The 57,671-nt window shown below is 61.0% G+C and carries 49 protein-coding genes and 1 pseudogene (1 of these 50 running past the window's edge); 32 read left to right on the forward strand and 18 right to left on the reverse strand.

The genetic code is table 11. From position 1 onward, the window contains the following. From ACIK7D_RS14200 to ligD, 6 genes are all read left to right on the forward strand, one after another. Positions 1-235, forward strand: the end of a protein-coding gene (locus tag ACIK7D_RS14200) for a hypothetical protein (RefSeq protein WP_400156684.1). The gene continues 869 nt to the left of window position 1, outside the view; the window shows 235 of its 1,104 coding nt (coding positions 870-1,104); its start codon lies beyond the left edge, outside the window; the stop codon is at positions 233-235. 191 nt (positions 236-426) lie between these two features. Further along, complete coding sequence (locus ACIK7D_RS14205) at positions 427-2,766, forward strand: EAL domain-containing protein (RefSeq protein ID WP_400156595.1); 2,340 nt, start codon at positions 427-429, stop codon at positions 2,764-2,766. A 203-nt stretch (positions 2,767-2,969) separates the two neighbouring features. After that, entirely contained in the window at positions 2,970-3,863 is an 894-nt protein-coding gene (locus ACIK7D_RS14210; protein ID WP_127757167.1) for an SDR family oxidoreductase, read from the forward strand. A gap of 43 nt (positions 3,864-3,906) precedes the next feature. Then, positions 3,907-4,194 (forward strand): hypothetical protein, encoded by a 288-nt coding sequence (locus tag ACIK7D_RS14215; RefSeq protein ID WP_400156596.1) that lies wholly within the window; start codon positions 3,907-3,909, stop codon positions 4,192-4,194. Continuing rightward, positions 4,191-5,024, forward strand: coding sequence for a Ku protein (locus ACIK7D_RS14220; RefSeq protein WP_104679976.1), 834 nt, complete (start codon positions 4,191-4,193; stop codon positions 5,022-5,024). The genes ACIK7D_RS14215 and ACIK7D_RS14220 overlap by 4 nt, the downstream gene beginning before the upstream one ends. Before the next feature lie 3 nt (positions 5,025-5,027). Further along, entirely contained in the window at positions 5,028-7,520 is a 2,493-nt protein-coding gene (ligD, locus tag ACIK7D_RS14225) for a DNA ligase D (protein WP_400156597.1), read from the forward strand. A 12-nt stretch (positions 7,521-7,532) separates the two neighbouring features. On the opposite strand, the gene ACIK7D_RS14230 is transcribed toward ligD, so the two are convergent. The 3 genes from ACIK7D_RS14230 to ACIK7D_RS14240 form a co-directional block, all read right to left on the reverse strand. Continuing rightward, complete coding sequence (locus ACIK7D_RS14230; RefSeq protein WP_400156598.1) at positions 7,533-8,324, reverse strand: Ku protein; 792 nt, start codon at positions 8,322-8,324, stop codon at positions 7,533-7,535. 91 nt (positions 8,325-8,415) lie between these two features. Further along, positions 8,416-9,420 (reverse strand): inorganic phosphate transporter, encoded by a 1,005-nt coding sequence (locus ACIK7D_RS14235; RefSeq protein WP_003521775.1) that lies wholly within the window; start codon positions 9,418-9,420, stop codon positions 8,416-8,418. Further along, positions 9,420-10,064 (reverse strand): DUF47 domain-containing protein, encoded by a 645-nt coding sequence (locus tag ACIK7D_RS14240; protein ID WP_003521774.1) that lies wholly within the window; start codon positions 10,062-10,064, stop codon positions 9,420-9,422. Before ACIK7D_RS14240 ends, ACIK7D_RS14235 begins: the two co-directional genes overlap by 1 nt. A 113-nt stretch (positions 10,065-10,177) precedes the next feature. On the opposite strand from ACIK7D_RS14240, the gene ACIK7D_RS14245 reads away from it, so the two are divergent. Then, positions 10,178-10,720, forward strand: coding sequence for an NUDIX hydrolase (locus ACIK7D_RS14245; RefSeq protein ID WP_003521773.1), 543 nt, complete (start codon positions 10,178-10,180; stop codon positions 10,718-10,720). Between the two features lie 238 nt (positions 10,721-10,958). Here ACIK7D_RS14245 and ACIK7D_RS14250 read toward each other — a convergent pair whose 3' ends face one another. Both ACIK7D_RS14250 and ACIK7D_RS14255 read right to left on the reverse strand, forming a co-directional pair. Next, positions 10,959-14,111, reverse strand: a complete 3,153-nt coding sequence (locus tag ACIK7D_RS14250) for an efflux RND transporter permease subunit (protein ID WP_400156599.1) — start codon at positions 14,109-14,111, stop codon at positions 10,959-10,961. A gap of 1 nt (position 14,112) precedes the next feature. Beyond that, positions 14,113-15,273: an efflux RND transporter periplasmic adaptor subunit gene (locus tag ACIK7D_RS14255; protein ID WP_400156600.1), complete on the reverse strand. Its 1,161-nt coding sequence runs from the start codon at positions 15,271-15,273 to the stop codon at positions 14,113-14,115. A 276-nt stretch (positions 15,274-15,549) separates the two neighbouring features. Between ACIK7D_RS14255 and ACIK7D_RS14260 the strand changes: the two genes are divergently transcribed. The 3 genes from ACIK7D_RS14260 (at position 15,550) to ACIK7D_RS14270 (ending at position 18,541) form a co-directional block, all read left to right on the forward strand. Further along, entirely contained in the window at positions 15,550-16,224 is a 675-nt protein-coding gene (locus ACIK7D_RS14260) for a response regulator transcription factor (RefSeq protein ID WP_400156601.1), read from the forward strand. Next, positions 16,221-17,555: a sensor histidine kinase gene (locus ACIK7D_RS14265; RefSeq protein ID WP_400156602.1), complete on the forward strand. Its 1,335-nt coding sequence runs from the start codon at positions 16,221-16,223 to the stop codon at positions 17,553-17,555. The genes ACIK7D_RS14260 and ACIK7D_RS14265 overlap by 4 nt, the downstream gene beginning before the upstream one ends. A gap of 107 nt (positions 17,556-17,662) precedes the next feature. Beyond that, a complete protein-coding gene (locus ACIK7D_RS14270; RefSeq protein WP_400156603.1) occupies positions 17,663-18,541 on the forward strand; it encodes a DUF3313 domain-containing protein in 879 nt (292 codons plus the stop codon). A 2-nt stretch (positions 18,542-18,543) separates the two neighbouring features. Here the strand turns inward: ACIK7D_RS14270 and ACIK7D_RS14275 are convergent, their stop codons facing one another. The 7 genes from ACIK7D_RS14275 to ACIK7D_RS14305 form a co-directional block, all read right to left on the reverse strand. Further along, a complete protein-coding gene (locus ACIK7D_RS14275; RefSeq protein WP_400156604.1) occupies positions 18,544-19,416 on the reverse strand; it encodes a sugar phosphate isomerase/epimerase family protein in 873 nt (290 codons plus the stop codon). Next, entirely contained in the window at positions 19,416-20,621 is a 1,206-nt protein-coding gene (locus tag ACIK7D_RS14280; RefSeq protein ID WP_400156605.1) for an NAD(P)/FAD-dependent oxidoreductase, read from the reverse strand. The genes ACIK7D_RS14275 and ACIK7D_RS14280 overlap by 1 nt, the downstream gene beginning before the upstream one ends. Before the next feature lie 57 nt (positions 20,622-20,678). Next, complete coding sequence (locus ACIK7D_RS14285; protein WP_400156606.1) at positions 20,679-21,623, reverse strand: substrate-binding domain-containing protein; 945 nt, start codon at positions 21,621-21,623, stop codon at positions 20,679-20,681. 74 nt (positions 21,624-21,697) lie between these two features. Further along, positions 21,698-22,009: a MocE family 2Fe-2S type ferredoxin gene (locus ACIK7D_RS14290; protein WP_080853473.1), complete on the reverse strand. Its 312-nt coding sequence runs from the start codon at positions 22,007-22,009 to the stop codon at positions 21,698-21,700. Then, positions 22,006-23,040, reverse strand: coding sequence for a sterol desaturase family protein (locus tag ACIK7D_RS14295; protein ID WP_400156607.1), 1,035 nt, complete (start codon positions 23,038-23,040; stop codon positions 22,006-22,008). The genes ACIK7D_RS14290 and ACIK7D_RS14295 overlap by 4 nt, the downstream gene beginning before the upstream one ends. Before the next feature lie 173 nt (positions 23,041-23,213). Then, the gene (locus tag ACIK7D_RS14300) at positions 23,214-24,215 is read right to left on the reverse strand and encodes a LacI family DNA-binding transcriptional regulator (protein WP_400156608.1); all 1,002 of its coding nucleotides are present in this window, start codon (positions 24,213-24,215) and stop codon (positions 23,214-23,216) included. 34 nt (positions 24,216-24,249) lie between these two features. After that, entirely contained in the window at positions 24,250-25,155 is a 906-nt protein-coding gene (locus tag ACIK7D_RS14305; protein WP_135397590.1) for a hydrogen peroxide-inducible genes activator, read from the reverse strand. Positions 25,156-25,366: 211 nt separating this feature from the next. Here ACIK7D_RS14305 and katG point away from each other — a divergent pair, with 211 nt between their 5' ends. Continuing rightward, positions 25,367-27,538, forward strand: coding sequence for a catalase/peroxidase HPI (katG, locus tag ACIK7D_RS14310; RefSeq protein WP_135397591.1), 2,172 nt, complete (start codon positions 25,367-25,369; stop codon positions 27,536-27,538). A gap of 154 nt (positions 27,539-27,692) precedes the next feature. Here katG and ACIK7D_RS14315 read toward each other — a convergent pair whose 3' ends face one another. Continuing rightward, positions 27,693-27,869 (reverse strand): hypothetical protein, encoded by a 177-nt coding sequence (locus ACIK7D_RS14315; RefSeq protein ID WP_400156609.1) that lies wholly within the window; start codon positions 27,867-27,869, stop codon positions 27,693-27,695. Positions 27,870-28,086: 217 nt separating this feature from the next. Between ACIK7D_RS14315 and ACIK7D_RS14320 the strand changes: the two genes are divergently transcribed. After that, entirely contained in the window at positions 28,087-28,980 is an 894-nt protein-coding gene (locus ACIK7D_RS14320) for an AraC family transcriptional regulator (RefSeq protein WP_003521761.1), read from the forward strand. Positions 28,981-29,183: 203 nt separating this feature from the next. On the opposite strand, the gene ACIK7D_RS14325 is transcribed toward ACIK7D_RS14320, so the two are convergent. Continuing rightward, complete coding sequence (locus tag ACIK7D_RS14325; RefSeq protein WP_400156610.1) at positions 29,184-31,304, reverse strand: TonB-dependent siderophore receptor; 2,121 nt, start codon at positions 31,302-31,304, stop codon at positions 29,184-29,186. 221 nt (positions 31,305-31,525) lie between these two features. On the opposite strand from ACIK7D_RS14325, the gene ACIK7D_RS14330 reads away from it, so the two are divergent. The 6 genes and pseudogenes from ACIK7D_RS14330 (at position 31,526) to ACIK7D_RS14355 (ending at position 36,124) form a co-directional block, all read left to right on the forward strand. After that, positions 31,526-32,536, forward strand: a complete 1,011-nt coding sequence (locus ACIK7D_RS14330; protein ID WP_400156611.1) for an iron-siderophore ABC transporter substrate-binding protein — start codon at positions 31,526-31,528, stop codon at positions 32,534-32,536. Further along, a complete protein-coding gene (locus tag ACIK7D_RS14335; RefSeq protein WP_400156612.1) occupies positions 32,533-33,576 on the forward strand; it encodes a FecCD family ABC transporter permease in 1,044 nt (347 codons plus the stop codon). Before ACIK7D_RS14330 ends, ACIK7D_RS14335 begins: the two co-directional genes overlap by 4 nt. A 2-nt stretch (positions 33,577-33,578) precedes the next feature. Beyond that, entirely contained in the window at positions 33,579-34,613 is a 1,035-nt protein-coding gene (locus ACIK7D_RS14340) for an iron chelate uptake ABC transporter family permease subunit (RefSeq protein ID WP_104679990.1), read from the forward strand. Then, positions 34,610-35,419 carry an ABC transporter ATP-binding protein gene (locus ACIK7D_RS14345; RefSeq protein WP_400156613.1) on the forward strand — a complete coding sequence of 270 codons (810 nt, stop codon included), beginning with the start codon at positions 34,610-34,612 and terminating at the stop codon, positions 35,417-35,419. The genes ACIK7D_RS14340 and ACIK7D_RS14345 overlap by 4 nt, the downstream gene beginning before the upstream one ends. Positions 35,420-35,486: 67 nt before the next feature. Next, a pseudogene (locus ACIK7D_RS14350) lies at positions 35,487-35,766 on the forward strand (type II toxin-antitoxin system RelE/ParE family toxin); the annotation flags it as partial. 58 nt (positions 35,767-35,824) lie between these two features. After that, the gene (locus ACIK7D_RS14355) at positions 35,825-36,124 is read left to right on the forward strand and encodes a HigA family addiction module antitoxin (protein ID WP_400156614.1); all 300 of its coding nucleotides are present in this window, start codon (positions 35,825-35,827) and stop codon (positions 36,122-36,124) included. Positions 36,125-36,143: 19 nt separating this feature from the next. Here ACIK7D_RS14355 and ACIK7D_RS14360 read toward each other — a convergent pair whose 3' ends face one another. Further along, the gene (locus ACIK7D_RS14360) at positions 36,144-37,016 is read right to left on the reverse strand and encodes a helix-turn-helix transcriptional regulator (protein ID WP_400156615.1); all 873 of its coding nucleotides are present in this window, start codon (positions 37,014-37,016) and stop codon (positions 36,144-36,146) included. A gap of 134 nt (positions 37,017-37,150) precedes the next feature. On the opposite strand from ACIK7D_RS14360, the gene ACIK7D_RS14365 reads away from it, so the two are divergent. The 6 genes from ACIK7D_RS14365 (at position 37,151) to ACIK7D_RS14390 (ending at position 43,121) form a co-directional block, all read left to right on the forward strand. Beyond that, the gene (locus tag ACIK7D_RS14365) at positions 37,151-38,365 is read left to right on the forward strand and encodes an amino acid ABC transporter substrate-binding protein (protein WP_400156616.1); all 1,215 of its coding nucleotides are present in this window, start codon (positions 37,151-37,153) and stop codon (positions 38,363-38,365) included. A gap of 70 nt (positions 38,366-38,435) precedes the next feature. Continuing rightward, entirely contained in the window at positions 38,436-39,308 is an 873-nt protein-coding gene (locus tag ACIK7D_RS14370) for a branched-chain amino acid ABC transporter permease (RefSeq protein ID WP_104680284.1), read from the forward strand. Further along, positions 39,305-40,213 carry a branched-chain amino acid ABC transporter permease gene (locus tag ACIK7D_RS14375; protein WP_020009811.1) on the forward strand — a complete coding sequence of 303 codons (909 nt, stop codon included), beginning with the start codon at positions 39,305-39,307 and terminating at the stop codon, positions 40,211-40,213. Before ACIK7D_RS14370 ends, ACIK7D_RS14375 begins: the two co-directional genes overlap by 4 nt. Beyond that, positions 40,210-40,938: an ABC transporter ATP-binding protein gene (locus ACIK7D_RS14380; RefSeq protein WP_400156617.1), complete on the forward strand. Its 729-nt coding sequence runs from the start codon at positions 40,210-40,212 to the stop codon at positions 40,936-40,938. Before ACIK7D_RS14375 ends, ACIK7D_RS14380 begins: the two co-directional genes overlap by 4 nt. Continuing rightward, a complete protein-coding gene (locus ACIK7D_RS14385) occupies positions 40,931-41,653 on the forward strand; it encodes an ABC transporter ATP-binding protein (protein WP_400156618.1) in 723 nt (240 codons plus the stop codon). The genes ACIK7D_RS14380 and ACIK7D_RS14385 overlap by 8 nt, the downstream gene beginning before the upstream one ends. 16 nt (positions 41,654-41,669) lie before the next feature. Further along, on the forward strand, positions 41,670-43,121 hold the full coding sequence (locus ACIK7D_RS14390) for an aldehyde dehydrogenase (protein ID WP_400156619.1): 1,452 nt from the start codon (positions 41,670-41,672) through the stop codon (positions 43,119-43,121). A gap of 30 nt (positions 43,122-43,151) precedes the next feature. Here the strand turns inward: ACIK7D_RS14390 and ACIK7D_RS14395 are convergent, their stop codons facing one another. Then, entirely contained in the window at positions 43,152-44,048 is an 897-nt protein-coding gene (locus ACIK7D_RS14395; RefSeq protein ID WP_137454069.1) for a choline sulfate utilization transcriptional regulator, read from the reverse strand. Positions 44,049-44,142: 94 nt separating this feature from the next. Here ACIK7D_RS14395 and choX point away from each other — a divergent pair, with 94 nt between their 5' ends. Next, complete coding sequence (gene choX, locus ACIK7D_RS14400; protein ID WP_065116878.1) at positions 44,143-45,096, forward strand: choline ABC transporter substrate-binding protein; 954 nt, start codon at positions 44,143-44,145, stop codon at positions 45,094-45,096. 14 nt (positions 45,097-45,110) lie between these two features. Further along, positions 45,111-46,625, forward strand: a complete 1,515-nt coding sequence (gene betC / locus ACIK7D_RS14405; protein ID WP_400156620.1) for a choline-sulfatase — start codon at positions 45,111-45,113, stop codon at positions 46,623-46,625. 83 nt (positions 46,626-46,708) lie between these two features. Here the strand turns inward: betC and ACIK7D_RS14410 are convergent, their stop codons facing one another. Both ACIK7D_RS14410 and ACIK7D_RS14415 read right to left on the reverse strand, forming a co-directional pair. Next, positions 46,709-47,170 (reverse strand): hypothetical protein, encoded by a 462-nt coding sequence (locus ACIK7D_RS14410; RefSeq protein ID WP_127757141.1) that lies wholly within the window; start codon positions 47,168-47,170, stop codon positions 46,709-46,711. A 77-nt stretch (positions 47,171-47,247) separates the two neighbouring features. Beyond that, entirely contained in the window at positions 47,248-48,135 is an 888-nt protein-coding gene (locus tag ACIK7D_RS14415; protein ID WP_080818957.1) for an AraC family transcriptional regulator, read from the reverse strand. A gap of 198 nt (positions 48,136-48,333) precedes the next feature. Here ACIK7D_RS14415 and ACIK7D_RS14420 point away from each other — a divergent pair, with 198 nt between their 5' ends. From ACIK7D_RS14420 to ACIK7D_RS14445, 6 genes are all read left to right on the forward strand, one after another. Further along, a complete protein-coding gene (locus ACIK7D_RS14420) occupies positions 48,334-49,800 on the forward strand; it encodes an alpha-glucosidase/alpha-galactosidase (RefSeq protein ID WP_137454070.1) in 1,467 nt (488 codons plus the stop codon). Between the two features lie 124 nt (positions 49,801-49,924). Beyond that, a complete protein-coding gene (locus ACIK7D_RS14425; protein ID WP_137454071.1) occupies positions 49,925-52,012 on the forward strand; it encodes an ABC transporter substrate-binding protein in 2,088 nt (695 codons plus the stop codon). Positions 52,013-52,099: 87 nt separating this feature from the next. Continuing rightward, the gene (locus tag ACIK7D_RS14430; RefSeq protein ID WP_003521727.1) at positions 52,100-53,107 is read left to right on the forward strand and encodes an ABC transporter permease; all 1,008 of its coding nucleotides are present in this window, start codon (positions 52,100-52,102) and stop codon (positions 53,105-53,107) included. A gap of 1 nt (position 53,108) precedes the next feature. Beyond that, positions 53,109-54,245 (forward strand): ABC transporter permease, encoded by a 1,137-nt coding sequence (locus ACIK7D_RS14435; protein WP_137454072.1) that lies wholly within the window; start codon positions 53,109-53,111, stop codon positions 54,243-54,245. Positions 54,246-54,257: 12 nt separating this feature from the next. Next, complete coding sequence (locus tag ACIK7D_RS14440; RefSeq protein WP_137454073.1) at positions 54,258-55,928, forward strand: ABC transporter ATP-binding protein; 1,671 nt, start codon at positions 54,258-54,260, stop codon at positions 55,926-55,928. A 22-nt stretch (positions 55,929-55,950) separates the two neighbouring features. After that, on the forward strand, positions 55,951-57,324 hold the full coding sequence (locus ACIK7D_RS14445; protein WP_135397636.1) for an alpha-glucosidase/alpha-galactosidase: 1,374 nt from the start codon (positions 55,951-55,953) through the stop codon (positions 57,322-57,324). Positions 57,325-57,671: the final 347 nt, after the last annotated feature.

Here is a 57,671-nt window from a genome sequence, read left to right on the forward strand (position 1 = left end):
GCGCAGACTGGGGACTTTCGTTGCCATTGTGACCGTCATCGTCGTCGCGGTTATCGGTTATTGGCTGTGGTACGTTACCAGCGCCCCGTCGCAGTTCAACTCGCCCGGCATGGACCTCAACAACATGATGCCCGCAGCAATTAACGAGTGGGGATGCGCCCGTCTGCAGGAGCGTTTCTCCGATGGCCCTGCGCCTTTCGGATGTACCGCAGCCGATTATCGAAGCTGGAAATAAACGGCCTTTCCTATAGTCCGGGTCGAGCCGCGCGCGAAAAAAAGCTTACGGGCTGCCGCGTGCGGCCCGTTCCTTTCTGTACGTTGCAGAACAGATCGTTACATTTATCATTAGTTGCATTAGAGATTTATAAATAAACCACTCCCATAGTGCCACCGTGAGCGGTTCTTCAGAGGCTGGGAGAGTGCGTCATGTTCACGGTTCTGGAATGCGTTGTCGTACAACACGACCGGGCGGTCGTGCTTCTTGCGGCTGTTATCTGCCTGCTTGGCATGTTTGCTTTTTTTCATCTTTTATTGCGTGCGGAGGAAAGTCCGGCTGGCCGCAAGCCCTATTGGGTGCTGGTTGCCGCCTTTGCCGGAGGGCTCAGCGTCTGGGCCACGCATTTCGTCGCCATGCTCGCCTATAAGGGCGCGGTCCCGATCGGTTATGATTTCGCCTTCACGGCTCTTTCGGCGGTTCTTCCGGTTTTCGGTTTCTGGCTGGCGCTCACCAGCCGCTCGCAGGCCGCTTACAGCCCGGCGATCGTCGGCACGCTGGTCACGCTGTCGGTTGCCGTCATGCATTTCGTCGGCATGGCGGGAATGGATGTCGCCGCCACGATCAGCTATCGGTGGGGGCCGGTGCTGGGTGGTTTTGCGGTTGCCTGGGCGTCTTTTCTCCTCGCCTTTTTCCTTTTTCGTCGCCTCGGCTCCTGGCAGCGCATCGCCGCGCCGGCCGGATCGGCGATCTTCGCGATCTGCGCGCTGCATTTCACGACCATGTCGGCCACGGTGCTTTCGCCGGATCCGTCCGTATCGGGGCCTGATCCCGACAATGTCGCCCGGCTGATCATGATCTGCGCCATTTCCGGCGTCACGTTCCTGATCCTGTCCACCACTGCCGCCGCCGCTCTTGTGGATCGTTACCTTGTCGATCTCAAGGGTCTTGTGGATGCGACGCTCGATGGTCTCGCCGTTGTCCGCGATGGGCGGATCGTGGAGCTTAACACACGCTTTGCCGGCCTTCTGGGCCGGGAGGAAGCGTCGCTGGTCGGACAAAACCCTGACGATCTCTTCAAGGCCATCGACGGGCAGCCCGCTTATATGCCGCGCCATGCACCGGTGGAGGCGGTTCGCGAGCGCGCCGGGCAGGCGCAGATATTCGAGCTCGGCGTACGCACGATCGAATATCGCGGCCGCCCCTGCGAGGTGATGGCTATCCGTGACCTGACGGAAAAGCGCGAAGCGCAGCGGGAAATCGAATATCTCGCCCGCCACGACGTCCTGACGGGCCTTTCCAACCGCACCATGTTCCAGACCCGTCTTCACCAACAGATCGAGCATTGCGACGAGGAGGACGAATTCGCGCTGCTGGCGCTCGACCTCGACCGGTTCAAGGCGGTCAACGACATATTCGGCCACGCCGAGGGGGATCGCGTCCTGAAAAAGGTCGCCGCCATTCTCGATGAATGCGCAAGGGCAGGGGATGTGGTTGCCCGTCTCGGCGGCGATGAATTCGTCATCCTGACTGCCCGGCACACCAGGGCGGAAGAGGCGCGCCTGCTGGCCGAGACGATCCTTGGCATGTTCGCGCTGAAGATGAATGTTGCCAACGATCCGACCTCCGTTGGCGTCAGCATCGGCATCGCCGTCTTCCCGCGGGACGGGAAGGACCATGAAAGCATCATGCACGCCGCCGATCTGGCGCTCTACCGCGCCAAGATGGGCGGGCGCGGCATATTGGCCTTCTACGATCCGGTGATGGATCAGGAGGCGCGCGAACGCCGCCAGCTCGAGACGGATCTGCGGCTTGCCATCAATCGCAACGAGTTGCTGTTGAATTATCAGCCGGTGCTGTCAGTCGAATGCGGCCAGGTCGTGGGTTACGAGGCGCTGGTGCGCTGGCAGCACCCGACACGGGGCGTGGTGCCGCCGGATGTCTTCATTCCGATTGCCGAAGAGAGCGGCATCATCATCTCGCTCGGCGAATGGGTGCTGCGCGAGGCCTGCCGTCAGGCGGCCGGCTGGGCACCGCACCTGAAGATCGCGGTGAACGTTTCGCCATTGCAGTTTTCGCTGGCCAATCTCGGCCATGTCGTCTGCACCGTGCTGATGCAGACCGGACTTTCGCCCAACCGGCTGGAACTGGAAATCACCGAAGCCGCGCTTCTGAAGGACCGTAAGGCGACGTTGATCATCCTCAACCAGTTGAAGGCGCTCGGCGTCGCCATCGTCATGGACGATTTCGGGACCGGTTATTCCTCGCTCAGCAACCTGCAGAGCTTCCCCTTCGACAAGATCAAGATCGACCGCAGCTTCATCGCCGCCATGAGCGACGATGACAATGCCCGCGCCATCGTGCGCGCGGTGATCGGCCTCGGCCGCAGCCTCGATCTGCCGGTGACGGCGGAGGGAATTGAAACGGATGCGCAATATCGCATGGTGGTCGACGAGGGCTGCGCGCAGGCGCAGGGTTATCTCTTCGGCAAACCGGATGTCGCGCCTGCTCAGGTCGTCAGCGCCACCACACGGAAGAAACATTCCGTTTGATAAAAAGAGGCGACGGCGCAGACGCCGTCGCCCTGCCTTTCCCACATCCCATGGAACGAGAGCGACGGCAGATCGTTAGGCTTGCGTATGGCGCGTCCATGCCGCGGTTGCCCCGGCGACACCGGCGATCAGCATGACGGGATAGTTCGATTGCCTGTCCTGAACGCGCCTCGGATGCACCTCTATCGATGGGAGAGACCGCGATGACAGACCGCCTCGAGCCTCAGGATCCACGCAGCCAATATCCGCGCCCGCCCTTTTCGACACCGACCCAGGAGATGCCGGGTCTGGTGACGAATATGACGCCTTTCCCAGATCATGGCGAAAAAAGCTATAAGGGCACCGGCAAGCTTGCCGGTCGCAAGGCGCTGATTACCGGCGGCGATTCCGGTATCGGCCGCGCGGTTGCCATCGCCTTCGCGCGGGAAGGCGCGGATGTGGCGATCTCCTATCTTCCGGAAGAAGAATCCGACGCCGAGGAGGTCGTGGCGCTCATCGAGGCTGAGGGCCGCGTGGCGGTCGCGCTGCCCGGCGATATTACCAACGAGGCCTGGTGCCGCGAACTGGTCGAGAAAGCGGCCGGCGATCTCAACGGGCTGGACATTCTGGTCGTCAACGCGGCAAGGCAGCAATATCGAGAAAGCGTCGACGAGTTATCGACAGTCGATTTCGATCTTACCATGAAGACCAATCTCTACGCACTGCACTGGATAGCGCAGGCGGCGGTTCCCCATCTCAAGCCGGGCTCGTCGGTAATCACCACAGCGTCGATACAGGCTTATGAGCCCTCCGCCATCCTGCTGGACTACGCCACCACGAAAGCCGGCATCGTCGCTTATACGAAAGCGCTTGCAAAGCAGCTTATCGAAAAGGGCGTGCGCGCCAATTCCGTCGCCCCCGGCCCGTTCTGGACGGTTCTTCAGCCAAGCGGCGGCCAGCCGGACGAGAAGGTGAGGAATTTCGGCAAGGACAGCGATTTCGGCCGCCCGGGACAGCCGGTGGAACTGGCGCCCGTTTACGTGCTGCTGGCGTCGCAGGATGCGAGCTTCATCAATGGCGAGGTTTATGGTGTGACCGGCGGCAGGGGCATTGCCTGAGGCGATGCCCGCTAATGCCGGATAGGCCTTCGAGGATTTCGAAATGAAACGGCAGTCAGAACGTTCAGACAGAAGTTTGAAGAGCTTCGATGTTCGCGACCGGCTGATACTGGCGCTTTATGCGCAGTTGAAGGCGGAGCGGCAGACCCGCGAGGCCATGGAATGGGTTATACGCAATGGCGGGCTGTCGACGGAGGTGCTGGAAGCCATGGCGTCCGATCCGGTGCCGGTTCTGGCGGAGGCGGACGTGCCCGCCATCGAGCGTATTCTGGCCAAGGGCCGACGCGGAGACATGTCTTCCCGCAGCGATGACGAGGGACGACGGACATGAACCGGAGAGCGAGCTGGAGAGGCCATCTGGCCTTTGCCGATTTCAACTGCGAAGTCGGCCTTTATTCCGCGCTGACCTCGGCGGAGAAAATCTCTTTCAATATCGTCAACCGCAAGACCGGCCACCGCGTCGAGCGGCAATATGTAGACAGCGATACCGGCGACGCGGTTCTCCGCGAGGATCAGGTCAAGGGATACGAGCTGGACAATGGCGACCACATCGTCATCGAGGGAGACGAGATTGCGAAGCTGATGCCGGAAAGCGACAAGGTCATCAGCGTCAGGCATTTCCTGCCGTGTGACGAGATCGACAAGCTTTATTTTGACAAGTCCTATTATCTCGCGCCGAGCGGGGAGGGCGGCGAAGAGGCGCTTACGCTTCTTGCCAGGGCAATGGACGACGAGAATGTCGCAGCTCTCGGCGAAGCGGTGCTTTTCCGCCGCAACCGTGTCCTGCTGATCCGTCCGAGCGGTAAGGCTCTCGTCGCTACGACGCTGAACTTCAGCTACGAGGTCCGTTCGCAGACATCCGTCTTCAAGTCGATCCCCGATATCGAGTTCGATGAGGAAATGCTGGAGCTGGCCGGACACATCATCGAAAAGCGTGCGGGCACATTTGACCCGGCAGACTACAGCGATCGGTATAATGATGCACTCGCAGAACTCGTGAAAGCCAAGATCGAAGGCCGGGAAATCGCCAGGCCGCCGCCGCGCAAGGAAGACAATATCATTGATCTCAAGGAGGCCCTGCGTCGCAGCGCGGGGGCCGAAGCGGGCAGCAGGAAAAGGGCGACGGCAGCGGGCCGCAAGGCCCCGCGGAAAGCGAGCTGATCCATGGGATTGCAGACCTATAACGCCAAGCGCAGTTTCGACAAGACGCCGGAGCCCAAAGGGACGACGGCCGAACAGCAGGGCTCGAGCTTCGTGATACAGAAACACGATGCCCGCCGCCTGCATTATGATTTTCGGCTGGAAATGGACGGGGTGCTGAAAAGCTGGGCGGTGACGCGCGGCCCGAGCCTCGATCCCGAGGACAAGCGCCTTGCCGTGCATGTCGAGGACCATCCGCTCAGCTATGGCGATTTCGAGGGCGTCATCCCGAAAGGACAATATGGCGGCGGCACCGTGATCGTCTGGGATCGCGGCACCTGGCAACCGATCGGTGACGCCCGGAAAGGTTATCGCAAAGGCCATCTGGAATTCGAACTGGACGGCGAAAAGCTCAAAGGCCGATGGCATTTGGTGCGCATGCATGGAAAGCCCGGAGAAAGCCGGGAGAACTGGCTGCTGATCAAGGGCGATGACGAGGAGGCGAGGCATAAGGGCGGCGCTGATATTCTCGAAGAACGGCCGGAATCCGTAAAGACCGGGCGCAGCGTCGAGGAAGTTGCGGCCAAACCGAAGGATACCTGGAACTCCAAAACGGTATCGAAAAAGACCGTGGCTTCCGCCTCCGGCAGGAAACAGGCGCATGCGCTGCCCAAAGGCGCACGCAAACTGGCCATGCCATCCTTCGTGCCGCCGGCGCTCGCCACGCTCAAGCCGAAACCGCCTAACGGAGATCGCTGGCTGCATGAAATCAAATTTGACGGCTATCGTCTGCAGGCGCGGGTCGATCAGGGCAAGCTTCAACTGCTGACCCGCAGCGGGCTGGACTGGACGGAGAAATTCGGCCGGGCCGTGACAGGAGCTCTCACGGCGCTGCCGGTGGAAACGGTTTTGATCGACGGCGAAATCGTCGTTGAACGCGACAGCGGGGCCTCCGATTTCTCCGCCTTGCAGCAGGATCTGAGCGAAGGGCGCAGCGACCGCTTCGTATTTTACGCCTTCGACCTTCTCTATCTCGATGGCAGCGATCTGCGCGGTGGGGCATTGAGCGAGCGAAAGGCGCTGCTCGAAAAGCTGTTGCCGGCGGGTGACCCTCATCTCCGTTACAGCCAGCATTTCGAGGAAAGCGGCGCGCTCGTCCTCGACCATGCCTGTCGGCTCAGCCTCGAGGGCGTCATTTCCAAGGTCAAGAACAGCAAATATGTTTCGGGCCGCAAGGGCGAATGGGTAAAATCCAAATGCTCGATGCGACAGGAATTCGTCATCGGCGGTTATACCGTCTCCTCGACATCGGACCACGCCATCGGATCGCTGGCGCTCGGCGTTTATGAAAATGGCAAGCTGCGCCATGTCGGCCGTGTCGGGACAGGTTATACGGGCGAAGTGGCGGAGATGCTGCTTGGCCGGCTGAAGCCGCTGGAGCGCAAGGAAAGCCCGTTCGGTGAGAAACTCACCGCGCTTGCCCGCCGCGATCTTCATTTCGTCAAGCCGGAACTGGTCGCTGAAGTGGAGTTTCGTGCGTGGTCTGGAGATGGCAATCTGCGTCACGCCTCCTTCCGGGGGCTGCGCGAAGACAAGCCCGCAGCAGAAATCGAACGCGAGGAGAAGGCCGTGTCCGATACCCAGGCGCCGCAATCGAAGATCAAGTTCACCCATCCGGACCGGCTTTATTGGCCGGAGGACGGTGTGACGAAGGAGGGGCTTGCCAATTATTATGCGCAGGTCTGGCGGCACATGGCGCCCTTTGTTGTCAACCGGCCGCTGGCATTGTTGCGCTGCCCGGAGGGCATAGAGGGGCAGCGATTTTTCCAGAAACATGCCTGGCGCGGCATCAACAAGGCCGTCGAGCAGATCCGGGATCCCAAGGACAAGGGCGGCGAACCGCTGATCCGCATCACCGATTTCGATGGCCTGATGGCGCTCGTGCAATCCGCCGCGCTCGAAATCCACCCGTGGGGTGCGACCACTGCCAATTGGGAAAAGCCGGACATGATTACCATGGATATCGACCCCGGCGAGGATGTGGCATGGGAAGAGGTGATCGAAGCGGCGCTTGAACTGAAGCGGCGTTTCGAAGAGGCCGGACTTGCCGCTTTCCTCAAGACGTCGGGAGGCAAGGGGTTGCATGTCGTCGCACCCTTGAAGCCGCAGGCGGGCTGGGCCCCGGTCAAGGCCTTCGCCAAGGCCATGGCGGCGGATATGTCGAAGGCCGAGCCGGAGAAATATCTCTCGGTCGCCACCAAGGCGAAACGGCAGGGCCGCATTTTCATCGACTATCTGCGCAATGGCAGGGGCAATACGGCGGTTGCGGCCTATTCGACCCGTGCGCGGCCGGGAGCCGCTATTTCAGCGCCGCTCGAATGGTCGGAACTCACCGCCGAGATCGGCCCGGCCCATTTCACCGTCAACAATATCGGCGCGCGTCTTTCCGCGCTGAAAAAAGACCCGTGGGACGGCTTTTTTGCTGCTGCCGAGCCGCTTCCGAAAAAGGCACGCTGAAGGCATCGAGCCTCAGCTTCTCTTTTCGGAAGCAAGGCTTTTCTTCAGCGCATCCATGATGTTGATGACATTGCCGCCGGTGCGGGCCTTCGTGCCGGTTTTCTTTTTCGAGGAGGAGACCTCGTCGCCCTTGGTCTTCAGCAGGGACTTGATCTTCTTCTGAATGGGGTCCTGCACCAAAGCCGGTTTCCAACCCGTCACCTGTTTGCCGATGCGTTTTTCCATGGCTTCCAGCAATGGCCGGTCGATTTTCATCTTCGGCTCCAGCGCGTCGATGCTTTCGCGTACCTCTTCGCCGTAATGCAGCGTCCACAGGATGATGCCTTTTCCCGACGGTTCGAGGAGCACAGCCCTTTCACGACGGTAGATCACCAGGCGCGCGATGCCGAAAACATCGTTCACCTTCATGGCTTCGCGAATGACGCTGAAGGCTTCGGTGCCGATCTTGTCTTCCGGGCGCAGAAAATGCGGACGGTCGTACCAGATCCAGTCGATCGATCCTTTCGGCACGAAGGTCTTGATATCGATGGTGCGGGTGCTTTCCAGCGCCACCGCATCGATCTCGTCATCTTCCAGCAGAACGTAATCGTCCTCGGCGCGGGGAAAACCTTTTACCTGGTTTTTGGCGGCGACCGGTCGGTGGGTGATGCTGTCGACATAACGGCTTTCGACGCGGTTGCCGGTTTTGCGATTGAGGATGTGGAAGGTGTATTTGTTGCCTTCCGTCGTCGCGGGCGTCAGCGAGACGGAGGCCGTCACCAGCGACAGTTTCAAATAACCCTTCCAGAAAACCTGTCGTGCCATGTCCGCGATCCGCATTGTTCCACCCGGAACAACAGCCACGGGGTGGCTTTTGTTCCGGGTGGAGCGGCAAATCGGGGCAGGGATGGAGCTGTCAGCCGAACAGCGACGTCAGCCCGTAAACCGCGGCGGATATCAGCGCAGCCGCCGGCATGGTCACGATCCAGGCGATGACGATATTGCCGGCAAGGCCCCAGCGCACCGCCGAGACGCGGCGGGCCGCGCCGACGCCGACGATGGCGCCGGTGATCGTGTGGGTGGTGGAGACCGGAATGCCGAGCCATGTCGCACCGAACAGCGTCAGCGCACCGCCGGTTTCGGCGCAGAAACCCTGCATCGGGTTCAGCCGGGTGATTTTCGATCCCATCGTGTGGACGATGCGCCAGCCGCCGAACAGCGTGCCGAGCGCCATGGCCGACTGGCAGGAAATCACCACCCAGAAGGGCACGTAGAAGCTCTCGCCGAGATGTCCCTGGCTGAAGAGCAGCACGGCAATGATGCCCATGGTCTTCTGCGCGTCGTTGCCGCCGTGTCCCAGCGAATAAAGCGAGGCGGAGATGAACTGCATGACGCGGAAGGTGCGGTCCACGGCAAACGGCGTCTGCCGCACGAACAGCCAGGAGACGGTGAGCACCAGAAGCAGGGCGAGGAAGAAGCCGATGGCCGGCGACATGAAGATGGCGCCCACGGTCTTCAGCAGACCCGACCAGACGATGGAATTGAAACCCACCTTCGCAAATCCCGCACCGACGAGCCCGCCGATCAGCGCATGCGACGAGCTGGAGGGAATGCCGAAAATCCAGGTGACGATGTTCCAGACGATGGCGCCGATCAGCGCCGCGAAGATCACCTGCGGCGACACGATGGCCGGATCGATGATGCCGGTGCCGAGCGTTTCGGCCACATGCAGGCCGAAGAACAGGAAGGCGATGAAGTTGAAGAAAGCCGCCCAGGCGACCGCATATTGCGGGCGCAGCACGCGGGTGGAGACGATGGTGGCGATGGAATTGGCGGCATCGTGCAGACCGTTCAGAAAATCGAAGAACAGCGCGATGGCGATAAGGCCGATTAGTAACGGCAGGGCAAGTGCGACATCCATCAGACGTTCTCGATAACGATGCCGCTGATCTCGTTGGCCACATCCTCGAAGCGGTCGACGACCTTTTCGAGTTCGCCGTAGATCTCGCTGCCGATCATATAGGCCATGGCATTGCCGCTTGCGCCGTGGCGGCGGAAGAGGTCCTTGAGACCCAGATCGTGAAGTTCGTCGGAGCGGCCTTCAACGCGGGTCACCTCTTCGGCGATGGATGACAGGCGATGCGCATTCGTACCGACCTTGTTGAGAAGCGGAATGGCTTCCGCGATGAGGCCGGCTGCGCGCACGATCTCATGACCCATTTCCTTCATCAGCGGATCGAATTCCGTTTGCTCGAAAAGGCGGATGGTCTTGACGGTCTTGTGCATCATGTCGATGGCGTCATCCATCGACTGGATGAGATCCTTGATGTCGCCGCGGTCGAAGGGGGTGATGAAGCTGCGCCTGACGGCGAGCAGCACCTCGCGGGTGATGTCGTCCGCCTGGTGTTCGAGGGCGACGATGAGGTCGCAGTTCTTCTCGACGTCGATGCCGCTCAAAAGTTGGTCAAGGGCCTCGGCCGCTTTGATGACGGTTTCGGAATGTTTGCTGAACATGTCGAAGAAACGGTCCTCGCGCGGCATCAGCTTGCGAAAAATACTCATCATGCGAATTGGCCCTCAATGGCGCTTTATTAGTTGTGGGGGGTGATTGTCATAAAACTGTCATAAATGCACGCGGGGCATTGATGCAACCCGGAAAATCAGCACTATCAACGGATATGAAACCCACCAAGAAAAGCCGGAAAACCCGCCCGGCTCGTGCACTGACATTGCTCCAGCAACTTGCTGCGGTTCCGGAAAAGCTCTTCACCGGCGCTTTCCGGCAGCAATATGCCGCGCTCTGCTTCCGTTATGCCGGCAATGGCGAGGATGTCGAAATCCTCCTTGTCACGTCCCGTACCAGCGGACGCTGGATCATTCCGCGCGGCTGGCCGATGAAACGCAAGAAGCCGCACGAGGCGGCGGCAATCGAGGCGTGGGAGGAGGCGGGCGTGCGCGGCCGGGTGAAAAAGAATGCGGTTGGCCGCTATACCTATCTCAAGATGCTCGACAATGGCGATGTCGTTCCCTGCATGGTCGATGTGTTCCAGATAGAGGTGACGGAGGCGGAAACCAGTTTCAAGGAACGCGGTGAACGCCTGCTGGAATGGGTGCGCCCGGATGAGGCGGCAAGGCGCGTTCGCGATATCGAACTGAAGTCGCTTCTTGTCGATTTTCGTCCGAAGGGCAAAAAGAAGCGTCAGGGCAGCGAGAGATCGTAACCGCATGCGTCCGGCAGCCGCTCCTGTGCCCAGGACCGTAATGCCGCCGCAATCGGCCATCTCCAACCTTGCCTGATGTTTGTCGTCAGGTGCCGTTGCATAAAACCATGTCGTCCCGCTCTCCGCTTTTTATTGCGTTATCTCCATCCCATCATCGTCCTTGCCGTGCTTCTGGCGGGGCCAGCCGCTATTCTCCTGCTGAGGTGACGGCAGCCCCATAGATGCAAAACCGGCCTTTTCAGGCCGGCTGCTCTTGGGAAGGTTCCGCCTGATGGTTCGAATGCCCCGTTTCGTCCGGCGCTTTCGGCAACAGGCGGGTAAAACGCCTGACGATGCTGTCTATATAGGACAGGATGGTCGGCACCACGATCAGGGTCAGCAGCGTGGAACTGATGAGGCCCCCAACCACCGCATGGGCCATCGGCGCACGCTGCGCGCCGCCACCGCTGACGGCCAGACCGAGCGGGATCATGCCGAAGATCATCGCAAGCGTCGTCATGATGATCGGGCGGAAGCGGATGACGCCGGCGTTTTCCAGCGCCTCGTTCAGCGAAAGCCCACGCCGCCGCTCGCGATTGGCGAAATCGACCAGCAGGATGCCGTTCTTGGTCACGAGGCCCATCAGCATGATGAAGCCGATCAGCGAGAACATGTTGATCGTGCTGCCGGCCACCATCAGCCCGATGAGGACGCCGACAAGCGAAAGCGGCAGGGACGCCATGATGGCGAGCGGTTGCATGAAACTGCCGAATTGTGAGGCGAGCACGATGTAGATGAAGATAACGGCCATGGTAAGCGCCGTGACCATGTGGCCGATGGTCTCCTGCATGGTTTCGGCGTCACCGCCGAAGCGGATGCGACAGCCATTCGGCAGCTCAAGATCGGCGGTCAGGCCCTGCAACGTCTCCGTCACGTCGCCAAGCGTGCGGCCGGCGATATTGGCCGAAACCAGTATCTCGCGGCGATTGTCGATACGGCGGATTTCGGCGGGGGCCGGCATGATGCCGATATCGGCAACCTGATCGAGACGCACCATCAGCGGTGCGCCGTTCGCGGCCGTGCGGCCGGTTGCGATCATCAATTCACCGAGACCTGCCGCGTCGGACCGCCGCTCGACAGGCAGGCGGATGACGATATCGTAGCTGTTGCCGTCCGCATCCGTCCATTTCGACACATCCTCGCCGCCGATGAGGGGGGAAAGCGCTGCGGCAAGATCGGAGCGGGCAATGCCGAGATCGCTCGCCGCCGCAGGCTTCAGACGGACCGAAAGAATGGAGGTCACATCCCTGGCGCTGGAGGTCACATCCACTAGGCCGGGGATTTTTTTCATGTCTTCGACCAGACTGGTGGCGATTTTTTCGAGGACCGCCCGGTCGTCGCCGAGGATGCTGAGCTGCACCGGGCTTTCGCCGCCGCCAAGGCCATTCTGCAGGATCGTGACCTCTATGCCGGGTATGGCTGACAGGCGTTTGCGAACCGGTTCGGCAAGGGAGAGCGGGGTTCGGCTCCGCATATCGAGCGGCACCAGCCCCACCAATATGGCGGCGCGATGCTTGCCGGCGGCGCCGCCGGTATTGACGGTGGAATAAAGCGTCTCGACTTCCGGAAATTCCTTCAGCGCCTTTTCGACCTGCCGCACCTTCGTTGTCGTATAATCCAGCGAGGAGCCGACCGGCGCGGTAATATTGACCTGAAAGCGGCCCTCATCGGCATTCGGAACGAACTCCGTGCCGACCAGCGGCACCATGAACAGGCTGCCGATAAAGATGCCCGACGTGACAAGCAGGGTGACGAGCCGGTGCCGCAGGGTCCAGCCGATGGCCCGGCGATATTGCCCGGCCATCCATTCGAAGCCGCGGTCGAAACGGGCGATCAGGTGGCCTACCGGCCCGCGCTTCGCATCGGGCTGGGCGTCCGGATCGTACCAGACACTGGACAGCATCGGGTCGAGCGTGAAGGCGACGAAGAGCGAGATCAGGACGGCGGCGGAGACGGTGACGCCGAATTCATAGAAAAACCGGCCGACAATGCCGTCCATGAAGGCGACCGGCAGGAAGACTGCCACGATTGTCGCCGTTGTCGCGATTACCGCAAGCCCGATTTCATTGGTGCCGTCGAGTGCTGCGCGCAGGTGGGATTTACCCATGTGAAGATGGCGGGTGATGTTTTCGCGCACCACGATGGCGTCATCCACCAGAATGCCGATGGAAAGCGTCAGCGCCAGCAGGCTGAGCGTATTGAGCGTGAAGCCGAGGAGATGGATCACCGCGAGCGTGCCGATGATTGCTATCGGCAATGTCAGCCCTGTAATCACCGTGCTGCGCCAGGAATTGAGGAACAGGAAGACGATGGCGACGGCGAGCGCCGCACCTTCGATCAGCGTTGTCTGTACCTGACTGACGGATTCGCGGATCGGTATCGACGCATCCGTGACGATGCGCAATTGCACGTTCTGCGGGGCAAGCTCGGCATTGAGCGCATCGAGGCGCTTCCTCACATCTGTTGCGACCTGAACCGTATTGGCGTCCTGAACCTTGACGATGTCGATCGCCAGCGCCGTCTGACCATTATAGAGGGCGCGGTTTTCGGCATCGGCTGCCCCTTCGGAAAGCGTTGCGACATCGCGAAGCGCAATGGCCGCGCCGCCACGCCTTGCCACGACCATATCCAGCAGCGCCTGCGGCTCCTCGATACGCCCCTGCACCTGAATCGTGCGTTCGGAGACGGGATCGACAACGCTTCCGGCCGGGCTGTTGCTGTTGCCGGTGCGCAGCGCGTTCACCACCTCGTTGATGCCGATCCCGAGGGCGCGCATGCGCGTCTCGTCGATTGTCACATCGATCTGCCGTTTGCGCGCGCCGACCAGCGTTGCCTGGCCGACGCCGGCAACGGTCGTCAACTGCCGCACCACCTTCTGGTCGGCAAGGCTGGTGAGAGCGGGCACATCGAGCGATGTCGAACTGATCGCCACCGACAGGATCGGCTCGGCGGCGGGGTCGAACCTCGATATGACCGGTTTTTTGGCATCTTCGGGAAAATTCGCCTCGATAGCGGCGATCTTGTCGCGCACCTCCTGCGCGGCGGCCGAACTGCGCACCTCGAGCTTGAATTTCGCGACGACGACGGAGCGCCCCTCATAGGAGGTGGAGGTGACCTCATCGAGACCGCCAATGGCGTTCAGCGCATCCTCGACCGGGCGTGTCACCTCGGTTTCCACCGTCTCCGGCGTCGCACCCGGATAAGAGGTGATGACCACCACCACGGGAACGTCGACATTGGGATATTGGTCCAGCCCGAGCCGTTGCAGGGAGAAGGCGCCCATGACCAGAAGCGCAACCATCATCATGGTGGCGAAAACGGGATGGGTAACGGATATGCGGGTCAAGAACATTTCAGCCTGCCTTGTCGACGGTGACGGCCATATCGGGCCGCAATTGCGGAAGCGGCGCGGTCAGGATGGTCTCTCCATCCTTCAACCCGGCGGCAATCTCGATCAGGTTGCCGCCGTTCCAGCGCGCTCCCACCGTGACCATCTGGCGGCGAAGATGGCCGTCCTGCACCTTGAGCACATGGTAACCGGTCTCATCCTTGCGCAGCGCGATGGCGGGAACGACGAGCGCATCATTTTTCTCGCGCAGCAGGATCGATCCGCTGGCGAACATTCCGCCCCACAGCTGGCCGTCACGATTGGCCAACCGCAGATAGACGGCGACGAAGCGGGTGCCGTCTTCGGCAACCGGGCTGATGCGGTCGACCGTGCCTTTGACGATCCGGCCGCCAAGGCCGTCAATCTCCAGTTCCGCCGTCTGGCCGAGGGTGACGCGCGGAACATCGCGCGTCGCGACAAGAACCTTCGCCTCCAGCACGCTGGTATCGACCAGCGTGAGAAGCTCGCCATCCGCGCCGACACGCGATCCCGCCTCGGCCAGCCGCCGGGTGACGGTGCCGCCGAAGGGTGCGCGGATTTCGGCATTGCGAAGGGCGAGGCGGGCAATATCCGCCTGCGCCGAAAGGCTCTGGAGCCTTGCCGTCTTCACCGCGACATCGCTTTTCGCCTTGTCGAACTGTTCCGCCGAAGCGATGTTTTTCAGGGCAAGCTGTTCGGTTCTCGTCAGGGCCTGCATTGCCAGCATCAGCTCGGCCTCGGCCGCGTCCCGGTCGCTCTGCCGCAGCAAAAGCGTCGATTGCAGCTCATCGGTTTCGAAACGCACGAGCAGCTTGCCCGCCTGCACCGTGTCTCCGTCGCGGACATTCATCTCGACGATCTTGCCGGCTTCACGGGCGCGGATCACCACGCGGGTGATCGGCTGAAGCTCGCCGCTGATGCCAAGCCGCTCCACCATCGGGCGCGTGCCGATCTTTGCCGTTTCGGTGGCCGTCAGTTCGAACGGAGTGCCTGCCGGGCTCATCGCAGCGGTTTCGACGAGCCCGCTCACGATGCCTTTGACACGCTCATTCGCATCGACGCTGCCGCGCGCCGGATCGAGAGCGGTGACAACGAGAACGCAACCTGCAAGCGCGATCCCCGCCTTGATGGTTCTCTTCACCCACATGCTGAAATCCTTTCCATAGCGGGACCGCCGCTCAGGCGGTCGCATTGCCTCTCTTGAGGCGTATGGCATCTGGATAGGCGCCCATAATTGCAGCAGCATTACCCTTGCGAACGCAGCTGCTTAAACAGCAGGGGCTTATGTTCCGGCGCCCTGATTTCATGCCTTTTTGGAGGGGAAACCGCCATGCACCGGGTTGGAAATGCTCTGGCGGCTGCTTTGCCGCAATACTGCCGCAACCTTTCTGGCAGACAAGGGAATGCGAAGGGACGGTGACGCATGAGACTTCTGTTGATCGAAGACGAAAAGGCAATGGCGGATGCGCTGACGGCGACGCTCGGCAGGCAGGGCATCGTCATCGACCATACGATGTGGCTCGGCGATGCGATGGAGTTGACGCGCCAGCACGTCTATGACGCCATCCTGCTTGATCGCCGCCTGCCGGACGGGGAGGGACTTGCCTTCATTCCGCAGCTGCGCCACGCCGGCATCGACACGCCGATCATTCTGTTGACGGCATTGAACGAACCGGAAGACCGCATCGCCGGGTTGGATGGCGGCGCCGACGACTATCTCGGCAAGCCGTTTCTCGTCGGTGAGCTGCTGGCGCGGGTGCGTGCGGTTCTGAGAAGGCCGGCAAACCTTGCGCCGGCCGAAATCACCGCCGGCCGCATCGTTATCGATCCGCTCCATCTCAGCGTCACGATCAATTCCGTTCCCTTCGATCTGCCAAGGCGCGAGCTTGCGGTTCTCATTGCGCTGGCAAAGCGCAAGGGCAAATCCGTGCTGCGTTCCACGCTTGAGGCGGCCGTCTACAATTACGAGGAGGAGATCCAGTCCAATGCGCTCGACGCGCATATATCGCGGCTGCGAAAACGCCTGCTCGATGCCTCCGCAGGCGTTGGCGTCCACAATATTCGCGGCATCGGTTATCTGTTGAAGGAAGAGGCATGAAAGCGCAGGGCACCTCCAACTCGTCCTTGTGGTGGAAACTGAGCTGGCAGCTCAGCGTCGTCGTCTCCGCCATGATTGCCGTGGTCATCATCGGCCTCTGCTTTTACGGCATGACGATGCTTTCGCCCAATATTGCGCTCTGGGACGATCTGTCGGCAACACTTGATGAGTCGCTTTCGCTCGATCCGCAAAAAGGATTGGTCGTTACCGATGGCCCGGCATTGCAGGCCCTGAAGGCGGAGAACTCAACGCTCTGGTTCGTGGCTTCCACGCTGGACGGGCGGGTGGCGAGCTATGGCGCCGTGCCCGCCGTTTATGAGGAATTGTCGTCGTATCTGCATTTGCTGACGGATGCCGATATTCGCGGAGGAAAGGGCATCTCCGAGGTCGCCCTGGTTGAAAGCATGGAGACGAAGTGGGGTTCCGTAAGGGTCATGTTCGGCGGAACCACGCATATGAGGGGGCAGTTTTTGACGCTCCTTGCCGGAACCTACAAGATTTACGTTCCCCTCCTGGCTGTCATCTTGCCCGCCGTGTTCTTCTCGGTTCCCCGCATCGTGCGCGAGGCGCTTGCCGGCCTCAGTTCCGTCGTCAAAAAGGCTCCCGAGATCGACCCGCGCCGGCCGGGCTCGAAGCTTCCGGTCGAGGATGTGCCGCGGGAGGTGGTGCCCCTGATCCTTGCCTTCAACGGCATCCTCGAACGGCTCGAAGAGCAGTTTCGGGCGAGGCAGCGTTTTCTCATCGATGCGGCGCATGAGCTGAGAACGCCGATTGCGATCATGCAGACCCGGATAGAGGGCTTGCCGGGGCCGGAGCAGCAACGCCTGATGGAGGATGTCGCGCGGCTTGGGGAGACCACCGAACAGCTTCTCGCCTTCGAAAGAAACGATCAGGTGAACGACCGGCGCGAAACGCTGGACCTCGTCGAGACGGTACGCACCGTCGTTGCCGATCTCGCCCCGCTCGCGCTTTCGGCGGGCTACGATATCTCCTTCGAAACGCAGGTCGCGCGATATGAAATACTGGGCAACCCGTTCACCCTGCCGCGCGCCATCAGCAACATCGTGCGCAACGCCATCGACCATGGCGGGAACAGGGGGATGATCCACGTCTCGATTCTCGCCAGTGGCGAGATCGCGGTTTCCGATGAGGGACAGGGGATCGCCGAAGACCAGCGGGAGCGGATTTTCGAGCCTTTTTATCGCGTTACGCCGCGCAGCACCGGGGCGGGCCTTGGCCTCAGCCTCGTCAAGCAGATCGTCGCCAACCATAACGGGCGAATCTTTCTGGACAGCAGCGCCTTCGGAAGCACCTTCCGGTTACGTTTCTGATCCTGCGTTGCGCGCGATTTCAGGGGCGGCAATTGTAATGTTGCCGCAATTTTCGCTGTCGTACCGTGTGGGGCACAGGATCAACCATCCCAACTGGAGTACGTGCAGTGAAACAACAGTGCAGTCTGTTTGCCCGGGCTTCCGGCGACAGGGCCTCCCGCAGTCGCGGCGTCGCCTTCGCCACCTTGCCCTTTGCCATCATCATGTCCGGCTGCACGTCCGTGCCGCTCAAGGAAGGCGGTACGCTGACCTCTTATGCGCAACTCAGCCCGGTAAAGGGCAAGTTCACCAAATCGCGCACCTTCGTGGACGCTAACGGACTGGCCGGGGTCAAGACCGTCGCCATCGTGCCGACCACTTTCTCCTTCGCGGCCTCGTCGCGGGTCACATCCGAAAAGGACCGTGTCCTTGTTTCGAATGCGCTGGATCGCGCCATCTGCGTGGCGCTCAGCGATAAATACCGGATTGCCGCGCTGGGCCAGCCGGCGGACATGACGGTGCGCACGGTCATCACCGATCTGGTGCCGACCGACAAGACCATGGCCGGGGTATCGACGGCCGTGACGCTCGGCAGCGGCTTCGTCCTGCCGGTCAGCGTGCCGCGTCTTCCATTCGGGCTTGGCGGCCTCGCTGTCGAGGCGGAGGCGGTGGATAGCACCGGCGTCCAGCGCGCCGCAGCCGTCTGGTCCAAGGGCGCGAATTCCATCACGGGTAACGCCCGCGTCTCGGAAATCGGAGATGCCTACGAGCTTGCGGCCGATTTCTCCAACTACTTCTCGCGCATTCTGGTGACAGGCAAGGTCTCCGACGGGCTGAACCTCTCTATCCCCTCCGGCCATCGAATCCGGTCCGCTCTGGGTGGAAAACCGAAATATGTCGAATGCGATGCCTATGGCCGGTCGCGCGGCCTGCAGGGCATGGTGGCTGACAAGTTCGGTGCGCCACCCGAATGGACCGACAGACACGCAAAGGCCGCGGGGCGATAGCATCAGCGGTTGATATCGGAGACGGTCGCGATCCTGCTCGCAGAATGAGCGGTTTGCGCCCATAGCGTCTGCGCCATCGTCTTGAGTTGCAGCGATTCCATCCATCTGTCGGTGGAATCGCTGCCGTCCCGGCCGGTGATGGCATAGGGGCTGGGGCCGAGTTCACAGGTGAAGACCAGCTCACCATTATCTGGCGCAAGCGATCGCCAGTGGCGGAAGCCATAGTCCCACCAGTTCAGAAACAGATCGACCCATGGGCGGTGATGGGCGAAGGAAATCTCGATCTGGATTTGCTCGCAGGAGCCGACGCGTCCGTGAAAGGCCTGCGCATTGTGAAGGATGCGGCGGATCTGCCGCTGGCTTTCATTTTCGACTGGAAAGGCGAATTCGCGGGCAACGAGATAGTGGGACAGATCGGCCAGCAGCGGCAGTTCAGGCCGCCGTTCCAGAAGGTCGAGCGTGAACAGGAGATCGCTGGTGATCCGATTGCGATGGGTTTCGATGAAGACGGGAACGTCCGCCTCTTCGGCAAGCCGCATCCAGCCGTCAAGAAGCGGCAGGCAATCCTCCACCCGGCGCGGACGAATATCCGCCTGCAGATCGATATGGCTGACGGGAAATTCCTGCGCCAGCGCCAGCGTGTGGCGCAGATCCTCGATACTGCGTGGAAAGCAGACACCTTCGATCCGAAGGCCCGTGCCGCGTATCGCCCTGTTGAGACGCTGCACATCCGCACGGTCGGTATAATGCGCGCTGACGCCATCGAAACCCGCTGCGGCGATCCGGGCTATGTTTTCCTCAAGGCCGGGTTCATGGCTGTTGCCGGAGAGCCTTTCCATGGCCCACAGCGATTGAAAGACGAGCAATTTCTGCATCAGGCCGCCCGCGCGCTTTTCAGCAATGATTTGAGATTGACGCCGGGGTCGGCAAGGGCCGCCGGATCGGGATTGATGCCGGCGGCAATCAGCATCTCGGCCAGTTTTATGTCCCTGGCGACGCTGTTGCCGGTGCCCAGCCCGGCGGCGGCGACAAGGCGGCCGTCCTGAAGGTAGAATTCCAGTTCGCCATCGCCCAGCGGACGGGTGACGCTTTGATGCTCCGGCAGCGGCAGGCCCGCGACCTGAAGGCCGAGATCATATTGATCCGACCAGAACCAGGGCAGGGCGGCGAAGGCCTCGTTTGCGCCAAGAATGTTACGCGCTGCGACCTCCGCCTGGCTGCGGGCATTGCGCCAGCTTTCAAACCGGATATGTCCGCCGCCAGGCTGGAAAACGGCCGCGCAATCGCCCGCCGCGAAGATATGGGGATCGCTGGTGCGGAGAAACGCATCGGTCAGGATGCCATTGCCTGTCGCAAGCTCTGCCGTTTGTGCCAATGCGACATTGGGCAGGACACCGATAGCGGAGACGACGATATCGGCCGGCACGCGCCCGCCTTCGGTAAGCAAGACTGCTTCCGGCGTGATTTCCGAAACGCCCTGTCCCAGATGGAAATTCACGCCCTCTTCGAGATGGCGCGCATGTATCCGTTCCGCAAGATGTGGGGGAACCGCGCGGCCGAGCGGCCGTGTTGCGGCCTCGATGATGCTGACCGCAAGTCCCCTGCCACGCAGAACCGCTGCAAGTTCCATTCCGATCAGCCCGCCGCCGATGATCGCAATCCGCGCGCCATTGTCTGTGCGGGAGAAAATCGCCTGCGCATCGGCATGGGTGCGGAAATCCAGCGCCAGCCCCGCGCCGGGGCAGGTTAATTTTCGCGGCTGCGCCCCGGTTGCGAGCAGCAGCCTGTCATAGCCGAGCGTCTGCCCGTCATCGAGCGTCACAAGACGGTCTTTCACGTCGATCCGGGTCGCCGATACGCCCTGACGATAGGAGATACGGGCAGCCTCCAGCGCTCCGTCGGCACAGATGGGTTTCATCCGCACCGCACCTTCAAGCGGTTTGGAAAGCGGCGGCCGTTCATAGGGTGGGTGCGGCTCCATGCCGACCAGCGTGACGTTGCCTGCAAAGCCCGCTTCGCGTAGTGCAAAGGCGGCACGTGTGCCCGCCTCGCCGGCGCCGATGATGACGATTGCGCCCATGGTATCTCCGTGAGAAGGGGCCGGCGCACTTTTAAGGGCGCACCGGCTGGGGGAGGATCAGTTTCGGCTGGCGTAATCGGTCATGTTTTTCCGCGTCACCAGTTCGAAAGGCACCATGACCTGTTTGTCGACCGGCGTGCCGCGTATCAGGGCGACGGCGGCATCGAGCGCGCTTGTCGATTGCCCCCTGGCATTCTGGAACACCGTGGCGTCGAGATCGCCGGCGGCCATGGATGCGAGCCCGTCCGGCGTGGCGTCGATGCCGATGACGATCACATCATCCATCGAAACGCTGGCCGCCTTCAGCGCCTGAACCGCGCCGATCGCCATCTCGTCATTATTGGCGAAGACGACGTCGATGGGCCGGCCGGCGGTGATCCAGTTGGTCGTCATGTCCATGGCGGTTGTCCGTGTCCAGGCGGCCGATTGCTCATCGGCGATGGTGACGGCCTTGCAGTCGCCGGATGTGAGCGCCTGCTTGAAGGACGAGGTGCGGTCGCGTGAGGCCTGATGGGCAAGATCGCCCATCAATATATAGGCCTGCGCGTCGGCGGCCTTTCCCTTCTCATTGAGCAGCGAACAGGCCGCTTCGCCGGCCAGCCGCCCCGCATCGGTTTCCCGCGAGCCGACATAGGCCTGCTTTTCCGGCAGTTTGGCGACATTGTCCGGTTCGAGATTGAGGTAGACCAGCGGAATGCCCGCTTTGGCTGCGGCATCGCTGATGCCGGGTGCGGCCGAAGTATCCGCCAGCGTCACGATGATCGCATCGACGCCTGCGGCGATGAAATTATTCACCTGGTTGAGCTGCTTGGAAATATCGGCCTGCGCGTCCTCGACCTGGATCTTGACGCCGTCGACCTCCGACGCCCGGACGCCAAGCCCCTCACGCAGCAGGGTCTGGAAGTTATTGTCGAAGCTCTGCATTGAAACGCCGATGGTCTCGGCCGATGCCGTGCCCGCGAAAAGGACCGCCACAGCGGCCATGGTACAGATGGATTTCATGTCGTCCTCCCTTGGGGCGCCGGGCCGCCCGGGTGCATTCCGGAGGCCCTTTCGGGCCTGCTAGAAAGCTCGGCCTATCCGATGGTGACACGTACTTCGCCGTCCACCACCTGCGCCGGATAGGTTTTCAGATTTTCGCAGGCGGGCAGCCGCAGGGCTTCGCCTGTGCGATAATCGAAGGCGCCGGAATGCTTGGGACATTCCACCTCGAAATCCATCACCAGCCCTTCGGCAAGATGGATCGCCTCATGGGTGCAGAGACCGGCGGTGCAATAAACGCTGTCATCCGGACCGCGATAGATCGCATAGGTGCGTCCGGCGTGGTCGAAGCGGATCGCGCCTTCCTGCTCGATGTCTTCCAGTTTGCAGGCTGAAACCCAGCTCATTCGGCTGCCTCCCCGATGGTGTTGCGCGCCTTGCGGGCTGCGAGTTTTTCTTTGCGTTTGCGATAGCGTTCCTGCATGCGGGCTTCCCCCTCGGCTGAGCCGTCGTGCCAGGTGCCGAACCACCTATCGAGCGGGATGAGGGCGTCGCCGTAATTCACCTCGAAATATTTGTGGTGGAGGTAATGTGCATAGGCATGGCTATCGACCAGTTTGTCCTCGCCGATCTCCACCTTGTCGAAGCCGACATGGCCGGGGATCGCGCCGAAACCCGCATAATGCAGCTGGTAAAGCATGAGGACCGGATTGGACGGCAGGATCAGGTGATAAAAGGCGGTGCCGAAATAGAGCACATGCTCGACCGGATGCATGGAGAGCGACGACCAGGGCGACGGGTTCACCGAATTGTGGTGGACGGAATGCACCCATTTATAAAGCAGCGGTATGTGGATGAGCCGGTGAATGCAGAAGAAGTGAAATTCGTGAATGATCGGCACAACAAGCGCCACGGCGGCGAGCGTCCACGGATTTTCGGCAAAGCTGAGCCATGGCGCATAACCATCGGCATAGGCCCACAACATCGCCACTTCGATGGCGGTCCAGATCGTCACGCCGGAAAGGAAGGTGCGCAGGATATTGTCGAGGTTCTGGCTCTCGAACCAGAAGGCCTTGCTCTTCTGTTCAGCGGGGAACTTGCCGTTATATTTGAAGCGGTTTTCCTGCCGCTTGAGAATATAGAGATGGAGTTCGAAACCGCCGTAGAAGAGGAAAACGCAGACCGCATTGACGGCATAAAGCCAGGCGATCCAGCCGATGCCGAGCGTGGCCATGGTTTCGACCGGTGGAATGACAAAGGCCCAATAGGCGACAGCCGAAAGTGCGAAGATCGCATTCCACGGGAAAAAATAATGCGGAAGCCACTTCAGCACCGCCACGAGGCGCGGGGGAAAGGCAAAGAGCGGTGCTGTTTCCACCGGCTGGTTGGGCGCCCAGTCGCCACGCTTGTTACGCGTTCCATATTTCAGATCGTCCATAGCGCTCTCCTTCGGACGATCGCTCCCGATGCGCCCGCGCAAGTTCTCACGATGAAGAAGGGCGTCTGCACGCCATGGCCGCCCGGCGCTTCTCGCGCTCTGCGGCTTTCCTCCCTGAAGAGAAATTAGCAGGGCGGGTGGTGAACGCCGAAGCCTTCCTTGATCAAATCAGATCAAAGGCTTTCGGCGGTGATGGTGACGAAGCGAATGGACGCGTTATCGGGCTCGATATCGGTGAGACCGATCCGGCGAAGGACGAGGTCCAGCGCCCGGCGGGCCTGCGCCTCGGGGGCCTGATCGAGCACGATATCCATGATGCCGTCATTCAGGGCCTTGCGCGTATAATCGGTCAATTCATGGCCGACGAAGAATATCTCGCCGCCGCGCGGATGCCGGCGAAGAACGTCGATCAGGGCGGCATTCGCGCCGCCGGCATTATAAAGTCCGGCCATGTCGGGATAGAGATCGAGCGCCATGCGCAGGGCCTCGGCGCTGTAATATTCGTCATCACGGGTAAAGCCCAGCCATTCGAAGCGATGTTTGCCGGCATGATCGCGGAAGTAATCGGAAAAGCCGCTGATACGGTCGCGGTGGACCTGATAGATCGGATGGCAGAGCGCGATGACCGGGCCGGGCTGGCGCGCCATGCGGGTGATGAAATGCGCCGCCGTCCGTCCCGCCGCGCCGTTGTCGATGCCGATGAATTCGCCCTTTTCCGCCGAGGCGCGTGTGACGACATGCACGACCGGCACGCCGCGCGCCACCGCCGCCTCGACGGCGGCGCTGACCGCCGGGCTGCTCGGAATGGCGAGGATAAGGCCGGCGCGCGCCTCTGCGGCGGCGGTGATGCGGCTCGCCAGCTCTTCCGGCTTCATCTCTTCGGCGAAGCTGCGGTGGACAACGACGAGAGGGTCGAGCGTTGCGGCAATTCTTTCGAAGGCCTTGGAAAGCCGCCTGTAAAAGGTGGTTTCCGGGCGTACCATCAGCACTTCGATGCGCAGCAACCCGCGGTGGGTCTCCGGCAGGGTGCGCGGATAATCCAATGTGCGTGCGGCAAGAACGACCTTTTCCACGAGTTCGGCACGAACGCCGCCGCGCCCGTTCAGCACCCGCTCGACCGTGGCGGTTCCAACGCCTGCGAGACGGGCGATATCGCGGTAATTCGGCCTGCTCACATTCGCTTTCCTGATATTGATGTGTCTATCGTCTTCAAGACAGGCCGAGTTTCTGCAGCCCGCATTCGCGGACGATTTCGGCGATGTGGCTGAACTGCGCCGAGAGCGGATTGCTCTTGCGCCACACCATGCCGATGGTGCGCGACGGGCGCGGTTCCGCCAGCCGGAACACCGAGACCGTGGATTGCCTTGTCTCCATATCGACGGCCATCTGCGGAATGAGGGTGACGCCGATGCCGGCGCCGACCATTTGCACGAGGGTGGAGAGCGAGGAACCTTCCATCAGCACGCGCGGCGGTGCATTGGTCGTGCTGCAGAAGGAAAGCGCCTGGTTGCGGAAACAATGGCCTTCTTCGAGCAGCAGCAGGCGCATTTCGCCCAGCTTGTCGGCGCTGGGCACCGGCATGCCCGCATCCTCCATCGGCCGCACCAGAATGAATTCCTCCGAAAACAGCGGAACCTCCTCCAGCGCCGGCTCCGAGACGGGCAGGGCGACGATCGCCATGTCCAGCCGGGCTTCCAGAAGGTCCTCGATGAGTTTCTGCGTCACCGCTTCGCGCGGGCGGGCCTCCAGTCCGGGATAATGCCGCGTGAGTGTCTTGATAATCTGTGGTAAAAGATAGGGTGCGACGGTGGGAATGACGCCGATGCGCAGGCGGCCGCTGAGCGGCCCATGCCGCGCCCGCGCCAGATCCTGCAACTCATCCACCGAACGCAATATCGAGCGGGTGCGTTCGGCGAATTCCTCGCCAAGCGCGGTCAGCCGGATCTGGCGGCTGCTCCGCTCGACGAGCGGCGCGCCGATCAGTTCCTCCAGCTCCCGGATCTGCAGCGACAGCGCCGGCTGGGAAATGGCGCATGCCTCCGCCGCCCGGCCGAAATGGCCGATCTTGGCCAGAGCGTCGAAATAACGGAGATGTTTCATGGAGAGCGCAATCATAAGCTCAGCATATCGCAGCCTTTAGAATATACAATTGGAAATTATGGAACCCGGCTGTTAGTCATCTTCATGACAGAAAGAAGCTGTAGCTGTGAGAGGTTACCAGCGTCGCTGCACGGTTTTCCCATGACCTGCCGCTGGCTCTGGCTCTCAACGCTGCACATGTCGAATTGATTATTTCGTTTAATTGTTAAACCCATCGGAGGGCGAAATGGACGCAACTTCAAAACCGGCTGGCAAGTGTCCTGTCATGCATGGAGGCAACACGGCCTCGGGTAAATCGGTGACCGAATGGTGGCCGAATGCGCTGAACCTCGACATTCTGCATCAGCACGACACCAAGACCAATCCGCTCGGCACCTCCTTCAACTATCGCGAAGCCCTGAAGACGCTCGATGTCGAAGCGTTGAAGGCCGATCTGCGCGCCCTGATGACCGACAGCCAGGACTGGTGGCCGGCGGACTGGGGCAGCTATGTGGGCATGATGGCGCGCGTTACCTGGCATGCGGCGGGTTCTTACCGTGTGACTGACGGCCGCGGCGGCGCCAACACCGGCAACCAGCGTTTTGCCCCGCTCAACTCCTGGCCGGACAACGTGAACACCGACAAGGGCCGCCGCCTTCTGTGGCCGATCAAGAAGAAATACGGCAACAAGATTTCCTGGGCCGACCTTATCGCGCTCGCCGGCACCATTGCCTATGACGTCGCCGGTCTGAAGACCTTCGGTTTCGCTTTCGGCCGCGAAGATATCTGGGCGCCGGAAAAGGACACCTATTGGGGTGACGAAAAGGAATGGCTGGCGCCGAGCGACGGTCGTTACGGCGACGTGAGCAAGCCAGAGACGCTGGAAAACCCGCTTGCCGCCGTGCAGATGGGCCTCATCTACGTCAACCCGGAAGGCGTGAACGGCAAGTCCGATCCGCTGGCGACAGCGGCGCAGATGCGCGAGACCTTTGCCCGCATGGGCATGGACGACGAAGAGACCGTGGCTCTCACCGCCGGCGGCCACACCATCGGCAAGTCGCATGGCAATGGCAGCGCCGCCAACCTCAGCCCCGATCCGGAAGCCGCAGGCCCGGAATATCAGGGTCTTGGCTGGATCAATACCAAGGGCCGCGGCATTGGCCGTGACACCGTGGTATCGGGCATCGAAGGCGCGTGGACGAGCGAGCCGACGAAGTGGGACAACGGCTTCTTCGACATGCTGTTCAAGCATGAGTGGACTTTGACGCACAGCCCCGCCGGTGCATCGCAATGGGCGCCGATCACCATTGCTGAAGAAGACAAGCCTGTCGATGTCGAGGACGCCTCGATCCGCACCATCCCGATGATGACCGATGCCGACATGGCCCTGAAGGTCGACCCGATCTACCGCGAGATTTCGCTGAAGTTCAAGGACGATCAGGACCACTTCTCTGACGTCTTCGCCCGCGCCTGGTTCAAGTTGACCCACCGCGACATGGGACCGAAGTCCCGTTATTTCGGCCCGGATGTTCCGGCTGAAGACCTGATCTGGCAAGATCCGGTTCCGGCAGGCTCCACGAGTTACAATGTCGCTGCCGTCAAGGCGAAGATCGCTGCTTCCGGCCTGCCGATTGCCGATCTGGTTTCGACCGCCTGGGACAGCGCACGCACTTTCCGCGGCTCGGACAAGCGCGGCGGCGCCAATGGCGCACGTATTCGCCTTGCACCGCAGAAGGACTGGGAAGGCAATGAGCCCGCCCGTCTTTCCCGTGTGCTGTCCGTTCTGGAACAGATCGCCGGTGAAAGCGGCGCGAGCATCGCGGATGTGATCGTTCTGGCCGGCAATTACGGTGTGGAACAGGCGGCGAAAGCGGCTGGTTTCGATATCGCCGTGCCTTTCGCGCCCGGCCGTGGCGATGCTTCCGCCGAACAGACGGATGCCGACAGCTTCGCGCCATTGGAGCCGCTGGCGGATGGTTTCCGTAACTGGATCAAGAAGGACTATGTCGTCAGCCCGGAAGAGCTGCTGCTGGACCGCGCCCAGCTTCTTGGCCTGACCGCGCCGGAACTGACGGTGCTCATCGGCGGCCTGCGCGTCATCGGTACCAACTACGCCGGTGCGGCGCATGGCGTGTTCACTGACAAGCCCGGCGCTCTGACGACGGACTTCTTCACCACGCTGACCGACATGGCCTATTCCTGGGTTCCGACCGGTAACAATCTCTATGAGATTCGCGACCGCAGAACGGGTGTGACGAAGTATACCGCGACCCGTGTGGACCTCGTCGTCGGATCGAACTCCATTCTGCGTGCGTATGCGGAAGTTTATGCGCAGGATGACAGCAGGGAGAAATTCGTGCGGGATTTCGTTGCCGCCTGGGCGAAAGTCATGAACGCCGACCGTTTCGACCTTCTGTAAGAAAAATCCGGCTGTTTAAGAATAAACACCTCCCCGGGAAATCGGGGAGGTGTTTTGCGTTATATCGACCGCCAAGGCGCAACGGTTGCCGTGACGGCGAAAGATTGCTGGAGGCCTATAGGCCTCATTATCTTGTTTGCGCAGGACGGTTTCCCTATCGCCGGTCCGAGAACGGAACCGGTTTGCCGGCCGGGGTTTTTCCGGCGTCTGGCGACGGGGCTTTGCCGTCCTTCTCGTTTTCATGCGCGTCCGGCCCAGCCACGATCACGCCACGGCCGTGCTCCTCGCGCTTCTTGTCTGCGAAGTCGCCCGGTTCCTTCTTGCTGTCCATGGTAATCTCCGTTGTTGCACTTCTGTCAGGAGTTCAACGGCCGTCATGAGCAGAGGTTCCAGCGCGGTCGCCGCAGCGAATGTTTCACTTTATAACGATCTTTGCTATTAACATGAATTGATAAGTCATGTTATTGGAGCGAAACGCGATGACTGGCGCGATGCGCCCGTCTTTTGATTTCACCCGACCCAGACCCGACAACCGGACGGTACCCGCAGTGAGTTTCTGGCATTCCATGACCTGGCACACGGAAGGGATCAGCGTTACTGCGCCGGTGAAGTGGCGCCAGTTCGACGGGCTGGTCAGTGCTTTCTGGGAAGCGGAAAGCCAGATGGGAGCCAAGGGTTATTATCTGGCCGCCGATCCGCGCATCATGATCTTTTTCAACGATGTCTCATCGCGCATCAGCATGTCCAACCGCAATGGCGAATTCACCAACCATTCGCGGCCGATGACACGGGCGGTTTATGTGCCGGCCGGCGTGCCGATGTGGACGAGCAGCAGCGCCACGCACCGGTTCTCGCATCTCAACCTGCATATTCACAAGGATCGCCTGTTGCGTTTCCTGTCGCCCTCGGTCGGCAGTTCGGCGGCGATGACGGCGCTGCGCCGTCCGGTCGAGATACAGGATATCGGTTCGGTGGAAACCCTTGCCGGCCTGCTTGTCGATGAGCTGGCTGAACCCTCGAAACATGCGGTCTATGCGGAAAGCCTCGTCGGCAGCATCGTCGCCGGCCTGCTGGATATTCCCGGCCCTTCGCCGGAGCAGGCCAATGGCAGGCTGACGCAGGCGCAGTTGAACAAGCTTCTTGCCCAGGTCGAAAAGCGTGGCGACGACCGTATGACGGTTGCCGAGATGGCCGATATCGTCGGGCTTTCGGAAAGCTGGTTCGCCACCGTATTTCGCCAGACCACCGGCAAGACGCCGCTGCAATGGCAATTGGAGCGGCGCATCAATGCCGCCCAGAAACTTCTGCTGGAAGGCGATCTGACGGTGGCCGATATCGCCGCCCAGCTTGGCTTTTCCGATCAGGCCCATCTGACCAAGGCTTTCCGCCAGTCCGTGGGCAACACGCCGGCCGCCTGGCGACGGCTGCACAGGCTTCTTTGATAGCGGTCGACCCTGCGCCGCCCATGATCAGCGGTTTGGCGCATTCCTCGAGCCTCTCTCCACGTCATCCTCGGGCTCGTCCCGAGGATCTGCCAACTTCAGACTAGATGAAACGTGGTTAGATCCTCGGGACACGCCCGAGGATGACGTTGTGTGTTAGGAAAACAGTACAATATATTGAAAAATATTGCTAATATATCCGCTCACCATGTCTTTCGTAAGGTCACGGAAAACGCCCGGCCGGGATTGTAAAAGTCAGCGCCGAACCCGCCATAAGAGACGTGTTTTTCGTTGAAGATGTTGGAAACATTGACGTCCAGCGAAGCGGTTTCCTGAATCTTGTAGCTGAACGCCGCATCCACGGTCACGCTGCTTCCTGTTTCGACCTTGTTGGCGTTGTCGAAATAATAAGCGCCGGTATAGCGGCCGCCGAGGCCGAAGGTCATGTCGCCGAAATGGTCGTTGCCTGCAAGCGTGTAGTTGACCCACAGTGAAGCCTGATGCTCGGGCACGAATTGCGGCCGGTTGCCAACATTGCCGCCGGTGCCGTTTTCAGTGATTTCCGCGTCGAGATAGGAATAGGCCGCCGTCAGGCTGAGATTGTCGGTCACTTCCGCCTTGGCTTCGAGATCGAGACCGCGCACGCGCACCTCGCCGATGGTCGTGGGCAGGCTGGTGATCGGGCTGGTGACGGTGATGTTGTTCTTCTTCAGATCGTAGATCGAGGCGGTGAACAGGGCTGGGAAAGCGTCCGGACGATATTTCACGCCGAGTTCGATTTGCTCACCGCGCTCCGGTTCAACGGTGAGTCCCGATGCGGGCACCACCGATTCAGCATAGCTGATATAAGGCGCGATCTCATTGGTGATCTTGTAGGACACGCCGATGCGCTTGGTCAGTTCGCTGATATCGCCGCTGGCCGAGGTACCGCGCAGGCGGTTGGTCTGGTCGGTGTCGATCCAGTCGTTGCGCAGGCCGGCGCTGACGATCAGCCTGTCGAAGAAGGTGAAGTCCTGCTGGAGATAGATCGCCCTGGTCTTCTGGTCCGTCAGGGAGTCGGCATAGAGCGGCACTGAAGCGGGTGCGCCGGTATAAACCGGGTTCATCCAGTTGATGCTCGGCGCTGCGCCGAAGTAGCTTTTGCTGCCAGAGGTGTAGTCGTTATAAAAGACGCCGACGAGGCTGCGGCTTTCGACATTTTCAAACCGCGTATCGTATTGCAGCCGCGTGTCGATCAGGAAGTTTTCGGTCTCGGTGTCGTTGCCGAAATAGGACCGGTCGGCGATTGTCGAACCGTTGGTCGGCGTGGACGAGATATAGGCGTATCCGAAGTCTGTATTCGCCTTGCTGTAGCGGGCGTTGGAACTCAGCGTCAGGCCGGAGCCGAAATCGTGGTCGAACATCACGCTCAGCGAATTGCGGTTTGTGCCGCGATAATTGTAGTCCGGTTCGCCGAAGAAGCGGCTCCGGTCGAAATGCGAGCCGACGGGATGGCCGCCGCCGCCCGGAACGCCATCCTTGTTGAGGTGGTCGTAAACCACGGTAAGGCTGGTGACGTCCGTGGGACGCCATGTCAGGCCGCCCATGAAGAATTTCTCGTCATCGCGGGAATAGTCATATTCCGCATCGGCATTTCTGAGCTTGCCGGTCAGGCGATAGGACAGCGTGTCGTCGCTGGTGATGTTGTCGCCAAAGTCGAAGCCGGTTTCGGCGCGGCCATAGGAGCCGCCGGTGACATAAGCTTCACCGAAACGGGTGCGTTTCGGCACCTTTGTGGAATAATTCACCGAGCCGCCGGGATCTGAGACGCCAAAGGTGGTGGAATTGCCGCCCTTTAGCACTTCCACGCGCTCATAGGCATAGGTTTCCTCGCGCAGCGCGCCGAAGGGACGGCCAAGCGTCAACCCGTCGCGATAGGTATAAGCGTCGAAACCGCGAATCTTGAAATAGTCGAACCGGTCGTCGGAGCCGTAAAAATCCGTTGTCACACCGGCGGTATATTGCAGCGCTTCTTCCACGGTCTGCACGCCGCGCTGCTGCATTTCCTTGGCGGTGATGACGGAAACGGAGGCCGGTGTGTCGAGAATATCGGTCGCCATCTTGCTACCGCTCGTCGTGCGGGTGGCGACGATGGACTTCTGGTCATTGTCACCGCTTTCGATGGTGATCCGTTCCAGAACCGTGCTGCTGTTTGTGTTGGCAGCCTCCTGCGCCAGCAAGGTGCCGGGCAGGGTGGCGACAAGCGCCGTGCAGGCAAGCAGCGCCGCATCCTGATAACGACGTCGCGCGGTTTTGCGGTGTCTGCCTTCGGTTTCGATATTCATTGGTATGTTCCAGAAGTTGATGCCCCGATCGCCGCTTCCACGGCCCACTCTCGAAGCGCCCAATAACTTGAGAAAGTTTGTCCGGTATTGTAACTTTTTGCGGTTTTGTACAAAACCCCGGAAATTTCACCGCTGTTGCGACGGCATTTCTTGCCTGGGCTTGACGGAGGCAATTGAAGCTGAGAGTTCAAGTCCACTTTTGAACTTTTGAGAGCTCGCCAATGCTTCGCCCGTTCCGCTGCCTCCTGCCGGTATTTGTGCTTTTCCTGTCGATGATCGCGCCGAATATGGCCTCGGCGAAGGAGACGACCAGCTATCCCGTCGTCATCAAACATGCTTTCGGCACGACCACGATCGCGAAGAAACCGCAGCGGGTCGCGACTGTCGCCTGGGCCAACCATGAGGTGCCGCTGGCGCTCGGCATCGTGCCTGTCGGTTTTGCGGCGGCCAATTTCGGCGATGATGACGGCGATGGCCTGCTGCCATGGGTGGCGAAGCGGCTTGCCGAACTCAACGCGGCAAAGCCGGTGCTGTTCGACGAGGGTGACGGCATCGATTTCGAGGCCGTGGCGGCGACGCAGCCGGATGTCATCCTTGCCGCCTATTCAGGACTCAGCCAGTCCGACTACGATACGCTGAGCCAGATCGCCCCTGTCGTTGCCTATCCCGTTTCTCCCTGGGCTACGGACTGGCGCGAAATGATCCGGCTGAACAGCGCCGGGCTTGGCATGGTCGCGGACGGTGAGGCGCTCATCAAACGCATCGAGGGTGAAATCGCGCAGGTCGTTGCCGGCCACCCGCAGTTGAGGGGCAAGTCAGCCATGTTCGTCACCCATCTCGACGCCACCAATCTCAGCGTCGTCAATTTCTATACGGCCAATGACACCAGGGTGAAGTTCTTCGCCGATCTTGGACTTGCCTCGCCGAAAAGCGTCGTGGAAGCCACGAAGCCGGGGCAATTCGCCGCCGGCGTCAGCGCCGAGCGTGTGGATGCCTTCGACGATGTCGATATCGTCGTGACCTATGGCAGTGAGCCGCTGCTGAACGCCATGCGAGCCGATCCGCTTCTCGCCCGCATGCCGGCCGTTGCCAACGATGCCATCGTCATGCTGGGTCGCGACCCGCTCGGCACCGCCTCCAATCCCACGCCGCTGTCGATTTCGTGGGTGTTGAAGGACTATGCCGATCTTCTGGCAAAGGCTGCCGACAAATCCTCCGGGAAATCGCAGTGACAACGTCTGGACACGGCAAAGCGACGGCCGTGCTGCTCGCCGGCCGCTCCAACCGCGTGCGAACGGCTTGGCTCGGCGCGGTGCTGGCGTTTCTCTCGCTGCTTTGTGCGCTGTCCGTCGCCATCGGCACGCGTGACGTCTCTTTTGCGGATATTGTTGGCGGGCTCAGCGGCCGCGTCGAGACGGTTGCAGAGGCGGCGGTTGCCGTACGCTTGCCGCGCACGCTGCTTGCCCTGCTTTCCGGGGCCGCACTCGGGCTGGCCGGGGCGATCATGCAGGGCGTCACGCGCAATCCGCTTGCCGATCCCGGCATTCTCGGTGTGAACATGGGGGCGTCGCTTGCCGTCGTCATCGGCATCGTCTGGTTCGGCATTGCCTCGGCTCATGCCTTCATCATGGTCGCAATTGCCGGGGCGGGGGTATCGGCGGTTTTCGTTTATGTTGTCGGCTCTCTGGGGCGGGGCGGGGCGACACCGCTGAAACTCGCACTTGCGGGTGCCGCCACCTCCGTCGCCTTTTCCTCACTCGTCATCGCCGTCGTTCTGCCGCGCAGCGATATTGCCGGCGGCATCCGCTCCTGGCAGATCGGCGGCGTCGGCGGGGCGACCTTCGAGCGCATTGAGACCGTGCTGCCCTTTCTGGCCGCCGGCTTCATCATCAGCCTGCTTTCGGCTCGCAAGCTGAATTCTCTGGCGCTCGGAGACGAACTCGCCGCCGGGCTCGGCGAGAATGTTGCGATGGCGAGAGCAGTGGCCTCCTTCGGCGCCATTCTGCTCTGCGGTGCGGCCACCGCCATTTGCGGGCCGATCGGTTTTGTCGGGCTGGTGGTGCCGCATCTCTGCCGCCTGCTCGTCGGTGTGGACAATCGCTGGCTGCTGCCGTTCTCGGCGCTTGGCGGGGCGTGTCTGCTGCTTGCCGCCGATATTGTCGGGCGCATCGTGGCGCGGCCGTCGGAACTCGATGTCGGCATTGTCACCGCCCTTGTCGGCGCGCCTTTCTTCATCTGGATTGTCAGACGCCAGAGGGTGCGTGAATTGTGACCATGTACGCTCCCGTCATCGAAAATCTCGTCTTCAATCGCCATGCCCGCCAGCGCCGGCGTCGCCTTGTCATCGCCGCCCTGTCGGCGCTTCTGATTGCCGCTTTCGCAACAACGCTGATGCTCGGGCAATCTTTCACGCCGCCCGGCGATGTCATTCGGGTTTTGCTGGGGGAGGACATTGCCGGCGTCACCTTCACCGTCGGGCAGTTGCGCCTGCCGCGCGCGCTGCTGTCGATTCTGGCAGGCTTTAGCTTCGGGCTTGGCGGCGTCGCTTTCCAGATCATGCTGCGCAACCCGCTCGCCAGCCCCGATATTATCGGCATCAGTTCCGGCGCGAGTGCGGCAGCCGTTTTCGCCATCGTCGTCCTGCAGATGAACGGGCCGCTGGTCTCGGTCTTCGCCGTCGCCGCCGGTCTTGGCGTCGCGCTTCTCGTCTATCTCCTGTCCTTCCGCAACGGCGTGGCCGGAACGCGGCTGATCCTTGTCGGCATCGGCGTTTCAGCGATGCTGGAGAGCTTTATCGCCTATATCCTCTCCGTCGCGCCGGCATGGACGTTGCAGGAGGCGATGCGCTGGCTGACCGGCAGCGTCAACGGCGCGAAAATCGCGCAGTTGCTGCCGCTCTTCATCGCGCTCATCCTTTTCGGCGGCCTGCTCCTCAGCCGTGCGCGTGATCTGGAAGCGTTGAGACTGGGTGACGATGCCGCTGCAGCGCTTGGTGTGCGGGTGGGGCGAACGCGGATCATCGTCATCATCGCCGCCGTGGGCATGATCGCCTTTGCAACGGCGGTCTCGGGTCCCATCGCGTTTGTCGCTTTCCTCTCCGGGCCGATTGCGGCGCGCATCGTCGGCAGCAACGGCTCGCTGCTCATTCCTGCGGCGCTGATTGGGGCGGCGCTGGTGCTGGTGGGCGATTATTGCGGCCAGTTCCTGTTGCCGGGCCGTTATCCGGTCGGCGTCGTTACCGGCGCGCTCGGTGCGCCCTATCTGATTTACCTGATCGTGCGGGTCAACCGCAGCGGAGGCTCGTTATGACCGGCCACTCCCTTTCCGTGAACGGCCTGTCGGCCGGCTACGGCGAAAACCTCATCATCGAGGGACTGGATCTCACCGTTCCGCGCGGGAAGATCACCGTCATCGTCGGCGCCAATGCCTGCGGCAAGTCCACCCTGCTGCGCAGCATGTCGCGGCTCATCACGCCGCGCGCCGGCCAGGTTCTGCTCGACGGGAAATCGATCCATCGTCTTGCCTCGCGCGACCTCGCACGGCGCATGGGCCTTTTGCCGCAATCGCCGATAGCGCCGGAGGGCATCGTGGTTGCCGATCTCGTCAGCCGTGGCCGGCACCCGCATCACGGCCTGTTTGCCCGCTGGTCACGACAGGACGACGAGGCCGTTGCCGCAGCCCTTGTCGCCACCGATACGGTGGAACTGGCCGAGCGGCCGGTGGACGAGCTTTCCGGCGGCCAGCGGCAACGCGTCTGGATCGCCATGGCGCTCGCCCAGCAGACAGACATATTGCTGCTGGATGAACCGACCACCTTCCTCGACATCAGCCACCAGGTCGAGGTGCTGGACCTTCTGACCGACCTTAACCACGCCCGGGAGACCACCATCGTCATGGTGCTGCACGACCTCAATCTCGCAGCCCGTTATGCCGATCATCTCGTCGCCATGAGGGACGGGAAGTTGCATGTCTTCGGCACACCGGAGGAAGTATTGACGGAGGAGAATGTCCGTCACGTCTTCGGCATCGAAAGCCGGGTCATCAAGGATCCGACCTCTGGCAAGCCGATGATGCTGCCGATCGGGCGGCATCGAACGGTGGCGGGGTGGCAATAGGCGTATCTCTTTAAGATACGATACTGTTGACTTCTGTGCGTATGATACCAACATCACGAGGCCAGCAATGATCCGTTTTTTCAAAAACAAGCTGACCGCATCGATTGACGACGGATCTGTGAATAAGGGCTTTCCCGGCGATCTGGTACGTTGCGCCCAGCAACTACTCACGATTCTGGATGCGGCGACCCACGGTTGAAGACCTTCGGTCACCGCCCGGGAACCGTTTAGAAAAGCTGTCCGGCGACCGTGAGGGGCAATATTCGATCCGGGTCAACAAGCAGTGGCGCATCTGCTTCGTCTGGGCGGAAGCAGGGCCGGAAAGCGTGGAAATAACCGACTATCACTCGTCTGTCATTCTCGTGGAGAGGCTCATGACAAATCGGCCAAGGAGGGCCAGCGAGCATGACAATCAGTAAATCGCCTCCGATCCATCCGGGCGAAATCCTGCGGGAACTCTATCTTGAGCCGCTGGGGATGTCGGCATACGCTCTCGCGAGGCACCTCAATATTCCGCGCACCCGCATAGAACGGATTGCGGGAGAGAAACTCGGCATCACCGCCGACACCGCCTTGTGCCTGGCAAAATTTTTCAAGACCACACCGGAATATTGGCTGAACTTGCAGAACGCCTTTGACATTAAGGCGGCTGCTGTGAGGCTGGAAGCGGACCTTGCCAATATCAAGGAACTGGAAGCGGCCTAATTCTCAGCCGCCTGTCAGGTCACGGCCACGCCGCATAGGATGGCGGCGGCACGTTCTGCATCCGCATTGCGGCCCGGCGGAAACGTCCGGGAGACGTGCCCTCGTTGCGGGTGAAGAAACGATTGAAATAGCCGGGGTCCTGAAAGCCCAATCGAAAGGCGATTTCAGCAACTTGCAGCGATGAGTTGAGAAGAAGGTCGCGTGCTTCGGATAGCAACTCCCGGTGAATATAGGCCTGCGGCGAAAGCCCCGTGGCCTTGCGCACCGCAAATCCCAGGCGCTCACGGTTCACGCTCATATATCTAGCATAATCATCCACGCCCCATTGGTCGCGTTTGTGCTGGCTTACCAGCAGGACGAACCGTTCGGTAAGGCTGCCGGGGGTGGAGATGGCAGCGGCAATATCGGCGATGGCGTGCTGGCAGATGCGGATGAGGGTAACGGAGAGCAGGCTGGCGATGATCGTGTCCGAACCGGTCGTTGCGCGGACGTTTTCGCTGGCGATGGTCTCGAGATAACCCGCCAGCTCCTGCCGGTCTCTTTCCGCCGGCGCCTGCGTCAGAACACGCTGTAATATGTTGCGCACGGCGCTGGCGCTCGTGCCGGTGGGCATCGCATGGGCAAGCCCGATTTCGCTCGTCCTCAGCAGCGATCCACGGCTTCCGGCATTCAGGCGCAGGCGGCCGGCGGGGCCGATGGGCAGCCAGACGAGCCCCGGTGCTAAGACCGGCAGCGTCTTTTCACCTTGGAGAATTTCCGCTTCACCGGCGGAAAGGAGAAGCAGATGGGCACTGTCCGATTCCAGCCGCAACTCCGATACGCGCAATGACGAGGAGAGGGTGCGTGCGGTTATCTCAGCGCGATTGCCGGCAATCTGGCTGTGCAGCGGCATTCAACCTCCAAAAGTACAATAATGCGCTACACTAGTGCATTTTATATGTGGCTGTCATTGCTAAACTTTACTCAGCGCAGGGGAAAACCTTGAGGAGAACGGCAACCCCGATAAGGCGCTTTGGGAGGAACATCATGAATAGTCTGAAGCGCAGAACGCTGTTCTGCCTGCTCTCCGGTGCTGCCCTGTCGGCGGTATCTTTCGGTTTTGCCAATGCGCAGGACCGTACCTCGGTGAAGATCGGTTATGCCGTTTCAAAAAGCGGCGCCAATGCCACAGGTGCTGGCATCACCACCATTCCAAACTACAAATTATGGGTGAAGGAGGTCAACGATGCCGGCGGCCTCACTTTGCCGGATGGCAAGCGCCTGCCGGTGGAAGTGGTCGAATATGACGACCGTTCCTCGGCCGAGGATGCGGTGCGGTTCACCGAACGTCTGGCCAGCCAGGACAAGGTCGATTTCATTCTGCCGCCCTGGGGCACGGGCTTCAATCTGGCCGTCGCACCGCTTTATGAGCGCTTCGGTTATCCGCAGCTTGCGGTTACTGGTGTGACCGACAAGGCGCCCGAATTTGCCGCGCGCTGGAAGAAGAGCTTCTGGATGCTGGGCGGCGGCCATGATTATGCCAATGCCCTGGCTGAGGTTTTGAAAGCCGCACGCGAGGCTGGCCAGATCAATGACAAGGTCGCGGTGATTTCCGTGGCTGACGGTTTCGGCATCGATCTCATCAAGGCTGCGCGACCGGCGCTGAAGGAAGCGGGTTTCACACTCGCCTATGACAAGACCTATCCGGTTGGCACTTCGGATTTCGCAGCACTGGTGAACGAGGCGGCGGCGAGCGGTGCCGACAGCTTCATCGCCTTTTCCTATCCGCCCGACAGTTTCGCGGTGACGAAACAGGCGCAGACGGCCCGGTTTAACCCGAAGGTTCTTTATGTCGGCGTCGGCGGTGCTTTCCCGATCTTCCCGAAGGTCTCCGATGGCAAGCAGGAAGGCGTGATCAGTATCGGCGGCGTTGATGGCAGCAGCGACAGGATCGAGGATTATTTCAAGAGCCACGAGGCCTTTATCGGCGCCAAGCCGGACAGCTGGGCAAGCGCCATCACCTATGCGAGCCTCGAAATGCTGGCCCAGTCCGTTCAACGCGTCGGCCTCGACAAGGCGGCGGTCGCAAATGAACTTTCGACGGGAAGCTTCGACACCGTCATCGGCCCGGTCAAGCTTGAAGACAACCAGCTTCGCCAGCTCTGGTGGGCGGGACAATGGCAGGGTGACCGCTTCGTGGCGATTGCGCCGGCAGACCGTTCAGGCGCGGCAAAGCCGGTCATTCCGAAGCCGCAATGGTGAGCCTTTGCCGGCCGGGGCCATGAACCCCGGCCGGCAGGCTTCGGCCATGTTCCAGACTGGAGACATTCCCTTGTTTTTATCCACCCTCATCTTCGGCTTGATGCTGGGAGGGACCTATGCGCTGATCGCGCTTGGACTTTCGCTGCAATATGGCATCGCCCGCATCATGAACCTTGCTTATGGCGAAGTGCTGATTGCGGCTGCCTTCATCGCTTTCGTGCTGTTTTCCAGCTATGGCCTGTCGCCGCTCTGGTCGCTGTTCATCATCGTGCCGCTCGGTTACGGCCTGTCTTTCGCGATCTACCGGGTCATGATGCGGCCGCTCGTGCGCCGTTCGGGCGGCTCCAGCCGTCTGGAAGTCGATTCCATTCTGGCGACCTTCGGGCTGCTCTTCGTTATCCAGGGCATCATGCTTGTTGCGTTTGGCGGCAACTACCATTCCTATTCCTATCTCGCCGAAGGTGTCGACATCTTCGGCACGACCGTGGCGCTCAACCGGCTGCTGTCTTTCGGCCTGTCGGTCGCGATCGGCGGTGGGCTATATCTGGCGCTCACCCACAGCCGCTGGGGTCTCAACCTGCGGGCGGTGGCGCTTGCGCCCAAATCCGCGCCGCTGGTCGGTATCGATGTGAACCGTGTGGCCTCGATCGGCTTTGCCCTTGGCGGCGCACTCGCCGTGGCGGGTGGAGTGATGATCTCGATGTACCAGACCTTTTCCGCCTCCTATGGCGTGGTCTTCACCATGAAGGCGCTTGTCGTCGTCATCATGGGCGGTGTCGGCAATCTGCTTGGCGCGCTGGTGGCCGGCCTGCTGCTCGGTCTCGTGGAAACCTTCGTGCTCGTTTATGTCGATCCCGGCCTCACGCTTGCCGCCACCTATCTGCTTTTCCTCGTGGTGCTGCTCTGGCGTCCGGAAGGTATCTTCGCAAGGAGGGGCAAATGATCCCGCTTCTCATCGGCCTTGCCGCAGCTGCACTGCTGGCGCTTTCCCCATTCTTTTTCGATGCCTATGGCGTCGGCGTCATCATCGGCCTTCTCGGTTATGCGACGCTCGCCTCCGCCTGGGCGATGTTTTCCGGTCCGACCCGTTATATTTCGCTCGCCACCGTCGCCTTCTTCGGTGTCGGGGCCTATACGGTCGCGGTGCTGAGCGAGGTTTTGCCATGGCCGCTGGTGCTCCTGTGCGCGGCCCTCGTCGGCGCGGCGCTGGCGCTTGTCGTCGGGCTTTCCACACTGCGCGTCGCCGGCATTTATTTCGTGATCTTTTCCTTTGGTCTTGCTGAACTCATCCGCCAGCTCATCACCTGGTATGAGGTGAATGTGACCGGCACGCTCGGGCGTTACATCTTCCTGCCGCTGGAGCCGCAGCATGTGCTGTGGCAACTGCTGGCGCTGGCTGTCGTGACACTTCTGCTGGCAATTCTAATCGACCGCAGCAAACTCGGACTGGCGCTGAAGGCAATCGGTGACGACGAGGTCGTGGCCGCCCATGCGGGCATTAATCTCGCCCGCACCAAGCTGACGCTCTTCGTGCTCTCTGCCACGATCATCACGCTGGTCGGCGCCATTCAAGCCCCGCGCTGGGTCTATATCGAGCCGGCCATCGTCTTTAATCCGCAGGTCTCGTTCCTCACCGTCATCATGGCGCTGCTAGGTGGAGCCACACGCCGCTGGGGACCCATTCTCGGTGCGGTGCCGCTGTTCCTGCTGTTCGAGTGGCTGGGCGCTAACTTCCCCAACCATTTTTCCATCATTCTCGGCGCTCTCTTCATCCTCATCGTCTTTGTTCTGCCGGATGGCGTGCTGGCGGCACTGGAGAAGCTGCGCAAAAAGGAGAAAGCCGCATGAGCGCCGTTCTCGAAATCACCGATATCCGTAAGACCTTTGGCGGGCTGAAGGCGGTGGATGGCCTTGGCCTCACAATCGAGGCCGGCGAGGTCGTCGGGCTGCTCGGGCCAAACGGTTCCGGCAAGACGACGCTGATGAACCTGATCTCCGGGGCACTGAAGCCGACCGAAGGGTCTATCCGGCTCAAAGGGCAGGAGATTGCAGGCCGGCGGCCGGATGTGATTGCGCGCGCCGGCGTGGCGCGCACCTTCCAGCTGGTGCGGCTTCTGCCGTCGCTTTCCCTGCTTGAAAACGTTGCCGTATCGGCCATGTTCGGGCCGAAGCGGCTTTCGCGTCCCGATGCGGAGAAGGTCGCGCGCGCCTGCCTCGAAAGAATAGGTCTTGCCGGGCGCGAGACAATGCCGGCCGGCGATCTCACCTACATCGACCAGAAACGGCTTGAACTGGCGCGTGCGCTGGCGGGCGAACCGAAGCTTCTGCTTCTCGACGAATGGCTTGCGGGCCTCAACCCGACGGAGCTGCAGGAAGGAATAGCGTTGATCCGGCGGCTGGCATCGCAGGGAACGACGATCCTGCTGGTGGAACATATCATGGCCGCCGTGCGCGCACTCTGCCCGCGCTCCGTGGTCATGGCGGCCGGTCGCAAGATCGCCGACGGGCCGACGGCAACGGTGCTTGACGATCCGCAGGTCATTTCCGCCTATCTGGGAGCGGCACATGCTTGAAATAGACGCACTGACAATCCGCTACGGCAAACATCTCGCGGTTGACGGCATATCGCTCAATGTCGCCAAGGGCGAAACGGTGGTGCTGCTCGGTGCCAATGGCGCTGGCAAGTCATCACTGCTGAAAGCGGTCGGCGGCATGGTGGCTCCGGCCTCCGGAGACGTGCGCGTCAACGGTTCGTCGCTTGCCGCTGTTCCCGCCCATCAGATCGTGGAGCGGGGCGTGGCGCTGGTGCCGGAGGGGCGCGGAATTTTCGCGGCGCTGACGGTGGAGGACAATCTCCGTCTCGGGTCCAATCCCCGCCATGCCCGTTCAGCGGAAAAGGCGACAAGAGAGCATATTTTCTCGCTGTTTCCGCGCCTTGCGGAGCGGCGGCAGCAGCTTGCCGGCACCATGTCCGGCGGCGAACAGCAGATGGTCGCCATCGGGCGGGCTTTGATGTCGGCGCCGGATTATCTGCTGCTGGACGAGCCGAGCCTTGGGCTTGCGCCCATCGTTACGCAGGAACTTTTCGCCGCCCTGGCGGAGATCAAAAAGAGCGGCCTTTCCATTCTGCTTGTGGAGCAGAATGTGCGCGAAAGCCTTGCGCTTGCCGATCGCGGTTATTTGCTGGAAGCAGGACGGATCGTCGGGGCAGGCACGGCGCAAGCCCTGTCCGCCGATCCAGCCGTGCAACGGGCGTTTCTCGGCGGCACCACCGCCGCCATTGTCTGAACTCAGGAGAAAGACCATGCAGACTGTCAATCTTTTCATCGGCGGCGATCATTGCCCGGCCGCGAGCGGCAAGCGTTTCGAACGCAGCAACCCCATCACCGGCGACGTGGCGACCAGCGCGGCTGCTGCAACGGTAGAGGACGCCACCCGTGCGGCCGATGCCGCGGCCGCGGCCTTTCCCGTCTGGTTGGCAACACCGCCCGGTGAACGCCGCCGCCTGCTCCTGGCTGCCGCGCAGGCGCTCCTCGCCGCCGGGCCTGACATTACCCAGGCGATGAAGGAAGAAATTGGCGCAACCGATGCCTGGGCCGGGTTCAACGTCAAACTGGCGAGCGACATGCTGGTGGAGGCGGCAAGCCTGACCACCCAGATCAAGGGCGAGGTCATCCCCTCCAACCGTCCGGGAACCATGGCAATGGCATTGCGTCAGCCGGCCGGCGTTGTCCTGTCCATGGCGCCGTGGAATGCGCCGGTCATTCTCGGCGTGCGCTCCATCGCCACGCCACTTGCCTGCGGCAATACGGTTGTCATGAAGACCTCGGAACTGTGCCCGCGCACCCATGCGCTGATCATCGAAGCCGTCGCTTCGGCGGGTCTGCCCAAGGGCGTGCTCAACGCCGTCTCCAATGCGCCGGAAGATGCCGCAAAGATCGTCGATACGCTGATCGCGCACCCCGCCGTCAGACGCGTGAACTTCACCGGCTCGACCCGCGTCGGCCGGGTGATTGCCGAAACGGCCGGCCGTTACCTGAAACCCGCTTTGCTGGAGCTGGGCGGCAAAGCGCCGTTCATCGTGCTTGATGACGCCGATATCGATGCGGCTGTCGCGGCTGCTGCCTTCGGCGCTTATATGAACCAGGGCCAGATCTGCATGTCGACGGAGCGCATCATCGTGCTCGACAGTGTTGCCGATACATTTGTCGAGGCCTTTGCCAAAAAGGCTTCGAGCCTCACGGCCGGCGATCCGCGTGAGGGCAAAACACCGCTCGGCTCGCTGGTCAGCGCCGAAGCGACATCGCGCATCCGGGCGCTGGTGGATGATGCCGTCTCCAAGGGCGCGCGGCTGGTCGCGGGCGGCGGCGGCAACGGCACGATGGTGGATGCGATCGCCGTCGATGGCGTCACGCCTGCCATGCGGCTTTATGCAGAGGAAAGCTTCGGTCCCGTCGTCTCCATCATCAGGGCCGGCAGCATCGATGAGGCCGTGAGCATCGCCAACGAAACCGAGTTCGGTCTTTCCGCGGCGATTTTCGGCAGGGATCAGGCAAGGGCGCTTGCCATTGCCGCCCGCATCGAAAGCGGCATATGCCACATCAACGGCCCGACTGTTCACGATGAGGCGCAGATGCCTTTCGGCGGCGTCAAGGCCTCCGGCTACGGCCGTTTTGGCGGCACGGCGGGCATTGCGGAATTCACCGAGCTGCGCTGGGTCACGTTGCAGGATGGGCCGCTGCATTATCCCATCTGAGCCGCAAACGGTACAGGCTGGCGGGCGGCGTCATCGCCGCTCGTCGATCAGCCAGCCGGTGAGTTTTCTTACCGCACTGTCGCTGCTTTTCGGCCGCATCAGCCAATAGCCGCGTCCCGGTGCATCGAGGCTCGGGCCGGCCGTCACCAGCACGCCGGCCTCCAGCAATGGATCGACCAGTCCGGCCCAGCCGAGCGCGAAACCCTGTTCGCCAATGGTTGCCTGCACCACCATGGTGTAATTGTTGAAGCTGATATCGCCGCCATCATGCTCGGCACCGCGATGCACGCCGAAATGCTTGAAATAGGCAGTCCAGTCGAACCAGTGCGCCTGCGAGGTGTTTTCGAGGTGGATGAGTTTATGGCGTGAAAAATCAGCGACACCCGCCGGTGCCGGCGTTTCCGCCAGGAGCGCCGGCGAGCAGACCGGCGTGACCTTTTCCGAAAGCAGCAATACCGCTCCTTCGCCCGCCTCCTGCCGCGTGCCGAAAATCACCATCACGTCGCTGTCGTGTTTGCCCTGGCCAAGTGGGTCCTGCGTGGCGACGATCTGGATGTTGATGTCGGGGTTGAGCGCGCGAAAGCCGTGCATGCGCGGGATGAGCCACAGGGACGAAAAGGCATAGTCCGTGTGCAGACGAATGGTCTGCCGCTCTTCCGTCCGGCGAAGCTGCTGCGCCAGAAGGTCGATGGCGTCGACATTGCGCGAGACGATCTCGAACAGCCTCTGACCCTCCGTCGTCAGTTCGATGCCGCGATGTCTGCGCTGCACGAGCGCTACGCGGAGTTCCTCCTCCAGCCGGCGAATCTGATAACTTACGGCAGGCTGCGTCAGCCGCAGGGATGCCGCCGCCGCCGTCAGGCTGCCGCGGCGGGCAACCTCGGTGAAAATGCGCATCCATCCCAGATCAAGCGGCCGGTCTGACATTAAAATTCCTTATATCAACTATCGAAAAATACCCGCTTCACAGGCAAAAGCAACGTGGTGTTCAATAAACTGGATTGATAAAAGGGGAGCCGCAATGAAAACCATTTCTCATCTGCATCGTATCGCCGCCGGTCTTTTTCTGTCCGTGGCGGCCTTCTCCACCCCGCTTCAGGCGGCCGATGACGCGGCCTGCAAGACCATCCGTCTCAGCGATCCGGGCTGGACCGACATCACCGCCACCAATGGCGTTGCCTCCGTGCTGCTGGATGCCTTGGGTTATGAGGCTGACGTCAAGACGCTGTCAGTGCCGATCGGTTATCAGGCGATGAAGAACGGCGAAATCGACGTTTTCCTTGGCAACTGGATGCCGGCGCAGAAATCCTTCGTGGACGATCTGAATGCCGCCAAAGCGGCCGAGGTGATGACGAAGAACCTCGAGGGTGCAAAGTTCACGTTGGCAGTGCCGGCCTATATGGCGGAAAAGGGCGTCAAGGATTTCGCCGATCTCGCCAAACATGCCGATGAATTCGAAAGCAAGATTTATGGAATCGAGCCCGGCGCACCGGCCAACCAGAATATTCAGAAGATCATCGACGCCGATGATTTCGGCCTGAAGGGCTGGCAGCTCGTCGAATCCGGCGAACAGGCGATGCTGGCGCAGGTGGAACGGGCGGGCAGGGACAAGAAGGCGGTGGTCTTCCTCGCCTGGGCGCCGCATCCCATGAATGAGAAGATCGATATTGCTTATCTCTCCGGCGGCGACGCCTATTTCGGCCCAAATTTCGGCGGCGCGGAAGTTTATACGCTCGCCCGCACCGGCTGGCCGCAGCAATGCCCGAATGCGGCGACGCTGTTCAAGAACCTGAAATTCGATATTGGCATGGAAAATACCCTGATGGGCTCCATTCTTGGTGGCGAGGATTCGAAGGCGGCGGCAGCGGCCTGGCTGAAGGCCAATCCGCAGGCGCTGGATGGCTGGCTGCAGGGCGTTACCACGCTGGATGGCAAGCCGGGTGCGGACGCCGTCAAAGGCAAGCTTGGTCTCTAAACCGGAAAGTGGAAATGCCGCGTCCCAATATCCTGATCCTGATGGCCGACCAGTTCAACGGGACGTTTTTTCCCGACGGCCCGGCCGATTTTCTTCACGCACCCCATCTCAAAACACTGGCGAAGCGGTCCGTCCGCTTCGCCAACACCTATACGGCAAGCCCGCTCTGCGCGCCGGCCCGCGCCTCCTTCATGTCCGGGCAATTGCCGAGCCGCACGCGGGTTTACGACAATGCCGCCGAATTCGCTTCCGATATTCCGACCTATGCGCACCACCTGCGGGCGACGGGTTATTACACCGGCCTTTCAGGAAAGATGCATTTCGTCGGCCCGGACCAGCTGCATGGCTTCGAGGAGCGTCTGACGACGGATATCTATCCCGCCGATTTCGGCTGGACACCCGACTATACCAATCCGGGGGAGCGGATAGACTGGTGGTATCACAATCTCGGTTCGGTCACCGGCGCAGGCGTCGCCGAAATCACCAACCAGATGGAATATGACGACGAGGTGGCCTACCACGCCAGCCGCAAGCTCTACGACCTGTCGCGCCGCCTCGATGATCGGCCGTGGTGCCTGACAGTCAGCTTCACCCATCCGCACGACCCCTATGTGGCGCGGCGCAAATTCTGGGACCTCTACGAAGACTGCCCCGAGCTTGATCCGCAGACATCGGCGATTGCCTTCGACGAGCAGGATCCGCATTCGAAACGGTTGCTGGAAGCCTGCGATCACGAAGCTTTCGATATTTCACCGGAGCAGATACGCCGGGCACGGCGCGGATATTTCGCCAATATCTCCTATATAGACGAAAAGGTCGGCGAAATCCTTCAGGTGCTGAAGGCGACGCGGATGGAGGAGGACACGATCATTCTCTTCCTCTCCGACCATGGCGATATGCTGGGCGAGCGCGGGCTGTGGTTCAAGATGTGTTTCTTCGAAGGTTCCGCCCGCGTGCCGCTGATGGTGGCCGCACCCGGCTGGCAGCCGGCTTTGATCGACACGCCAGTCTCCACACTCGATGTCACGCCGACGCTCTGCGGTCTGGCGGGGCTCGATATCACCTCGCTCAAACGCTGGACGGACGGCGAGGATCTGGCGGCGCTGGCAGCGGGAACTGGCGAGCGCGGCCCGGTGCCGATGGAATATGCCGCCGAAGGCTCGATAGCACCGCTCGTCGCGCTTCGCGACGGCCGCTACAAACTATCGGTCTGCGAGGCCGATCCGCCCTTGCTTTATGATATCGACGCGGACCCTGAGGAGCGCACGAACCTTGCCGGCGACCCTGCTTTCAGCACCGTCCTCTCATCGCTTTCCGCTGAAATCGACAGCCGCTGGCAGCTCCCGGTTTTCGACGCGGCGGTGCGGGAAAGCCAGGCGCGTCGCTGGGTGGTCTACAAGGCGCTGCGCAACGGCGCTTATTACCCGTGGGATTACCAACCTTTGCAGAAAGCCTCCGAGCGCTATATGCGCAACCACATGGACCTCAACGTGCTGGAGGAAAACCAGCGGTATCCGCGCGGGGAGTGAAGCGGGTAGGGCGGATCAGGCTGGTACGGGCATCCTCTGCCCTTGCGGAACTGCGCCGCAAACGGTGACGGGGCGCTGTGCCTCTATTGCGCGAGAAGCCGGAGCCTGACCCAGTTCAGCGCCGCAAGTTTGAAGCGATCGTAAAACGACCGCGCGAAACGCACATAGCGCATGATCCATGCAAGCCAGGGATAGGTGAGGAGCTTTTCCCGGCCGGCGTGATAAATGCGCTCGACGATCAGGAATGTCGCGAGATGGGCGAAGACCGTCAGAACCAGCCCCACCTTGACGGCGCCATGGGCAATGAGGACGAGACCGATGATCTTCATCGGTTCGGCGATGGCGAAGGGCACCGCAAGGCAAAGGAGAATGGCAAGACGCGGCAATCGCGCGATCCGGCTTTCCAGTCGCTTGATGAATGTCAGCCCGGATATGGCCCTGATGACGGGCCGGTAGAGCGGGCGGAAAATGCCGTCGAGGATCAGGGCGAAAACGATGATCGCCCGAAGCGGAAAGACGAGGAACGTCCGGATTTTGCTCTTCACCTCGGCGGGTCTCCAAAAAGGGCGTAACGCCCATCCTTAATCGCCTGAAACATGTCAAAACGAAGTCGTTTTGTCGTTCAGCCCTGCCGCACGCTCGCATACATGCCGGTGGTGCGGAATTCGCTCGGATTGGTGCCGTAGAGCCTGCGAAAAACCTTGGAGAAATAGTTCGGATCCTCGAAACCGCACAGCACCGACACCTCCTTGATGGGAAGGTTGGCCGCCGAGGTGAGAAGCTTGGCCGCCCGGCGCAGGCGTCGCTGCAGCACGAATTCCGCCGGCGACAGGCCCTCGCTTGCCGCGAAGATGCGGGAAAAATGCGCGCGGCTGAGGCCTGCCACCGCCGCAAGGTCGCTGACCGAAAGCCGTTCGCCGAGATGGCTGTCGATGTAGCTCAGCACCTGTTGCATGGTACGATATTCGCCGCCGAAAGAAGGATGAGAACCGAAGACATCGTCATAAAGCGTCATCGCCGCTTCATAAGCGACGGCGGAAGCCGCGCCTGGCGTTTCCGCGCCATTGACGAGGCGCGAGCAGCATTCGGCAAGATGATCCACGGTTTCGGGTTGGAGTTTGAGGATCGGGCCGGTGACGGAGAGGATATTGCGGTGAATGCGCAGGGCTTCCTCGCCGTTCATGGAAATCCAGAAGAACTCCCATTCTTTGCCTTCTTCCAGCCAGTAGCGGTGATTGTGGGGAATGAGCAGCAGCAGGGTTTCGCCCGGTCTCACCACATAATGGCGGTTCTCGTAACGCAGATTGCCCTGGCCGGCGATGCAATATTGCAGCACGGTAAAAGGCGTCTGGCCGCGTTTGCGCCCGTCCCAGTCGTAATTGCCGCCGCTGCGGATTTCATAACCGCTGCTGGTCGGCATGGTGTGCAGCGTCTGGCGGCCGCGCGGCAGCGAGACTGTTCGCATGCCGGGTCCCTGATCGATCAAATCCCGCAGCACAAAATTACCCATGAAAGCATAATCCTTCTCTGGTCCTCACCGATATTATACGCATAATCCCGATCCGAGGAGACAGCCAGCAGGATATTGCTGCTGAAAAATTGGAGAGGAAGGCCGGTTTTCCGGGATTCTTACGGGTATTTTTCTGCAGTGCCATTTTAAGATCCTTCGGCCCGTTTCACCCGTTCGATTTGCAACAGAGGTGGCGTTATGAGTTTCAAAATCGCTATTATTGGCGCAGGCAGCGTCGGTTTCACGAAAAAACTGTTCACCGATCTCCTGTGTGTGCCGGAGTTTCGCGATATTGAAGTCGCGCTGACGGATATCAGCCAGCACAATCTGGATATGATCAGGGCGATCCTCGAAAAGATCGTCGAGGCCAATGGTTTCCCCGTGAAGGTGACGGCCGATACCGACCGGCGGCGGGCGCTGGAGGGTGCGAAATATATCATCAGCTGCGTGCGGGTCGGCGGTCTGGAAGCCTATGCGGACGATATCCGCATTCCGCTGAAATACGGCATCGACCAGTGCGTGGGCGATACGATCTGCGCCGGCGGCATTCTCTACGGTCAGCGCAACATTCCGGTCATTCTGGATTTCTGCAAGGATATCCGCGAGGTCGCCGCATCGGGTGCGAAATTCCTGAACTATGCCAATCCCATGGCGATGAACACCTGGGCGGCCATCGAATATGGCAAGGTGGATACCGTCGGTCTCTGCCACGGCGTTCAGCACGGCGCGGAACAGATCGCCGAAATTCTCGGTGCGAAAAGCGTGTCCGAGCTGGATTACATCTGCTCCGGCATCAACCACCAGACGTGGTTCATCGATCTGAGGCTCAACGGTCGCAAGATCGGCAAGGACGAGCTGGTCGCGGCCTTCGAGGCGCATCCGGTCTTCTCGCAGCAGGAGAAGCTGCGCATCGACGTGCTGAAGCGGTTCGGTGTCTATTCGACGGAAAGCAATGGCCATCTGTCGGAATATCTGCCGTGGTATCGCAAGCGGCCGGAGGAAATCGCCCGCTGGATCGACATGTCCGACTGGATCCACGGCGAAACCGGCGGTTATCTCCGCCACTCTACCGAAACGCGGAACTGGTTCGAGACGGAATTTCCGCAATTCCTGGCATCCGCCGCCAAGCCCATCGACCCGGCCAAGCGCTCCAATGAACATGCGAGCCACATTCTGGAAGCGCTGGAAACCGGGCGTGTCTATCGCGGCCATTTCAACGTCAAGAACAATGGCGTCATCACCAATCTGCCAGCCGATGCCATCATCGAATCCCCCGGTTTTGTCGACCGTTTCGGCATCAACATGGTCTCGGGCGTGACCCTGCCGGAAGCCTGTGCGGCCACCTGCATGGCTTCCATCAACGTGCAGCGCATGTCCGTGCATGCGGCGGTGAGCGGCGATATCGATCTTTTGAAGCTTGCCGTGCTGCACGATCCGCTGGTCGGCGCCGTCGCCACACCGGAGGAGGTCTGGCAGATGGTGGACGAGATGGTTGTCGCGCAGGCCCGCTGGCTGCCGCAATATGCCCATGCCGTGCCGGCAGCGAAGGAGCGGCTTGCCAAATCCAGCGTCAAGACCCGCGACTGGGCGGGGGCTGCGCGCCGCAATGTGCGCTCCATCGAAGAATTGCGGGCCGAAAAATCGGCGCTGAAAAAGGCTGTTTGAAGGAAAAGGCTGTTTGAAGGAAAGGCATGGGAACAGGCCGGGCGGCGGAAGGGAGTTCGCCGCCACGGCCAGAACGATCACAGAGGGTGGGCGGTCGAAGAGCTGCCATTTGGGAGGAATGACGATGTTACTTCAACGCAGGATCGGTATCATCTCGGCACTGGGTCTCGGTGTTTCGATGATCGCACTCAATGCGAATGCCTTCGAGACCGCCACGCCGCCCGAGCCGCCGCAATTTCCGGCCGAAGGCAAGATCAATTATGTGGCGCGCGACTCGATCCTCGAATTCAAGGCGCTGCCGAGCTACAGCGAGCCTGACTGGGTCAGCGAGAAATTCGAAAAGACCGGCAAGCTGCCGCCCTTGAAAGAGCGCCTGCCGGAAGAACCGCTGGTCTACAAGACCGGCAATATGCCCGACGGTATGGGCGTTTACGGCGATACGATGCGCCATGTGATCGGCGGCAGGCCCGAGGGCTGGAACTATATTGCCGGCCAGAGCCAGGGCTGGGGCGGCATCGATATCGCCCTTTCCGAATGCCTGACGCGCACCGCACCGCTATTTCAGGTGGATGCCAAGGATACCGAACCGTTGCCCAATCTCGCCAAAAGCTGGGAATGGTCCGAGGATGGCCACAAGCTGACGATGCATCTCGTCAAGGGCGCCAAGTGGTCAGATGGCGAAGCATTCAACGCCGATGACGTGATGTTCTACTGGGAAGATGCCGTCGTCGACCCCAATGTTTCACCGCTTGGCGGCGGCGCATCGCCCGAGGCTTTCGGTGAGGGAACGACACTCACGAAGATCGATGATTACACCGTCGAATGGACCTTCAAGGCGGCGTTTCCCAAGCAATATCTCTATACCATGGCCTATCCGAGCTTCTGCCCCGGGCCGTCGCATATCCTGAAACCGCAGCATCCGAAATATTCCAAGAACACCTATAACCAGTTCAAGAACGCTTTCCCGCCGGAATATATGAACATGCCGGTCATGGGGGCATGGGTGCCGGTCGCTTATCGTCCTGATGACATCATCGTGCTGCGGCGTAATCCCTATTACTGGAAGGTCGATGAGAAGGGCCAGCAGCTGCCTTATCTCAACGAGGTCCACTACAAGCTCTCCACCTGGGCTGACCGTGATGTGCAGGCCGTGGCGGGATCGGGCGATTTCTCCAACCTCGAACAGCCGGAAAATTTCGTCGCCTCGCTGAAACGCGCCGCCGATCCCAATGCGCCGGCTCGTCTCGCCTTCGGGCCGCGCCTCATCGGCTATAATCTCCAGATGAATTTCTCCGCCAATGGCTGGGGCAATCCGGACGAGCGCGGACAGGCGATCCGCGAGCTGAACCGCAACGAGGTGTTCCGTCAGGCCGTCACATCGGCCATCGACCGTAAGGCAGTCGGCGACTCGCTGGTGAAGGGACCGTTCACGGCGATCTATCCGGGCGGCATTTCGTCTGGCACCAGCTTCTATGACCGCGCCTCCACGGTCTATTACCCCTTCAACCTCGATGCCGCCAAGGCCGCACTCGCCTCGATTGGCCTGAAGGATACGGATGGCGATGGTTTCCTGAATTTCCCGAAGGAAACGCTGGGCGGCCGCAATGTCGAAATTACCCTTCTCGTCAATAACGGTTACGCGACGGACAAGAGCCTCGCGGAAGGTCTTGTTGGCCAGATGGCGAAACTCGGCCTGCGCGTCGTCATCAACAGCCTCGATTCCAACCAGCGTGATGCCGCCCATTATGGCGGGCAGTTCGACTGGCTGGTGCGCCGCAATTCCACCGAGCTTTCATCCGTGGTGCAGAATACCGAGCAGCTTGCCCCTGTCGGCCCGCGCACCAGCTGGAACCACCGCTCGCCCGAAGGCAAGGAACTCGATCTGATGCCGTTCGAGAAGGAGATGGCCGACATCGTTCGCAAGTTCATCTCCTCGCAGGATAATGCCGAGCGGGCCGAGCTGATGAAGCAATATCAGAAGGTCTATACGCAGAACCTCTATACGATCGGTCTCACCGAATATCCCGGTGCGCTGATCGTCAACAAGCGGTTCTCGAATGTGCCGCAGGGCACGCCGATCTTCATGTTCAACTGGGCCGAAGACTCCATCATCCGCGAACGCCTTTGGGTCGCGGCCGACAAGCAGGGCAAATACGAACTCTTCCCGCAGCAGCTTCCCGGCAAGCCGGGTGAGGGCGGGCCGATTAACTAGAACTCCTCCCGGAGAAAACCCGGTACCGGTCGCGCGTGAAGCGCGGCCGGAGATACACGGCCCATCCAAACCGAGGAAGACCGTTCGATGCTGAGATTTCTGACGATACGAGTTGCATCCGCCATTCCGGTGTTGTTGATCCTGAGCGTGGTGACCTTCGCCATCATTCAGGCACCGCCCGGCGATTATGCCGACTACATCCGCTCGCAGCTGATGAACCAGGGCGGCGCGTCCTTTGAACAGGCGGAAGCGCAGGCGCAGGCCTACCGCATCGAGCACGGCCTCGATAAGCCGCTCGTCATTCAATATTTCAACTGGATCGGCGGCATCGTCACCCGCGGCGATTTCGGCTACAGCTTCTATTACAACAAGCCGGTCGCCGATGTGGTTGGCGAACGCCTGCCGCGCACCATTGCGCTGGCGCTGGTCTGCCACATCTTTGCATCGGTTCTCGGTATCGCCTTCGGCATATGGGCGGCCACACGGCAATATTCCTGGGTCGACAATCTGCTCTCCACTATCGCCTTCCTTGGTATGACGATCCCGCGTTTCCTGATGGCGCTGATCCTCGTCTATCTCATGGTGTTTCATTTCGACGTGTCCGAGATCGGCAGCTTCTTCTCGCCGCAATATGGCGGTGCGCCATGGTCGTGGGGCAAATTTGTCGATCTGGTCAGCCATGTCTGGCCCGTGGTCGCCATCGCCGTCTTCGGTGGGCTGGCCTATAATATGCGAGTGATGCGCGGCAATCTGCTCGATACGCTGAATGCGCAATATGTCGAGACGGCGCGCGCCAAGGGTCTTTCGGAAGGCGCTGTCATCATGCGCCATGCGGTTCCGAACGCGGTGCATCCGCTCGTCATGTATCAGGGCGTGGTGCTGCCTTACATGCTGAGCGGCGAGATCGAAACCGCGATCATCTTCGCGCTGCCGACCGTCGGCCCGGCCATTGTCGGCTCCATGGCGGTGGGCGATGTCTATGTCACCGCGACCTTCATGATGGTGCTGGCCGCCACGCTGATCGTCGGCAACATCATCGCCGACATGCTGCTTGCCATGCTCGACCCGCGCGTTCGCGAATTCGGGAGGGCCTGAGATGATGGCGTTTGACGAGATGAAGACCGAAACCGCCACTGCGGCAAAACCCGACCGTTCCGCCCATGGCAACGAGACCTATCTCGCGCTGGTCTGGCGGCGTCTCAGACGCTCCTTCACCGGCATGGTCGGGCTGGTGCTGGTGGCGCTGCTAATCCTGATCGCCATCTTTGCGGATTTCTTCGCGCCGATGAACCCGCTCGAAACCCATGGCAGCTTCTCGCCGCCGCAGGTGGTGCGCTTCACCGACAGGGATGGTAATTTCAGCCTCGTACCGCGCGTCTATGCCATCGCCGAAACGGAAGAGCTTGATCCGGTCACCTTCCAGCCCATCGTCGGGCCGGATTACGACAATCCCGTCTATCTCGGCTTCTTCGTCAAAGGTGCGGAATACAGGCTGCTGGGCCTTATCCCGATGAGCCGTCATTTCTTCGGCTCGACCGATGGCCAGCCGGTGCATTTTCTTGGAACCGACAAGTTCGGACGCGATGTTCTGTCGCGCGCCATCTATGGCTCGCGCATCTCGCTTGCCATCGCCTTGAGCGTCGTCGCCATCGTTACCGTCATCGGCACCAGTGTCGGCCTGATATCAGGGTATTTCGGCGGGCCGCTGGATGCCTGGGTGCAGCGTTTCGTGGAAGTGGTGCTGGCTTTCCCGCAATTGCCGCTTTATCTCGCGCTGACCTCGCTCATTCCAGTCACCGCGCCGACCACCGTGTTCCTCGTCTTCGTGGTCGGTGTCATGTCGGCGCTCGGTTGGGCGCAGATGTCGCGAGAGGTGCGCGGCAAGACGCTGGCGCTGGCGCGTATCGATTATGTGCGGGCGGCCATTGCCGTCGGGGCGACCGACCGGCGCATCATCTTCCAGCACATCCTGCCGAATGTGATGAGCCATGTGATCGTTGCCGTCACGCTGCATATCCCAAGCGTCGTGCTGCTCGAATCTTTCCTGGGTTTCCTCGGCTTTGCGGTCAAGCCGCCGCTCATCTCCTGGGGGCTGATGCTGCAGGATACGGCGACCTATTCCGTCATCGGTTCCTATCCCTGGATTCTCGCACCGGTCGGTTTCGTGCTGGTCACGGTCTTCGCCTTCAACGCGCTGGGCGACGGCCTGCGCGATGCCGTCGATCCCTATTGAGAGGAGCGTAACATGGTTGCTGCTGCACAGAACAACGCTTACGCCCCCGCCATCCGGCTCGATGCCGATGACCGGAACGACGACGCCATCATCGATGCGCGCAACATCGCCGTGACCTTCAGGGTGGAACATGGCACGGTGGAGGCGGTGAAGGACATCTCCTTCCAGCTTTACAGGGGCGAGACGATTGCCATCGTCGGCGAATCCGGTTCGGGAAAATCCGTCACGGCCCGCACGATCATGGGGTTGTTGACGAAGCGGGCGTCCGTTGCGAAATCCGCCACCGTGCGTTTCAACGGCGACGACATTCTGAAGTTTTCTAGCCGTCAGCGGCGTGCGCTGCGCGGCAACCGCATCTCGATGATCTTTCAGGAGCCGATGAGTTCGCTGAACCCGATCTATACGATCGGCAGCCAGATCGTCGAGGCGATCCGCGTTCATTCCAAGCTCAGCCGGAAAGAGGCCGAGGCGAGGGCGCTCGATCTTCTGCGGCAGGTGCAGATACCGGAGCCGGAAGCGCGGCTGAAGCAATATCCGCACCAACTATCCGGCGGCCAGCGGCAGCGTGTGATGATCGCCATGGCGCTCTCCAACGATCCGGATGTGCTGATTGCCGATGAGCCAACCACCGCGCTCGATGTGACGGTGCAGGCGCAGATCCTCAACCTCATCCGCGATCTGCAAAAGAGGCGCGGCATGGCCGTGGTTCTCATCACCCATGACCTGACGATCGTGAAGCAGTTTTCCGATTACGTCTATGTCATGCAGCATGGCGAGATGCGCGAACACAACACCACGGAAAAGCTCTTCGAGGCGCCGCAGCACCCCTATACGAAAAAGCTGCTTGCCTCCGAACCGCATGGCACGGCAAAGCCGCTGCCGGAAAATTCCGGCGTGCTGCTGACGGCAAGCGGCGTGCGCGTCTCTTTCATGATGCGTTACGGCGGGCTGTTCAAACCGGAGCTGAAGGAGTTGATCGCCGTCGACAGCCTGGGGCTCACCCTCAATCGGCACGAGACGCTTGGGCTCGTCGGTGAATCCGGTTCCGGCAAGACGACCTTCGGCCAATCCCTGCTGCGGCTGAACGAGCCGGTGGCCGGCGAGGTGATCTTTGATGGCGAGAGGGTCGATGGCCGCTCCCGCACCGAAATGCGGCCTTTGCGTTCGCGTATGCAGATCGTTTTTCAGGATCCCTTCGCCTCGCTCAATCCGCGCATGACCATCGGCCAGATCATCGAGGAAGGCCTCATCATCAACGGTCTTGGGCGAACCAAGGCCGAAAGGCTGGACCGGGTGCGCGACGCGCTGGAGGCGGCGGGCATGCCCGGCAATATCCTCTCACGTTTCCCGCACGAGTTTTCCGGCGGCCAGCGCCAGCGTATCGCCATTGCCCGTGCGGTGGCGCTGGAGCCGGAATTCATCCTGCTCGACGAGCCAACCTCGGCGCTCGATCTTTCCGTGCAGGCGCAGATCATCGATCTCCTGCGCAAGCTGCAGGATGAGCGGGGCCTGAGCTACCTGTTCATCTCACACGACCTGAAAGTGGTCCGCGCGCTCTGCCACCGCGTCATCGTCATGCAGCGCGGGCAGATCGTTGAGCAAGGGCCTGTCGAGGATGTGCTGACAAATCCGAAAACCGAATATACCCAGCGGCTTGTACGGGCCGCCTTCGAAATCGCTTGAATTCCCAATGCTGGAGGTAGACATGGCAAGAGATCCCAAGATCACATTCATCGGCGCAGGCTCCACGGTGTTCATGAAGAACATCATTGGCGACGTGCTGCAGCGTCCGGCGCTTTCGGGCGCCAACATCGCACTGATGGATATCAATCGCGAGAGGCTGGAAGAAAGCGCCATCGTCGTCAACAAGCTGATTTCGACGCTTGGCGCAAAGGCGAAAGCCGAGACCTATACGGACCAGAAAAAGGCGCTCGCCGGCGCGGATTTCGTTGTCGTGGCCTTCCAGATCGGCGGTTATGAGCCCTGCACGGTCACCGATTTCGAGGTGCCGCGCAAATATGGCCTGCGCCAGACCATCGCCGATACGCTCGGCGTCGGCGGCATCATGCGCGGCCTTCGCACCGTGCCGCATCTGTGGAAGATTTGCGAGGACATGCTGGCCGTCTGCCCCAACGCCATCATGCTGCAATATGTGAATCCCATGGCGATCAACACCTGGGCGATTGCGGAAAAATATCCGACGATCCGGCAGGTCGGCCTTTGCCATTCCGTGCAGGGCACGGCCATGGAACTCGCCCACGATCTCGATATTCCATATGAGGAAATCCGTTACCGTTCGGCCGGCATCAACCATATGGCGTTCTTCCTGGAGTTCGAACACCGCCAGCCGGATGGCAGCTACAAGAACCTTTATCCCGACCTCGTGCGCGGCTACCGCGAAGGCCGTGCGCCCAAACCCGGCTGGAACCCGCGTTGCCCCAACAAGGTGCGTTACGAGATGCTGACGCGTCTCGGTTATTTCGTCACCGAAAGTTCCGAACATTTTGCCGAATATACGCCCTATTTCATCAAGGAAGGGCGCGAGGATTTGATCGAGAAATTCGGTATCCCGCTCGATGAATATCCGAAGCGCTGCATCGAGCAGATCGAGCGCTGGAAGGGCCAGGCGGCGGCCTATCGTTCGGCCGAGAAGATCGAGGTCAAGCAATCCAAGGAATATGCCTCCTCCATCATCAACTCGGTCTGGACCGGCGAACCTTCGGTTATTTACGGCAACCAGCGCAACAATGGCTGCATCACCTCGCTGCCATCGGATTGCGCGGCGGAAGTGCCGTGCCTGGTCGATCATAACGGCGTGCAGCCCACCTTCATCGGCGAATTGCCGCCGCAGCTCACCGCCCTGATGCGCACCAACATCAATGTGCAGGAGCTGACGGTGCGGGCGCTGATGAGCGAAAACCGCGAGCACATCTTCCACGCGGCGATGATGGACCCGCACACGGCGGCGGAACTGGATCTCGACCAGATCTGGTCACTGGTGGACGATCTGCTGCTGGCCCATCGCGACTGGCTGCCGGAATGGACGCAGGTGGAGGTGAAGCGGGCGCGGGCGGTGTAAGGCGCCGGTCGCTGCGAAAATGCGAGGCGTCGGGTTTTCGTCTGCGGTCGAGTTCACCGACACGCCTCTCTCCATATTCGACGTCATCCTCGGGCTTGTCCCGAGGAATCAACCACGTAGCGAAAATTGACAGGGAGCAGATGCTCGGGACAGGGCCGGTTTCTCTCGCCCTTTCGCAGGGCGAGAGAAAGCCGATCCCAAGATTCAGTCGAAGTGACATCAAGCATGCAGACCAGCCTGCCCACGTTAACTTAACTTCTGTATGCCTTAGTGCCTCTGCGATGCACTCGGGTAATACCGATTATTGAAATCGGTCCCACCCAATGTGATCTTCGCTTGTCCCAGGC

Origin of the sequence: Agrobacterium sp. P15N1-A (assembly GCF_044626815.1) — a bacterium.
GTDB classification, from domain to species: Bacteria; Pseudomonadota; Alphaproteobacteria; order Rhizobiales; family Rhizobiaceae; genus Agrobacterium; species Agrobacterium leguminum.

Bases quoted from the DNA above. Each gene is read 5' to 3' on its own strand.
- ACIK7D_RS14245 (WP_003521773.1), top strand. From the start codon at position 10,178: ATGAAACCCACCAAGAAAAGCCGGAAAACCCGCCCGGCTCGTGCACTG.
- ACIK7D_RS14290 (WP_080853473.1), bottom strand. From the start codon at position 22,009: ATGAGCTGGGTTTCAGCCTGCAAACTGGAAGACATCGAGCAGGAAGGC.
- ACIK7D_RS14235 (WP_003521775.1), bottom strand. From the start codon at position 9,420: ATGGATGTCGCACTTGCCCTGCCGTTACTAATCGGCCTTATCGCCATC.
- ACIK7D_RS14435 (WP_137454072.1), top strand. From the start codon at position 53,109: ATGATGGCGTTTGACGAGATGAAGACCGAAACCGCCACTGCGGCAAAA.
- ACIK7D_RS14325 (WP_400156610.1), bottom strand. From the start codon at position 31,304: ATGAATATCGAAACCGAAGGCAGACACCGCAAAACCGCGCGACGTCGT.
- ACIK7D_RS14360 (WP_400156615.1), bottom strand. From the start codon at position 37,016: ATGCCGCTGCACAGCCAGATTGCCGGCAATCGCGCTGAGATAACCGCA.
- ACIK7D_RS14230 (WP_400156598.1), bottom strand. From the start codon at position 8,324: ATGGCACGACAGGTTTTCTGGAAGGGTTATTTGAAACTGTCGCTGGTG.
- ACIK7D_RS14215 (WP_400156596.1), top strand. From the start codon at position 3,907: ATGAAACGGCAGTCAGAACGTTCAGACAGAAGTTTGAAGAGCTTCGAT.
- ACIK7D_RS14240 (WP_003521774.1), bottom strand. From the start codon at position 10,064: ATGATGAGTATTTTTCGCAAGCTGATGCCGCGCGAGGACCGTTTCTTC.
- ACIK7D_RS14390 (WP_400156619.1), top strand. From the start codon at position 41,670: ATGCAGACTGTCAATCTTTTCATCGGCGGCGATCATTGCCCGGCCGCG.
- ACIK7D_RS14355 (WP_400156614.1), top strand. From the start codon at position 35,825: ATGACAATCAGTAAATCGCCTCCGATCCATCCGGGCGAAATCCTGCGG.
- ACIK7D_RS14220 (WP_104679976.1), top strand. From the start codon at position 4,191: ATGAACCGGAGAGCGAGCTGGAGAGGCCATCTGGCCTTTGCCGATTTC.
- ACIK7D_RS14250 (WP_400156599.1), bottom strand. From the start codon at position 14,111: ATGTTCTTGACCCGCATATCCGTTACCCATCCCGTTTTCGCCACCATG.
- ACIK7D_RS14265 (WP_400156602.1), top strand. From the start codon at position 16,221: ATGAAAGCGCAGGGCACCTCCAACTCGTCCTTGTGGTGGAAACTGAGC.
- ACIK7D_RS14295 (WP_400156607.1), bottom strand. From the start codon at position 23,040: ATGGACGATCTGAAATATGGAACGCGTAACAAGCGTGGCGACTGGGCG.
- ACIK7D_RS14430 (WP_003521727.1), top strand. From the start codon at position 52,100: ATGCTGAGATTTCTGACGATACGAGTTGCATCCGCCATTCCGGTGTTG.
- ACIK7D_RS14415 (WP_080818957.1), bottom strand. From the start codon at position 48,135: ATGGGTAATTTTGTGCTGCGGGATTTGATCGATCAGGGACCCGGCATG.
- ACIK7D_RS14375 (WP_020009811.1), top strand. From the start codon at position 39,305: ATGATCCCGCTTCTCATCGGCCTTGCCGCAGCTGCACTGCTGGCGCTT.
- ACIK7D_RS14210 (WP_127757167.1), top strand. From the start codon at position 2,970: ATGACAGACCGCCTCGAGCCTCAGGATCCACGCAGCCAATATCCGCGC.
- katG (WP_135397591.1), top strand. From the start codon at position 25,367: ATGGACGCAACTTCAAAACCGGCTGGCAAGTGTCCTGTCATGCATGGA.
- ACIK7D_RS14205 (WP_400156595.1), top strand. From the start codon at position 427: ATGTTCACGGTTCTGGAATGCGTTGTCGTACAACACGACCGGGCGGTC.
- ACIK7D_RS14425 (WP_137454071.1), top strand. From the start codon at position 49,925: ATGTTACTTCAACGCAGGATCGGTATCATCTCGGCACTGGGTCTCGGT.
- ACIK7D_RS14380 (WP_400156617.1), top strand. From the start codon at position 40,210: ATGAGCGCCGTTCTCGAAATCACCGATATCCGTAAGACCTTTGGCGGG.
- ACIK7D_RS14275 (WP_400156604.1), bottom strand. From the start codon at position 19,416: ATGCAGAAATTGCTCGTCTTTCAATCGCTGTGGGCCATGGAAAGGCTC.
- ACIK7D_RS14315 (WP_400156609.1), bottom strand. From the start codon at position 27,869: ATGGACAGCAAGAAGGAACCGGGCGACTTCGCAGACAAGAAGCGCGAG.
- ACIK7D_RS14445 (WP_135397636.1), top strand. From the start codon at position 55,951: ATGGCAAGAGATCCCAAGATCACATTCATCGGCGCAGGCTCCACGGTG.
- ACIK7D_RS14345 (WP_400156613.1), top strand. From the start codon at position 34,610: ATGACCGGCCACTCCCTTTCCGTGAACGGCCTGTCGGCCGGCTACGGC.
- ACIK7D_RS14285 (WP_400156606.1), bottom strand. From the start codon at position 21,623: ATGAAATCCATCTGTACCATGGCCGCTGTGGCGGTCCTTTTCGCGGGC.
- choX (WP_065116878.1), top strand. From the start codon at position 44,143: ATGAAAACCATTTCTCATCTGCATCGTATCGCCGCCGGTCTTTTTCTG.
- betC (WP_400156620.1), top strand. From the start codon at position 45,111: ATGCCGCGTCCCAATATCCTGATCCTGATGGCCGACCAGTTCAACGGG.
- ACIK7D_RS14305 (WP_135397590.1), bottom strand. From the start codon at position 25,155: ATGATTGCGCTCTCCATGAAACATCTCCGTTATTTCGACGCTCTGGCC.
- ACIK7D_RS14365 (WP_400156616.1), top strand. From the start codon at position 37,151: ATGAATAGTCTGAAGCGCAGAACGCTGTTCTGCCTGCTCTCCGGTGCT.
- ACIK7D_RS14280 (WP_400156605.1), bottom strand. From the start codon at position 20,621: ATGGGCGCAATCGTCATCATCGGCGCCGGCGAGGCGGGCACACGTGCC.
- ACIK7D_RS14440 (WP_137454073.1), top strand. From the start codon at position 54,258: ATGGTTGCTGCTGCACAGAACAACGCTTACGCCCCCGCCATCCGGCTC.
- ACIK7D_RS14395 (WP_137454069.1), bottom strand. From the start codon at position 44,048: ATGTCAGACCGGCCGCTTGATCTGGGATGGATGCGCATTTTCACCGAG.
- ACIK7D_RS14255 (WP_400156600.1), bottom strand. From the start codon at position 15,273: ATGTGGGTGAAGAGAACCATCAAGGCGGGGATCGCGCTTGCAGGTTGC.
- ACIK7D_RS14330 (WP_400156611.1), top strand. From the start codon at position 31,526: ATGCTTCGCCCGTTCCGCTGCCTCCTGCCGGTATTTGTGCTTTTCCTG.
- ACIK7D_RS14385 (WP_400156618.1), top strand. From the start codon at position 40,931: ATGCTTGAAATAGACGCACTGACAATCCGCTACGGCAAACATCTCGCG.
- ACIK7D_RS14260 (WP_400156601.1), top strand. From the start codon at position 15,550: ATGAGACTTCTGTTGATCGAAGACGAAAAGGCAATGGCGGATGCGCTG.
- ACIK7D_RS14420 (WP_137454070.1), top strand. From the start codon at position 48,334: ATGAGTTTCAAAATCGCTATTATTGGCGCAGGCAGCGTCGGTTTCACG.
- ligD (WP_400156597.1), top strand. From the start codon at position 5,028: ATGGGATTGCAGACCTATAACGCCAAGCGCAGTTTCGACAAGACGCCG.
- ACIK7D_RS14340 (WP_104679990.1), top strand. From the start codon at position 33,579: ATGTACGCTCCCGTCATCGAAAATCTCGTCTTCAATCGCCATGCCCGC.